Below are 56,416 nucleotides of genomic sequence, written 5' to 3' on the forward strand. Positions count from 1 at the left end.
GGAGCGGCTCCCGGCCGGTCCCGCTTGCCGGCCGAGAGCCCGTGAGGCTCATGCCTCGGGCGGCAACGCCTCGATGGTGCGCAGTGCCTCGGCGACGATGCCCTGGCGCTTGGGCAGGTCGGCCATACGGTTGGGCGTTTCCATGTTGAGGGCGAAGAACACCGGGCCGCTGGGGCGCTCCACCCAACCCACCCACCAGCCGAGCTGGCCGGACCAGCCGGTCTTGCCGCGCAGGATCCAGTCATTGCCGGCGCCGACGACCATCAGGTCCTTGACCAGCCGCTGGTCGGCCTCGTCGAACGGAAGCTCGTTGCGGTAGAGCCGCTCGAGGAAGGCGATCTGTTCCTCGGCGGAGATCTCCAGCAGGTTCTCCTCCAGCCAGAAGTGTTCCAGCCGGTCGCCGATCTCGGCGTTGCCGTAGCCGAGCCGCGCCAGGTAGTCGCGCTCGCGCTCCTCGCCCAGCTCACGGGCGAAATGCTGGTAGAGCCACACCACCGAGTTGCGCATGCCCGAGCGCAGATCCTGATCACCGTTCCACGGCGGAAACTCTCGCTCGACGCCATCCCAGGCGAAGACCTGGAATTCATCCTCCACCACGCCGGCGTCCAGGGCGAACAGGGTGTGGGGGATCTTGAAGGTGGAGGCGGGTACGAAGCGTTGCCGGGCCCGTTCGCCGTCATGCACCAGCGCGGTGGCGGCACCGTCGCGCCTGTCGACCACCAGCAGCGTGCCGCTGGCCTCGTTGGCGCGGAAGATCTCGCCCCAGTCGTCGCGTTCCTGCCAGGTCTCGGCCACGGCGCTCAAGGGCGCCAGCGCCAGCGCCAGCAGCAGGACGCCGGCCATCAATGCTTTTATGGGTGTCGTCTTCAGAATCATGGTTCCATCCACTCGTCAGGATTATGGTATTCAAGGGTTGGCGACGCGTCGGATGGCAGATTAGCGGGATGGCATGCAAGCTCACAAACCATGATATCTTGCAGGTGCCATAAACTGAGCTTGGGCTTATGACGAGACCTTACCTGCCGCTCAATGCCCTGCGTGCCTTCGAGGCCTCGGCACGCCATCTGAGCTTCACCCGCGCCGCCGACGAGCTGAACGTGACCCAGGCGGCGGTGAGCCACCAGGTCAAGCTGCTGGAAGAACGGCTGGGCACGGCGCTGTTCAAGCGCCTGCCCCGCGGGCTGATGATCACCGCGGAGGGCGAGGCGCTGCTGCCGGTGACGCGCGACGCCTTCGATCGCATGGCGAACATGCTGGAGCGGCTCGAGGGCGGCAGGGTGCGTGACATTCTCAACGTCGGGGCCGTGGGTACGTTTGCCGTGGGCTGGCTGCTGCCGCGCCTGGCGCGCTTCCAGTCCGGCCACCCGTTGATCGAGATACGCCTGTCGACCCACAACAACCGGGTCGACATGGCGATCGAGGGGTTGGACTGCGCCATCCGCTTCGGTGACGGCGCCTGGCACGGGCTCGAGGCGCAGCGGCTCTTCGATGCGCCGCTCTCGCCCCTGTGTACGCCTCGCCTGGCCGCCTCACTCGGGGCGCCGGCGGACCTGGCCCGCCACACCCTGCTGCGCTCCTATCGCGAGAACGAGTGGGCGCACTGGTTCGTCGCCGCCGGCGTGTCACGCCCCCCGGCGCGAGCCCATGGCGTCACTTTCGACTCCTCATTGGCGATGCTGGAGGCGGCGGTCCAGGGGGTGGGCGTGGCGCTCGCCCCGCCGCGGATGTTCGCTCGCCAGTTGGGCAGCGGTGAGATCGTGCAGCCCTTTGCCATTCACGCTGCGCTCGGCAGCTACTGGCTCACCCGGCTCAAGTCGCGCCCGCCCAGCGCCGCCATGGAGGCTTTCGAGGCGTGGCTGTTCGACGAGATCCATCTGGCCTACGGCCACGCGGCCTAGCTCAGCGCCTCGACGATGGGGCGTTCGCCATCGAGCAGGACGTACTCGCGGTTGAGCAGGTCGCGCGCCTGGGCCAGGTGCACCAAGGCATGGGCGACGTTGGCGCGCGAGACGCGGTTTTCGCCGCCGCTCTCCTCCAGGGAGGTGGCGACCCGCTGGGTGGCGGGCGCATCCACCAGCCGCCCCGGCTTGAGGAGCACGTGAGGCACGGCCGAGCTGCGCAGGTGCGCATCCGCGGCGTGCTTGGCCACCATGTAGGGGCGCAGCGCCTCGGGCGCCTCGAGCGGCTTTTCGGCACGCATGGCGCTGACCATCAGCAAGCGTGACACGCCGCGCTCGCAGGCCAGGTCGGTGGCGCGGATGGCACCGTGGAGATCGATCAACAGCGTCTTGTCCGGGCCGGTGTGGGGCCCCGAGCCGGCCGTGAAGACGATCTGGTCGCAGCCGTCGCAGGCGTGCTTGAAGTCGTCCTCCAGGTCGGCAACCACGGTGTCGATGCCGCGTTCGCCGAACCATGGCTGCTGTTCCGCTGCGCGAACCATGGCCCGGATGGGTAGGCCCACGGCCTGGGCCAGCTCACAGAATTGCCGACCGATCTGGCCGTTGGCTCCGATTACCAAGGTGGTCATTCGCGTCTCTCCCGCCGTCGGCATCGTGGCTTTCCGGCAGCCTAGCCGATGCCGGCGCGGGCCTCCAGGCGGCCCGAGGGGGGACGGTGTGCTAGCCTGTGACGCTGCCAGGCGACCCATCAAGCGCACGAGGCCGACATGCTGCGACTCAACCACCACGTGGAACTGCCCGACCACGAGATCGAGATCACCCAGATCCGCGCCCAGGGCGCAGGCGGCCAGAACGTCAACAAGGTGGCTTCCGCGGTGCACCTGCGCTTCGACATTTCCGCGTCGAGCCTGCCTCCGTTCTACAAGGAGCGGCTGCTGGCGTTCTCCGACCAGCGCATCACCAAGGAGGGCGTGGTGGTGATCAAGGCCCAGAGCCACCGCACCTTCGAGCAGAACCGCGAGGATGCCCTGGCGCGCCTCAAGGCGCTGATCCTGGAGGCGGTGAAGACGCGCAAGGCACGCAAGCCGACCAAGCCGACCCGCGCCTCACAGCGCAAACGCATGGATCGCAAGACGAAGAAGGGGCAGACCAAGGCGCTGCGCAGCAAGGTGAAACCGTAAGGAGGCGAGGCTGCTAGGCTTAACGCCATAGCATGCCCTTCGCGCCAAGGAGCTCCCATGCCCACGCCGTCGAGAACCGTCTCGCGACCGCTGAATCCCGCGCTGGAGCGCCTGCATCTGGTATGGGACCTGCTGGTCATGGTGCTGGTGGTGGCCAACCTGACGCTGCTGCTATTCGACAGCCTGTTCCTGCTGCCGCCCGTCAACGATGCCTTCGCCGCCGTGGCACCGGGGCTGCACGGCGCCTACGACCGCCACGTGCACGCCAACTTCATCGAGATCGACCTGGTCTTCGTCGCCGTCTTCGTGCTCGACGTGCTGCTGGGCTGGGCCGCGGCCATCGCCGAGCGCCGCTATCACCGCTGGTTCTTCTACCCCTTCGTGCACTGGTACGACGTGCTGGGCTGCATCCCGCTGAGCGGCTTTCGCCTGCTGCGCATCCTGCGCGTCATCTCGCTGCTGACCCGCCTGCAGCGCCTGGGCCTGATCGACATGCGTCGCTGGCAGCTCTACGCGTTCTTCGCCAAGTATTACGACATCCTGATGGAGGAACTGTCCGATCGCGTGGCGCTACGCCTGCTGGGCAACATGCAGGAGCAGATCCGTTCCAGCGATTCCCTGTCGACCCGTGTCATCGACCGGGTGGTGATGCCGCGCAAGCAGCAGTTGATCCGCGAACTCAGCCAGCGCCTGGAGGAGATGACCGGCAACGCCTATGCGCGCAACCGCGAGGAGACGATGCGCTACGTCAGCGCCCTGGTCGGCCGCACCGTGGCGGAGAGCCAGGAGATACGCCGTCTGCGCAGGCTGCCGATGGGCGATGCCGTGGCCCGCAGCATGCAGTCGAGCCTCTCGGAGCTGGCCTGCCGCCTGGTCCACGAGGCCATGGAAGGGTTGCGCTCGCCGGAGTTCACCGCCCTGGTGGAACGTCTGGCCGACAGCGGCTTCGATACCTGGCTGCAGGTCGACGAGCACACCGATCGGGTGACCGAACAGGTGCTCGTCGACATGCTCGAACTGATGAAGGAACAGATCGCCGTCAAGCAGTGGCGGCGTCGCTACGATTGACCGCCACGGGATGACGATCACTGAGAATGTGGTGCACGCCGCCACAATCCACCATCGGGTCGTCGCAGTTGACCACGATCTCCGAGCGCGCCAGCACGTAGCTCTTGCCGGTAATGGTGTTCTCCACCACCTGATGCTTGCCGCCGGCCTCGCGCACCGCGACGACTTCGCCGATGAAGCCCGTCTCGCGCAGGGAGACGGTCTCCAGCTTGTCGCCGGGCTTGATGGTGCCCTCATAGTGCATCAGCGCCAGCCGCGCCGAGGTACCGGTACCGGTGGTGCTGCGGCAGATCACGCCGGGATGCACGTAGGTGGTCGAGCGCGAGCGGTAGAAGTCGTCGGCAATCTGTTCCACCGGCCCCATGAAGTGCAGGAACGGCAGCGGCCCGACGTCGCCCAGGGTGTAGTGCGAGAAGCCGCTGTGGGCCTGGATCGCCTCGACGATGCGATGCGCGCACTCGGCCAGCGCGCGCTCCTCCTCGCGCTTGAGCGAGAAGCCGAGCTCGGTCGCGTCCACCAGGGCATAGAACCCGCCGCTGTAGGCGATGCTGTAGGTCACGTCGCCCACGCCGGGCACGTGGATCTGCGCCCGGTGGGTGTCGATGTAGCTGGGCAGCCCGCCGCAGGTGATCGCCTCGACCACGCCGTTCTCGACCCGCGCTTCGATCTGCACCAGGCCGGCGGGGGATTCCAGCGTGAAGTGCTGGATCCCCTCGCGCTTGGGAATCAGCCCGGTTTCGAGCAGCGCCGTGGCGGTACAGATGGTGTTGGAGCCGGAATAGACCGGGTAGCCCATCACTTCCATGATGATGTAGCCCATCTGTGCCTGGGGATCGCAGGCCGGCACGATCAGGTCCACCGACATCTCGGGGATGCCATAGGGCTCGTTCAGCAGCAGCTTGCGCAGGCCGTCGGCGTCGTTCTCCAGGTACTCCATCTGCTGGCGCACGGTGTCGCCGGGCAGCGGGTCGATGCCGCCGATCACGATGCGGCTGACGTCGCCGCCGGCATGGGTGTCGAGCAACTGCAGGGTGAGTTCGTGGCTCATACGTTTTCCTTGAGGGCGAAGGGCGCGCCGTGCTCGGCCCACTGGGAATCGGGCACGATGACGATCTTGCCCAGGTAGTTGCTGCCGCGATTGACGAAGTAGCGCTCCGCCTCGTGCAGCTCGGAGAGCTTGAAGGCCGCGTGCAGCACCGGCTTGAGCTGACCGCCGCGAATCCACTCGACGAGCTGCTCGGCCTCCTCGCGGGTGCCGTGGGAGACGCCGAAGATCTGCACCTGGTAGAGGTAGATGCGGGTCCACATGATCTCGCTGAGGTTGCCGCCGCTGGCGCCGGCGATGGAGAGCCGCGGGTAGGTGGTGCGCGCCTTCATGTCGCCGATCATGGTGTCGATGAACAGGTCGGTCATCTGACCGCCGACCAGGTCCATCACCGCATCGATGGGCGCACCGCCGGTCGCGTCCAGCACGCGCTCGACGAAGGTGGAGAGATCGCCGCGGTCGATCACCGCCTCGGCGCCCAGCGCCAGCAGCGCCTCGGCCTTGTCGGGCTGGCTCACGGCGTAGGGGATCGCGCCGACGATGCGGCACATCTGGATCAGCGCCGCGCCCACGCCGCCGCTGGCGCCGCTGACCAGCACCCGCTCCCCGGCCGCGACCCTGGCCGAGGTCATCATGTGGTAGCCGGTCTGGTAGGAACACATGCCCATCGCCGCCAGCTCGGCGTCGGCGAGCTCGGGGTTGGGCACGTGGTGGAACTGGTCCGACGGCACGGCGACGTACTCGGCGTAGCCGCCATCGGCACCGTGGCCGTAGTAGTCGGGGGTCAGGTTGATGTCGCGGCGCTCATCGGCGTAGAGGTTGAAGTCGAGCAGGCCGCGCTCGCCGATGCGCGCGGCATCGACGCCCTCGCCCACCGCCACCACGCGCCCGGCCACGTCGGCGCCCTGGATGCGCGGAAAGGTCAGGGTCGGCTCGCCGCCCATGGCGAAGGAGGTCACCTCGCCCTTGTCCTTGGTCGGGTAGAGCCCCTCGCGGGCCTTGCGGTCGGTGTTGTTCTTGGCCGTGGCGGTGACCTGCACCAGCACCTCGCCCGGGCCCGGACGGGGGGTGGCGACGTCGTCGCGATACACCAGCTTGTCGATCCCGCCGTGGCCGGTCAGGACCATGGCGTTCATGGTGGCCGGAATGGTCGGTACGTTCTCTGTGGGCACGATGGTCCTCCTGGCTGAGCCTCGTTGGCGGTTACCTGGCTCTCCACGCCTGGCCGAAGCCTCCCCTGCCCTCGTCGCCGCGCGGCCCCAGGCAACGACATGCCGAAGAGCCAGCGCGCGGTTCGCGCCGACCGGGGTCGAAGTGCAACGGGGGAAACGAATGAGGTGGGGCAGCCTGTCCGGCGTGTCGATATGGGCAGATTGAATCATGCCCTGCCGGGGGCTGCATACCGTTGATGATTGGGTATTTTTTCTGTTTTGGGCGGCTGCGACTGGGGATTCTTTCTTTCCCGCCGACAGCGAGCCGAACCGGCATCACCTAGGCTAAGGCGCGGCAAGCGCTCGCTCGCTATCCTGTCAGGAGGAATTGCCCAGGTGTAAGGAGACACCGATGAACCACTGGCTGATGGCCAATACCGCTGCCGGCGACGGCAGCCATGACGCCGCCTTCTGGCGCGAGCACCTACGGGCAGCCGGCCTCGACACACTACGGGTGCGCGACATCGCCGAGACCGACTGGCATCGCCAGGTCGCGCCCGGCGATCGGGTGCTGGTCGCCGGCGGGGATGGCTCGGTCAACCTGGCGGCGTCCATCTGTATCGAGCACGGCGCCGTGCTGGGCGTGCTGCCCTCGGGCACGGCCAACGACTTCGCCCGCAATCTGGGGCTGCCCGACGACCCCGTGGCCGTGTGCCGGGTGGCGCTCGGGGCGCACACGGCCAAGGTCGACGTGGCCTGGATCAACGGCCAGCTCTATCTCAACGTTGCCCACATCGGGCTTGGCACCGTGCCCGCCCGGGAGGCCTCCCCACGTGAGAAGAAGCTCCTGGGGCGCTTCAGCTACCTCGTCACCCTGGCCAGAAAGCTCGGCGTACAGCGTGGCTTTCAGGGGCGCATCGAGGGCGACGACCAAGCCGTCGAGGGACGCTGGCTGACCATCGCCATCGCCTCGGGGGCCTATTTCGGTGGCGGCCACGGCATCGCGGGTGCACGTATCGACGACGGCCAGCTCGACATCGTGGCGGTGCGGCAGCGCGCCTGGTTTCGCCTGCTGCTCTCCTACCTCGCCACGCGCCTGCTGGGACACCCACCCCAAGGCGACGACACCCTGGTTCACCTGCGCTCGCCCCAGTGTCACGTGCAGCTTCGCCATGCCCGTACACTCACCGCCGATGGCGAGACCCTGGGGCGCATGGCCAACGTGTCGGCCTTTACCCGGCGCGCCGTGCTGGAGGTCGCCTGCCGGGGCGTGGTGGGGGCCAACGACAGCACCCTGGCGGGGGAGATCCGCGAGACCTCCTGAAGGCGGGCCGGCCCTAGAGCGGCAGGTGCAGTATCGCACCGCGCAGGCCGCGCGAATCGGCCCACAGCTTGCCCAGGGTGATCGGCAGCCGGAAGCGGCGCTTGCCCGCCGCCCCGGGGTTGAACCACAACCGCTGCCGTTGCCACTCATGGCGCGGCTTGTGGGAGTGGCCGTGCAGCACGGCATCGCACGCGGTGGCCGGGTCGAAATCGGCCAGGTCGTGAACCAGGTGCAGGCGCCAGCCGTTGACGACGAGATCCCGGCGCGGCGGCAGCGCCTCGGCCCAGCCGGCCGTGTCGATGTTGCCGCGCACGGCGTACAGCGGGGCCAGCTCGCCCAGGCGTTCGAGTATCGCGACGTCCTGCGGCTTCGCGCCCACGTCGCCCAGGTGCAGGATCAGCTCGCAGCCCGTCAGCAGCGTCAACGCCTCGTCGCGCAGCAGGCCGTGGGTATCGGAGATCACGCCGATGGGCGTGGCGATGTCGAGGCGAACCTGGGCCATGGGGATTCTCTTGCAGGAGCCTCCCCCACGCTAGCGCATCGCCGATGCCGCGTCACGAACGCAGAAGGGCATCGCCGTGGCGATGCCCTTCTGCGTTCATTTTGGATGCTGCTTCTCGTGGGAACGCCGCTTCTCCAGCGGTGGTAGGGTGGCTCAGTGATAGTGCTTGCTGCAGTTGGCGATCTCGCGCGCCATCTGGTCGTCCTCGCAGCGGTCGGCGATATCGCTGAGCGTCACCACGCCGACGAGACGCTTGTCGTTCTGGTTGTTGAGCACTACCAGACGTTGCACATGCTGCTCCTGCATGTTGCGCAGCACCTCCTTCACGTCCTGTTCCTCGAAGGCATAGAGCACCTCCGAAGTGGCGATGGAACTCGCCTTGTCGTCGGGGCTCTTGCCTTCGGCGAGGGCGCGAACCGTGAGGTCGCGATCGGTCACGGTACCTACGATACGGTCCCCCTCGACGAGGGGCTCGAAACCGGAATTGTCCTTACGCATGCGCTCGGCCACCTGGCGAATGGTGGCGTCTGCCGGGCAGTAGTCCGGGCGCTGGGTCATCACTTCGCGAACTTGCATCTCGCACCTCCTGTCATCCACGTATCGCACGGCCGAAGCCGCGCTGCTTCCTGCTTTGCAATGTCTTACCGTAAGAAAATAGCTGCCTGCCATGGAGGCTTCAAAACTCTCTCTGTCTTTGTTTATTGCCGTCGGTTAACTCGAGTTGTCCGGTTTGACGCCTTTCGGTCGAATGCTAGCTTGACTAACGAAGCCCAACTCAGCCGCATAACGACAATTCTTGGGGACGACCATGAAAAGAAGAGATGCCAAGACCCGGTGCCTGCCGGGTGCCTTGCCGCTTGTCTTGCTCATGGCCCTGTCGGGACCGACTCGAGCCCAGTCGGACGAAGCCCCGGCGGCGCAGGAAATACCACGCCTCGAGTCGACGGAGTGCGCCACCGAGGCGCTCACCGAGATGGGCGCAGAGTGCTACACCTTCCATAGTGAGGAGAATTGGAGCGCGCCAAACGGCAATACCGTCAAGGTACCGGTAGCAGTGTTCGAGCCCCCGGCGGGTGAGGCGGAAGAGATTCCTGTCTTCTTCTTTCCCGGCGGCCCTGGCTACTCTTCGCTAGGTGAGCGCGAGTACATGGAGCAATTGCGCAAGGACATCGGCAAACGCACCCTGGTGACGATGGACAATCGTGGCTTCATCCATGCCGAACCGGCGCTGGAGTGCCCCGACTACGCCAAGGTTTCGCCATATCACAACATCATCCATACGCCTGCGATTACTGCCTCATTGGATCCCATGGAGCGCATGGAGGCCATTACCGGGGTGGTGAGCGACTGCTACCGCAAGCTGGTCGATGAGGGTATCGACGTCAGCCAATACAACGCCCATGCGGTGTCGCGCGACGTGGACGAGATTCGCCAACTGCTCGGCTATGAGCGAATCGATGCCTTCGGCTCCTCGACCGGCAGCGGCACGGTAGCCTCCTTCATCCAGTACTACCCAGATAGCATCCGCGCCGCGATCCTCGGCTGGGCCTGGTACAACCATCTGCGCAACCGCTCGCCGGTGGACGAACTCTATACGGCCAAGCAGTCGTTCACCGATGTCCTGGCCCTTTGCGTCGCCAGCGACGAAGACTGCCGGGAGCTGGTGCCGAACTGGTTCCAAGCCATCGACCGCGCGCGCCGCACGCTGGATGGCAAGCCCTTCATCGCCAAGGTGGCAACGGCGGACGACGGCGAGACGACCCTCTACTTCGACGGAGCGGCCTTCCTCGATACCCTTTACCTGACGCTCGCCTCCGACTATGCCGAGCTACCGAGCCTCATCGCCGATGTCGAAGCGGGCGACTACTCACGACTGAACGACTTCTTCCGCATCGACGATTACGATCCCGAGCCCGAAGCGCCCAACTATGCGCTGGGCTACTTCCTTGCCCACGTATGCAATGACATGGGCACGAATCGCCCTAGCGTGGCCGACTCCACCGCTGCCGTGGCCCGCGAGCCCGCCGTGCTCGGCTTCGAGCCGCCGTGGTTATGCGCCTGGTGGGGCGAAGATGGCGATGTGCCCCCCGAGCATAATGACCCACCCGTCGCCGAGACGCCGGCCTTGGCGCTGCATGGCCAGATGGACCCATGCTGCACGACTCGCTGGAGCGAACACCTGGGCCGTACCATGCCCAACCTGCAGTACGTGGTGTTCCAAGGGCTCGGCCATAGTCCCGTAAACGAATGCCGCTCGCAGATGGTCAGCGCCTTCCTCGACGACCCGATGGCCGAGGTCGACGACAGCTGCAAGGATGAAGTCGCGCTGGAGCCTTGGGTGATCGAGCCGCCGGATGGCGCCCAGAGCGGAGATACGTGACGTCCCGCTGGTCTTGCCACGGGCGGCACTCAGGCCTGCCGATGGGCCCGCAGCAGCCAGGAGGCCATGGCCACCAGCGGCAGGCCGACGAGTGCACCGGGGTAGGCCCCGAGTAGCAGGCTGACCCCCAGGCCGGCCAGCAGCGCCGCCCCGCCGGCCGCGATAGACGGCGTTCCTTGCGCAGCGGCGACTGCCTGCCGGCGGTGGCGCTCGAAGGCCGCCACCGCGACCAGTACCGGCGCGATCACCAGCGCACACAGCCCGATCCACTTCAGGCGGCCCAGCCAGAAGCCGGGCTCGCTTGGCATGCCGGCATCGAGGGGCCAGCCGAATCGCTGGCCCAGCCAGGCCGCCGGCAGCTCGGCGAGCTTGTGCCACAGATAGAGCTGCAAGCCCAGCGCGCCGAGCAGGGCCATCGAACGGCCCAGTCGTCGACGCTGCAGAAAGGTACGCACCGGCGTTTCGAACAGCACCACCCCACCCGCCTGCAGCCACATCACCCCCAGCAGGGCGAGGGTCGGCGGCAGCAGGTTGGTATGCCCGCCAAGATTTCCGTTGACCATCGATACCGGATAGCCGACGGCTACCGCGACCGTCAGCCATGCCAGCCCGAGCAGGACCAGGCCGACGCCGACACCTCGCCCGACAAGGCGACCGTTCCACCAGGCGATACCAAGCTGCTGCGCAACCAGCCAGACCAGCACGGCATTGCCCCAGGCGAAGCGATCGTGTTGCGCGGTCACCGAGCTGCCGAATCGGGCCAGCTCGACGAACGAGCCGGGGCGAGCACGCAACGCATCGACCGCCAGTATCAACAGCACCAGGCCGAGCACCGCGCCGATCCCCCAACGCTCGTCCGCCCGTACGCTGAGCGGCAGGACCAGCTGCACGCCCAGCAGTATCAGCAGGAACCAGAGATGTACGGTAAGCGAGTGGTTGAGCGTTTCCAGAATGCCTTCGCGGGTAAGCAGCGAGAGCAGCACGAGCCCCGCCAGCACGGCCAGGTAGGTCAGGGTGGGCCGCGCCAGCCCCAACCCCCGCTCTGCCCACCACTGCAGATGGGGCTCGCCGTCCCGCCGGCGCTGCCGAACGCCGTCGACGCTGACCGCCGCCGAGACGAAGACGAACAGCGGGACGACCTGCGCCAGCCAGGTGAAATAGTCCGCCGGAGGCCAGGCATCGAGTATGTGGGCGGTACCCACCAGCCTCTCTGACTCGAACCGGGGCAGCGTCGCCACCCAGTGCCCCAGCACCACGACCAGTAACGCGAGCGTGCGCAGCGCATCGGGATAGGGGTCGCGTGCGTTGTCCACCTTGCCCTCCTTGTCGAGCGGATAGACGAAACGCCCGCCTTCGCCAGCAGCCTAGACGACGCCGGCTCGGCCGGCCAAGGCACGTGAGCACCGTTCGATCCACGATGGGTTTGTTGCTACGTTGGGGAAGCATGGCCGGAAAGCATGGCATCGCTAGAGGATTAGTATGAGGAAGGGACTAACCCATCACGCCCGTGCGCCGCACAGCGCAGCGCGTCGGCCCTCGCTGTGGATACTCGTGGCGGGCCTGCTGGCCTGCGTACCGGCGCTGGCCAAGGCGCAGTCCGGCCAGGTCGGGCTGCCGCGCTTCCCCTCGATCAGCCCCGACGGCTCGACGCTCATCTTCAGCTGGCGCGGCGACCTGTGGCGAGCCTCGAGCGAGGGCGGCGAGGCGGTGCGCCTGACCCGCCACCAGTTGGACGATCTGCACTCCAGTTGGAGCCCCGACGGCGAGTGGATCGTGTTTGCCTCGATGCGCGACGGCTACCTCAACCTGTGGCGCATGCACCGCGACGGCAGCCAGCTCACGCAGCTCACCTACGGCGATCAGCACCTGCGCAACCCCTCCTTCGGCCGCGACGAGAACGGCGAGCCGGTGATCACCTTCTCGGGCATGCTCGAGGCCGATGTCTATCGCGACCAGCGCCCCTACCGGCTCTCTCCGGACGGTGGCGAGTACACCCGGCTGCACGACGCCTTCGGCTCCGAGCCCCAGCTCTCGCCCGACGGCCGTCGCGTCGTCTTTACCCGCGGCGGTGCCTACCATGACTGGAACCGGCGCCACTACCGCGGGCCGGACGCGATGAACGTGTGGCTGCACGAGCTCGGCACCGAGCATTTCGAGCCGCTGACCGAGCGCGACGGCGATGACGGGATGGCGCGCTGGGTCGACGAGGACACCCTGCTGTTCATGTCCGACCGCGAGGACCAGACGGTCAATCTCTACCGCATGGAGCTCGACGCCGAGCGCAGCATCGAGCGACTCACCGAGTTCGACCGGCACGACCTGCAGTACTTCGACGTCTCCCGCGATGGCGGCACCGCCGTGCTGCAGGTCTGGGACACGCTGCTGACGCTCGACCTGGAGGCGCCGGACGCCGAGCCCGAGCCCATCGCCCTGCGCGCGCCCGACGACGGCCGCGATAACCACGCCCTGCGCCGCATCGACCGCGACGTCAGCGAGGCGGCCCTGAGCCCCGACGGCCAGACCATGGCCTATATCGCCTATGGCCGCGTCTACGTGCGTCACGTCGACGAGCAGAGCCCCACCCGGCCGGTCACGCCGGGCACCCACGCCAGGCACCACAGCCTGGCCTGGTCGCCCGACGGCCTGCGCCTCTACTTCGTCAACGACGCCGACGGCAGCGAGTCGATCTACCAGGCGCAGGTATCGCTGACCCGCGACGAGGTGCGCCGCAGCCATGAGCGTCAGCGCGCGCGCAGCCGTGTCTCGGCGCACCACTGGGATGGCGACCCCAACGTTTCCCTGGCCTCGGCGAACCCGGACGTCGCGTCCGAGCCCCCCGAGTCTCCCGAAGCGGACTACGACCCCGACCTGGCGGTGCGCGGCGAGGAGCCCGAGGATCCCTTCGCCCCGCAGGATCCCGGGTTCATCCTGGACCCGGTGGTGATCCCGCAGCCCGGCGACCCCACCGACGTGCCGCCGCCCACTCAGGAACCCCAGGCGGAGGTCGAGAGCATTCCCGAAGAGGAGCTGGAGGAGGAGCCGCCCGACGCGCTTCCCGCCGGCCGCGACCCGACGCGCTGGCACGATGCGATCCAGTTCGACATCAGTCCCGTGGTCGCCGAGGACAGCAACGATCGTGACGTCTCGCCATCCCCCGACGGTCGCTCCCTGGCCTTTCGCCGCGGACGCGGCGACCTGGTGATCCTCGACCTCGAGAGCGGCGAGGAGCGCACCCTGGTCGAAGGCTGGGACAGCTTCATGCACTGGCGCTGGTCCCCCGACAGCCGCTACATTGCCTACTCGCAGAACGACCTCGACTTCAGCGCCAACGTCTTCGTGGTGCCGGCGGATGGTTCGCAAGCGCCGGTCAACATCACCCGCCATCCGCGCAACGACCTCAACCCGCGCTGGTCGGCGGACAGCCGCAAGCTGACCTTCATTTCCAATCGCTCCGGCGAGAACTACGATCTCTACCGGGTCTACCTCGACCGCGAGATCGAGACCTACACCCCGCGTGAGCTGAGCACCTATTACCGCAACGCGCGCGAGGAGGCACGGGGCCGCGCGCCGCTGCCGGTGGAGCGCGACCGCGAGCCAGAAGCGACGCGAGACGCCGTCGAGCTCGACCTGGAGGACGCCTGGCGGCGCATCGAGCGCATCACCGCCACTCCGGCCCACCAGACGGCCAACGAGATGACGCCGGGCGGCGACCGCTACGTCTTCAACGCCGGCAGAGAGGGACTCGTGGCGATGGACTGGGACGGCAGCGACCGCACCCGTATCGGCCCCAGGGCCAACGTTCAACAGCTCAACATCACCGGCGAACAGGTGGTCTACATCGTCAACGGCCGCGTCGGCGTGGCCAACCTCTCCGGCAGCGGCTCGCCCCGCTACCTGGACATCTCCGATCGCTTGCGCATCGACCTGCGCCGGCAGGCGCTGCAGAAGTTCCACGAGGCGGCCCGGGTCATCGGCGAGAACTTCTACCGCACCGACCTGAAGGGTCTGGATTGGCCCGCCGTTGTCGCCGAGTATGCGAGCCTGATTCGCCGTGCTCGCACCTCCAGCGAGTTCAGCGACATCACCAACCGCCTGATGGGCGAGCTGGCGGCGTCACACATGGGCGTATCCAATCCCGGCCCGGTGTCGGCGCTGCGCGAGCCCTCGGGGCGGCTGGGCATCGAGTCCGAAAGCATCGTCTCGCAGCAGGACGGCCGCCTCGGCTATCGGGTCACCGAGGTGATACCCGACGGGCCGGCCAGCCGCGGCCCCATGCCGCTGGCCCCGGGCGACATCATCACCGAGATCGGCCTGCGGCCCTTCGAGGAGAACGAGACCCTGCTGCAACGGTTGCGCGGGCAGGTGGACCAGGAGGTGATCGTCACCTTCGACCGACCGGGCGACGACGGCTATACCGAATATCGCACCATGCTGCGCACGATAGGGCTATCGGAGCTGGCGCGGCTGAAGTACGACGCCTTCCGCGAGGAGAGCCGGCGCCGCGTCGACGAGCTCTCCGACGGACGGCTCGGCTACCTACATATCCAGGCCATGAACCAGACCTCGCTGGAGGGCTTCCAGGGCGACCTCTACGCCGCGGCGGAAGGCAAGGACGGCCTGATCATCGACGTGCGCAACAACGGCGGCGGCAATACCACGGACCGCATCCTGACCTCGATCATGGCCGGCGAACACGCCTACACGATCCCCGCGGGCGCCGACCGCGACGCCACCGGCCACTACCCCCAGGATCGCCTGGACGCGCCGCGCTACACGCTGCCGATCAACATGCTGGCCAACGAGAAGAGCTACTCCAACGCCGAGATCCTGGCGCACGCGTTCATCACGCTCGATCGCGGCACGCTGGTCGGCCAGCAGACCTATGGCGGGGTGATCTCCACGTTCAGCCACACCCTGATCGATGGCGCCACCGTACGCCGCCCTTTCCGCGGCTGGTACCTGCCCGACGGCACCGACATGGAGCACAACGGGGCCATGCCGGACCTGCTGGTCGAGCAGACGCCGCAGGACGAGGTGGCGGGCCGCGACCGTCAGCTCGAGCGGGCAGTGAGTGACCTGCTCGAGCGAATCGATGCCACGCAATGAGCCCCGCCCCGGCGCCCCGCCTGCCGGGGCGGCTCAGGCCTCGGAGTCGCTGCGATCGCCGAGCCCGTAGTCGCGCTCGACCCTGGCGATGCGTACCTGGAAGGCGGCGTACCAGTCGTTGCGCCCGAGACGCTGCGCTTCGCGGTGCTCGACCTGCTGCTTCCACTGCGCGATCGCCTCCAGGCTCTCCCAGTAGGACACCGTCACGCCCAGCGTCTCGCGCGCCGATTCCAGGCCGAGGAAGCCCGGCTGCTGGGCGGCCAGTTCGGCCATGCGCTCGGCCATGAGGGCGTAGCCGTTGTCTCCCGCCGTGCGCAGCGAGGTGAAGATGACGGCGTAATAGGGCGGCTCGGGGGTGTTGGCGATGCGGGACATAAGGCCTCACGGACGTCTTTGAGGGTAGCGGGGATTTCTTCTGGCCCCATTCTCGGAGAGTATAAGCGCGCGTGCGCTTCGCACGCTGCATTCCACTGCCCGCGGGAGACGGCATGACGCTGACGCTCGATCACGGAAGACGGGTCACCCTGACCTATTTCATCGCCTTCATCGCCATCGGCATGTGCGTCGGCCTGCTCGGGCCGACATTGCCTCATCTCGCCGGCATGACGGGGTCCGGCATGGGCCAGATCGCCATCCTGTTCACCGCCCGCGCGCTGGGCACCATGCTGGGTTCGGTGCTCTCCGGCGTACTGATCGATCGCTTCGACGGCCATCGCGTGCTGGCGGCGATGCTGCTGTTGCTCGCGGCCGGGCTCGCCGCCGTACCGTTCAGCCAGGCGCTGGTCCTGCTCACGGCCGTGATGTTCCTGCTCGGCCTGGCCGAGGTGTCGGTCAACGCCGGCGCCAACACGCTGCTGCTGTGGACCCACGGCCCGGCGTCGCCGCCCTGGATCAGCGCGCTGCACTTCTGCTTCGGCCTCGGCAACATGCTGATTCCACTGGTGCTGGTGGTGGTGCTGCGCCTGGGATTTTCCTTCGCCTGGGCGTTCTGGCTCGTCGCCCTGTACGTCATCGTTCTGCTGGTTCCGCTGCTGCGCCAGGCGAGCCCTCGCCCGCCCGACCTCACCGTCGGCCACCGCACGGCCCCACCGCCCCGGGATGGCTGGCGGCTGGCGATCTTCCTGCTGATGTTCGGCCTCTATGTGGGCATGGAGGTCACCTTCGCCGGCTGGATCACCGCCTATGGCGTGCTCGGCGGCATGGCGCCGGCCGATGCCGCCCTGCTGGTGACCCTGTTCTGGCTGACGCTGTCGGCCGGGCGCCTGGTGGCCATTCCGCTGGTCCGCCGGCTGTCGCCGTGGATGGTGCTGCGCGGCTGCCTCGGGCTCGGCCTGTTCAGCACGCTGGCGCTACACGTGCAGTGGCTACCGCTGCCACTCGTCGCCCTGCTGTTCGGCCTCGCCGCCTCGGCGATCTTTCCTACCCTGTTCGGCTTGAGCAACCAGTTGATGTTGGCCAACGGGCGCACCACCGGCTGGATCTTCCTGGCCTGCGGGATCGGCGGCATGGCGGTTCCCTCGCTGACCGGGCCGTTGCTGGAGCGCGCCGGAACGGCCGCCTTTCCCCTGCTGCTTGTCGTCCTGGTCGGCCTGCTGATCCTGGGGCTCGTCCTGCTGCGCGCCCGGGTACGACTGGCGAGCCGCTGAAGCTGCCGTTCAGTGCTGCTTCACCCGCCAGATGCGCCAGGCCAGCAGGCCGATGATCAGGCCGCCCAGCGGTCCCAGGACGGCCGCCGCGGTGTGGGGCGGGATGACGATGCCCAGCGCCTCCAGGCTCTCCAGCCCCAGCTTGAACAGGCTGAAGATGTAGTAGCTGATGACGATGATCGACAGCCCTTCCACCGCCTTCTGGATCTTGAGCTGGCTGCTGGCCCGCTCGTTGAGGCTGCCCAGGATGCTCGAGTTCTGCTCCTCGATCTCCACTTGGGCACGGGTACGCAGCAGGTCGTTGAGGCGCGCGGCGCTCTCGGCCAGGCTCTGCTGGCGCTGGTGGATGGCGGCACAGTAGTGCACCGTGGGCCGGAAGCGTCGCAGCAGGAAGGTGCCGAGGCGTGGACAGTGATCGACCCGCGCCTCCCGAAGCTCCTCGATGCGCGAGAAGACGATGCGCGCGTAGGCTTCGGTGGCGCTGAAGCGCTGGCGTGAGCGGGTGCCGCTGCGCTCCAGCCGGGCCGAGAGCTGCGACAGGGCCGTCAGCAGCGGCCGCGGGTTGGCGTCCTCCTGCTCGGCATTGCGATCGGACAGCTCGCCCAGCTCCAGCTCGTAGGCCTGCAGTTCGAGGGCCAGCTCCTTGGCCAGGGGCAGCGCCAGTGAGGCCATCATGCGGTAGGTCTCGATCTCCAGCAGGCGGCGCACCATCCGCCCGAGCCGGAAGGCATTGAGCCCATGGTTGAGCAGCAGCAGGCGGGTATAGCCCCCCGCATCGAGGCGAAAGTCGCCCCAGGTCGTGGCGTCGCCACCGCCCACCTGGGAGCCGGCCGGGTCGGTGAACCCGTACGCCTCGGTGCTGCCGCGCCAGGTATCGTCGCCTTCCACCAGCACCAGGGTGGCATTGATCAGGGCATCGCGCTGGGACTCGGCCACCTGCCCCAGCCACGCCGGCGGCGGCGCCCAGGATTCGACGCCCGCCCCTTTCGGCACCATCACGGTGAGCGTCGAGAATTCGGTGTGCCGCTCCCATTTCAGCACCTTGCCGTCGAGCGTGACGATCTGCTGGACCGCCTCGGTGTCGAAGGCGAGCCCGGTCGCCTCGCTCAGGTGCACCAGCAGGTCGGCATGGCCCTGGGCATCGGCCAGGAAGGCATAGTGGTAGAGGTGCGCCGGCTCGGTGAAGTAGATCGAGGGTCGAGCGTGCAGTTCGTTGTGCAGACGTTCGCGTTGTGGGTGCATTTCAGGGGCCCGGAAGAAGTCGAGCCTTGAGACTAAGGTCTACAGGGCGCGACGCCAACCCCGCTTTCGACTCCCCCTGTCACGTCGCTTGGTAGTACTCACTCGTCGAGAGCGGCCTGTTCTGCCGCAGCGGCCTCCTCGGTGAGCGTTTCGAGCGGCACCGGCCCCTGCAGGAAACGCCCGATCCAGCTCAGGGCGCTGGGCAGGCTGGCACGCCAGACGCGCCAGGTGTGTCCCCCGCGGAGCACCTCCATGACCACCAGGTCGGGCTGATGCGGCACCAGCGCCTGGCGTACGAGTCGCGCATGGTGCTCTGCATGGTAGACGTCGCGATCGCCGGCACTCAGGTAGAGCGGCACGATCACCTCTCGCTCCAGGTAGGCGTCCAGATGGGCGGTGTAGTTGCGGCGATGCCACAGCGCCTCGTCGAAGTTGCCCGCCTCGTCGAGGAAGGCGGGGTGGCGCCAGGCGGAGGAGTTCCGCGGCGGCAGCGGACGATAGCTGGCCGGGCTGAGGGCCGCCGCGGCGGCAAACAGATCCGGACGCTCGAGCACGAAGTTGAGGGTGCCGTAGCCCCCCGCGGAGAGCCCGGCGATGGCGCGCCATTCGCGCTGGGGCACGACCCGCCAGGTCTCCTCGACGTTGGGCATGAACTCCTCGAGGAAGGCCGAGCGCGCCGCCTCGTTGTGGCCGTCGATCCACCAGCTCTCGCTGCCGGGCATGACGATGACCGCCGGCGGCATGTGGCCCTCGCGGATCATGCGGTCGGCGGCCTGTTCGATCCCGCCGCTCTCGACCCAGTCCCTTTCGCTGCCGAACGAACCGTGCAGCAGGTAGAGAATCGGGTAGGCCTGGTTCGTCTCGTGATAGCCGTCCGGCAGGTACAGGGCGTAGTGATAGTCACGCCCCAGAATCTCCGAGGCGAAGCGATGATAGGTGATCTCGCCGGCCCGCGGCTTCTCTCCCCACAGCAGCGCAAGGCCCAGCACGGCGGCAATCGCATGCTTGAATGTCATTGGCACGGGTCTCCTTGTGCCGAGTTCTTCGTAAGACGCTAAGCCCGTTAAGGAATTTTTCCGTCTCGTCATGGTCCGACAGCTTATCGAGGGTCGATGTTCCGGGCACCAAGGATGGCTAGACGTTCATGAAGCGGATCGAAGAAATCTACTGGCTGCGCTTCTACGGCTGCCTGGCCGTGTTCGGCTACCATTTCCTCGACCGCCTGAACCAGTACCTCGACAACGTCTACGTCGACCTGGCGCGCATCCCCACCGTACTCGGCACGCCCATCTTCATCTTCATCTCGATCTTCCTGTTCTCGGCCCGCTACGGCGATCGCCCTCCTCCCGGCTTCCTGGTCAAGCGCCTGCAATACGTCATGGTGCCGTATGTGGTCTACGGGCTGATCTACGCCCTGACCAAGTACGCCAACCTGCGTCGGGAAGGCGTGCCGGCCGGCCTCGTCGATACCCTCATCGAATACCTCCTCTATGCCGGCTGGCACGGTTATTTCCTGATCATCGCCATGCAGTTCTACGCCTTCTACTGGCTCTATTCCCGCTATGGCCTGGAGCGCTGGCTACCGCCCGGCCCTTGGCTGGTCCTCGGCAGTCTCATCGGCATCGCCTACTGGGGCCTGACCCGCCACTACGACATCGAACCGCCAGGCTACCTGCTCTGGATCGCTCCACTCGGCTGGATCTACCTGTTCTTCCTGGCCATGCTGGTGGTGCGCAACTACCCTCGGCTCACCCCCGAGCGCCTGGCGGAGGTCCCCTGGCTCAAGTGGCTGTCGCAGCCGGCGCTCCTGCTGGGCTTCGTCGCCGCGATCGTGCTGCTGACCCTGCGCGGCGACCTGGAGTACTCCTCCAAGGAGACCTGGGTCGTGCCGTTCTTCGTGCTGTTCACGCTCTACGCCGTCACGCGGCTGCGCCACGTGCGCGCCACCCCGCTGGTCAAGTTCATCAACCGCTACTCCTTCGGTATCTATCTGGCGCACCCCATGTTCTTCGCCTTGGTCGATTTCGCCCATGAGTTCGTCCCCTTCTCGCTGCTCCTCTATTCGCTGCTGCTGATCGTGGTGGGCATGGCCGGTTCCATTGCGTTCAACCGGGTCGTCAACAGCCTGCCCTGGGGCGGCATGCTCTTCGGCAAGACCCTGTACGTACCGGGAGCGCGGCACGGCGCGGCCACTCAGGCGCGCTAGCCGCCTGCCGGATTCGACCGTGCGCGAGGAGGGGGATGCGCGCCGCCCAGGCAGGCCCAAGCGCGGAAGGAAGAGAGGGCAGCGCCCTGCCAGGTCGGGGCCCGGCTTAGCCGGCGCTCTCGTAGGCCGACTTCAAGCGATAGAATTCGGCCACGATGTCGTCCATGGCGGCGGGGTCGTAGTCACTCAGGCCGCTGACGACCAGTTTCTTCGAACCGCTCCCGACCGGCTGGCCACGGTCGGTGATGCGAAATTCCAGCCTGACGTCACCGCGCTTGCCGATCACCTCGAGGCTCGAGTCGACCAGTTCGAGAGAGGGCGCGACCAGGTCGAGCCGGTCGAGCGAAAACCCCATGCTGTCGTAGATCACCAGCGGGCGCTTAGGATTGAACATCACGCCTCGGGCCTCGAGCAGCGGCTTGAGAACATGAGGGAAGTTCTTCCCCGAGAAGGCCACGTAGCAGCGTGTGAAGGCTTCGATGGCGGTGACATCGAGGTTGGTATCGCCCTTTCGATCCACTTCGAGGTACTGCTTGCCCTCCTCGTCCCTGACCACGAGCAGTCCCGCTTCGTTCTCCGCCAGGCTCAACGCGACCCCGTCGCCGACCATGCTGCGGAAACGAAAATCCATGTGCAGGGAAAGACCGAACCGACTCAGCACCAGGGCGAACAGCAGGTCACCGGGAACGCAGAAGCGTCGGGCTCCCGCATCATGGATGGGGTTGAAGTCTCCGGCGACACGCTTGGCGAAGTCGCTGGCCTGCTGCGCGGAGATGCGGAAGCCCGCGCCCACTGGCGTATGGTAAGGGTCGAGAAACATTCGTGTTCAGGCCTGTCCTTGGTTGGAATAGCTCGAGTTGGCGATAATGCCATTTTTTCCCGCGGCGCGGCCACACCGGGCCGGGAGGCGTCGTCTCGACGACCACGGAATCCCCTGGGCCGCCCGCCGCACCGAAGCATAACCCCTTGAATTCATGCTACCGTCTGAGCGGAACATGGTTGACGCCAGCGTCGCTGGCCGCCTTGCCCGTACTCGTCATTCTTGTGATATACGTATATCGTACAACAACGCTTGGCGGCTTCAGTGCGATACGGGATCATCCGCTGACATGGCGCAACGAACACGGCCGCTCCAGCACAGTAAGGGATCGGGGGATAACATTATCGATACGCGCAGGAAGTCCTGGCCAGCCATCGTCTCCGCTGCGCCAGGCATGGGAGCCGTTTCTTCGGGTCGAGCGGGTTCGCTGCCGCCATACCTCCGGGAAGTTGGCGCGTGGCTGGATTGACACGCTGGCTGCTATTGTCGCTGGTGCTGGCATTGCTACCCTTGCCCGTGCAGGCCAATGAGCGTCAGATCGTCCTGATCGCCCATCCGAATGTGGCCGACACCGTGCTGACCCGAGATACCACCCGGGCAATCTTTGCCATGCGCCAGCGCAGTTGGCCCGATGGCCAGGCCGTACGGGTCTTCGTGCTGCCCAGTTCCCATCCCGTCCACGCACGCTTCGCCAAGGAGCGTCTTACCGTTTACCCCCATCAGCTGCAGTTGGCCTGGGATCGCATGGTGTTCTCGGGGACCGGCCAGGCGCCCAGCCAGGTCGACAGCCAAACAGAGATGCTGGAACGCGTCGCCACCACGCCTGGCGCCCTTGGGTATCTGGAAAGGGAGTATCTGGATGAGAGAGTCCAAATCATTACCATGGAGTAGATGCCGCCGTTCACGCCCCGCGTTCGTGGCGCTGGCTCTCGCCTGGGCTCCCATGGCCGCGGCGGATGGCGTCATGGACACCCTGCAGGTACACGGTTTTCTCAGCCAGGCGCTCGTCATCACCGATGACAACGATTTCTTCGGCCCCAGCAGCAGCGGCGAGGGCAGTCTCAAGTACACCGAGATCGGCGCCAATGCCTCGTTCCGGCCCCGCCATGACGTGCTCGTGGCCGCCCAGGTGCTGAGCAGGCGCGCCGGCGGCGACGGCAGCGATGCCCGCCCGGCCCTCGACTACGGCGTGATCGATTATCAGCCTTACTCCGATCAGCAGCGCACGCTGGGCATCCAGTTGGGGCGCTTCAAGAACCCCTTCGGCTTCTACAACCAGACCCGGGACGTCGCCTTCACCCGCCCCAGCATACTGCTACCCCAGTCGATCTACTTCGACCGCACCCGTTCGCTCGGCCTGTCCGCCGATGGCGTCAGCCTGTATGCCGAGGAGCGCATGCAGCACGGCACGCTGCGCTTCACGGGCGGCGTCGGCACCCCCACCACGCGCGACCTGGACAGCCAGCTCTATCCTGCCCATCTGGGCATGGACGTGAGCGGCAGCACATCCTCCATTGCCCAGTTGCGCTACGAGCACGCGGGGGGGCGTTTCACCGCCGCCCTCAGCGCCGCGGACGTCAACCTGGACCTGGGGCTCGGCCCGCACGAGGGGGAGCTCAACTTCCAGCCCTGGATTCTCTCGCTGCAGTACGACAAGGAGCGCTGGGCGGTGACGGGCGAGTTCGCCCTGCGCCAGGTATCTACGACCGATACCGGCCCCCTGCCCGGCTCCGAGGTCACCGGCGAAAGCTGGTATGTCCAGTATACCCGGCGCTTCTTCGACGACTGGCAGTGGCTGGTGCGCTACGACAGCCTGGTGAGCGATCGTGACGACCGCTCGGGCCGAGCCTACGAAGCCCAGGGGCGCGGTCCCGCCCATGCCCGCTATGCCGACGATCTCACTTTCGGGCTGCAGTGGCGGGTCAATCCCCGCGTGCTGGTGGCCGCCGAATACCACCACATCGACGGCACCGGCTGGCTGCCGCTACGCGATGAGCCTGACCCTGCCGACACCCAGCGGAGCTGGAACATGGTCCTTTTTCAACTTTCCTTGCGTTTCTGATAGACAGGCACACTTCTCTTCAAGCATCGGCCAGGGACTGCCAGCATGAGCGCTTCCTCCTCCCAAGCACCGCATTCTCGACTGAGCCTGACCTGGCGAGTGCTTGCTCTGAGCAGCCTGCTGCTGCTGGTGCTGGCGGGGCTGTTCACCTGGCTCGGCCACGCCAACCTGACCCGCCAGTTCGAAGAGAGCCGCAGGGAGAGCAACCAGCGCGAGGCGCGCGAGATCCAGCTCGCCCTGCAGCGTTCCGAGGCAAGCCTGCAGCAGATCGCGGCGCTGACCGCCGCGTCCCCCGACCTCGGGCCGGCGCTGGCGAACGGCGCGCAGGCGGAACTGATCGGTTCTCTCTCGTCCCAGTGGCCCACGCTACAGCTCGAGGCCGGTATCGACGAGATCCTGGTGTTCGACGCCCGAGGCCGCCAGCTGGCCGAATGGGGCGAAGCCCAGGCCGACAGGGAGCGCCCCGTACAGGATTGGGTACGTCAGGTCATGGAGACCGAGTACCCGCTCTCGGCGCTGCGCTGCGCCAACGATTGCCGGCAATACGCCGCCGTGCCCATCCTGGTCGCGGGCGAGAGCGTCGGCATGGTGGTATTGTCGCGCTCGCTTGCCGACGTGACCCGTCAGGCCCAGCAGGTCTCCGGCAGCGACGTCGCCCTGCTGATCACCGGCGCGCAGGAGGCGGAGGTAGCCTCGGAGCGCTACCTGACGAGCTGGAACGGCCATTTGGCCGCGCTGACCCACACGAGCGAATACCTGCCATTGCTGCGCAAGGCGGCGCAGATGGCCATGCTCAGCGACATTCTGGCCACGCCGCTGCGCCTGCAGCACGACGGTCGCGCCTACGAGCTGTCCGTGGTACGCATGGAGGCCGACGACAGCCGGCGCAGCACCGGCTTCTTTCTCCTGGCGGCGGACATTACCGCCCAGATCCGGGCCATCCAGCAGAACACGCGCAACCTGCTGCTGGTCGGCATCGGCGGCTGGCTGGCGGCCGAGCTGCTGCTGCTGGCCATCCTGCTTCGCCCGATGGCAAGATTGCGCCGGCTGGCCGGTGTCCTGCCGGCCCTCGCCCACGGCGGCTTCGCCGAGGCCCGCAGCGCCATTCCCGTACCCCGCAGCCGTTTCGAAGACGAGATCGACGTGCTGGAAGGCACCACGCTGGCGCTCTCCGATCAGCTGGAAACGCTGGAACGCGAGGTCACGGCCCGTGGGCTCCAGCTTGCCGAGCGGGTGGAGGAGCTGGCCCGTGAGCGCGATTTCGTTGGCAGCCTGCTGGATACCGCGCGCGTCTTCATCGTCACCCAGGACGATCAAGGACGCATTACGCTGGTCAACGATTACGCGCTCACGACCCTGGCCATGCAGGAGGAGCGCCTGCTGGGCCGGGGGTTCGACGACGTCTTCACCCCGCGCAGCGACAACGACCCCGTCGACATCCCACAGGAGGAGCGCAGCCTGGTGACGGCGGATGGGCGGCAACGGACCATCGCCTGGTACCATGCGCCGCTGGCATCACACAGCGACTCCCGTGCGGCCCGGATCTCGGTCGGGCTCGACATCACCGAGCGCAAGCTGGCCGAAGCGCGCCTCACCTGGCTGGCCGAGCGCGACCCCCTGACGGAGCTCTACAACCGGCGCTACTTCCAGGAGGCACTGGGCCAGGTCATGCGCCGAGGCCGCTGCGGTGCCGTGCTGCTGCTCGATCTCGACCACTTCAAGGACGTCAACGAGCTCAGCGGACACCACACCGGCGACCGGCTCCTGCGCATGGTGGCGGATACGCTGTTCCAGGAGTTCGGCCACCACGGCGTCATCGCACGCCTGGGGGGCGACGAGTTCGCGATGCTGCTGGAGGGGGCCGATACTCGGCGAGCCATCAGCATTGCCAAGCAGATCACCCCGCTGCTCGACAATACCGGCCTGGATGCCGGTGGCCAGCGTCACCGGGCCACCTCGAGCCTCGGCATCGCCCTGTTCCCGGCGCATGGCGACAACCCCGCCGACCTGATGGCCAACGCCGACCTGGCCATGTACAAGGCCAAGGAGAGCAGCTCCCAGCGCTGGCATCTGCTTTCGACCCTCGAGCGCGCCAAGGACGAGCTGCAGGAGCGGGTCTACTGGGTGGAACGGATTCGCCAGGCCATCGACGAGGAGGGTTTCGAGTTGATGGTGCAGCCGATCGTACGGCTGAGCGACGGCGACGTGCGTCACTACGAAGTGCTGCTGCGCATGCGCGGCCCCAAGGGGGCACTCATCTCCCCGGCACACTTCATCCCGGTGGCGGAGCGCAGCGGCCAGATCGTGCAGATCGACCGCTGGGTACTGCGCCAGAGCCTGCGCGCCCTGAGCCGCGTCCAGGCCCAGGGCATCAGCCTGGCCGTCAACCTGTCGGGCCAGACCCTGCACGACGAGGGGCTCAAGCAATTCCTCATGGCAGAGCTGGCGGCTACCGGCGCGGACCCGCACCACCTGATCCTCGAGATCACCGAGACAGCGGCCATCACCGATTTCTCCAGCGCTCGCGGGGTGCTCCAGGCCCTGCGCGACCTGGGCTGCCGCACCGCCCTCGACGACTTCGGGGTCGGCTTCAGCAGCTTCCATTACCTCGGCGAACTGCCCGTCGACTTCATCAAGATCGATGGCGCCTTCATTCGCACCCTGAACACGAACGCGGACAGCCAGGTCATCGTCAAGGCCATTGCCGACATTGCGGCAGGCTTCGGCAAGCTGGCCATCGCCGAGTTCGTCGATCAGGAGGTACTGATACCACTCTTGACTTCCTACGGCATCTCTTACGGCCAGGGCTACCATCTTGGTCGTCCCACCCCTCTGGCTGAGGCCATTCCGGGAGTTTCACATGGAGACACCACGTCATAAGGCAGCTACCAGCGAACGTGACGTGCCCCAGGGTGACCGGGTGCGCGAGTTCGTCGAGCAATACCGCTTCATCATCGCTCACAGCCGGGAGAGCCGTTACCGGGCTTACGCCTTGCGCCACAAGGTCTTTCGCGAGGAACTCGAGTACACCCTGGGGGACGACGTCGACACTCCCTTCGAGAAGGACGCCCACGACAAGCACTCGATCCTCTGCCTGCTTCACCATGTCGGGAGCGATCGCGATGCAGGCTGTCTCAGGGTGGTCCTGCCCATCGACAACGACGGCCAGCCAAGGACGCTGCCGCTGGAGGAGAGCTGCGCCCACGGCCTGACCCACCCACGGCTGCATCCGGACCGGTTCGAGCGTAGCTCGCTCTGCGAGGTCTCGCGTCTGGCCGTGCACCCCGACTTCCGCCGCACGCGGGAGTGTGCCCTGGGGCTACGCGAACAGGACCTGCAGCCGCTCGAAGAGAATCGCCTGCCTCCTCCCTCCCCGTTGGTGACACTGAGCCTGTTCCTGGCCGCCACCGCCATCGTCGGCCTGTCGGGCAGGCGCCATGTCTTCTCCATGATGGAGCCACGCTTCGCCCGGCTGCTGAAGATCTCGGGGCTGGCGTTTCGACAAGTCGGCGACGTGATCGATTACTGCGGCCCCCGGGCGGCCTACTACATCGACCAGCACCAGGCCGAACGGGATCTGCAGTCCAGCCTGCGGCCGCTCTATCGCCACATCAGGACGTCACTGGCACCGCAAGTGGAGCGGACCAGCCCGTTCGTCTAGCGAGGGGCACGCCCGGCGCAGCGCGGCGGCGCCCGATCGCACGCCTGCCGACAGGTCAGGCCCGGGATGCAGCCGGCCCGGCCAGGTGAGCACCATCAGCGCCAGGACGTTGCGGTGCTCGCCACGCGCCAGGTCGGTCTCGCCCCGCGGTGACGGGATGATGCCGGCCCGCGGGTCGACCGCCTCTGCCAGGCGTTGGCGAATTCGGGCCACGACGGGGTGCCCCTCGTTGCCCGTCAGCAGGAAGACCAGCGCCACCTCGGCCTGAATGTCCTCGGTGGCCTGGTCGAGAATACGCTCGATCTCGGCGGCCAGGGCCTCGAGGATCCAGGCATGTCGCGCTGCCGGCACCCAGCGCTGGTAGTAACGGCTGTCGGCGATCACGATGTGCGTCATCCCGTAGAGCCGGTTGCGGTAGTCCGCCTGCTCCAGATCCGCCACCGATTGCGCGGGGAAAACGGAGAGAAACGCCTCGCGCACTGCCGGACGCAGGTCGACGACCTCCAGCTGGTGGAGGAACCAGGCCTGGTTCGCCACCTGGGCGGTGTACAGGCGCACGACCTCGGGATCGGTCAGGAACCGCTGCCACGCCAGGCTGCCCAGGTAGTCGAGCGCGCGCTGATGGTCGGGTATCGCTTCCAGCAGCCCATAGTAGTCCGCCTGGACCAGACGAAAGAGCAGCTGGCGGGCGAACGCGATCTCGCCCCACTCCGCCAGCATCACCTGCCTGGCGCGCTGCTTGGCGGTACGCTGGGGATAATCCGCCACGATCTGCCGGGCGCGGGCCGCCGCGAACCCCGGCCGCTCGAGCCCGGCGATGTCGCGTTCGAGCTGAACCAGCAGCCGCCGCCCGTGGGCCTCGAGAGGGGGCAGGTAGCGTGGCTCGCCGCTGATGCGGTAGAGCCGCTGGGCATAGTGGCGCTGCTTGTCGAGGGGGAGCTGCGGCAGGGCCGCCTCGTAGACGGCCTGGATCGCCTGGCCGCTGGCCCGGTACGCGTCGGTCGGCGACGATGCCTCGAGGGCGCAGCCCGCCAGCCACGCCACCAGCAGCAGCACCGGCCAACGCCCCGGTGACAGGCGATGCAGGACGCCTTCAACCATGTTTCTTGCGCCGCCGGCGGGGCGAGATCATGCGTACCCTCACCTTGGGGCGTGTCGACGCCGGCTTGTCCTGCGTGGCGCTCACCGTATCCGCCACGGACTCGCCGTTGCTCGGCGGCGCCGCGACCGGCGGAGGAATGACTACCCAGGCGAACACCGGCAGTGCCAGCCCCCAGTGAATGGCCGCCAGGCGCAAGCCCAGCGTCACCGCCAGCGCCAGGCCGATGGCAACCCCGGCCGGCACGGCCAGCGCTCCCAGCCCCACATAGACGATGCCGCCGGCGATGGAGGCGGTGGCATACACCTCCTCGCGCAGCACCATCGGCACGCGCCGCGCCAGCACGTCGCGCACCATGCCGCCGGCCACACCGGTCAGCAGGCCCATCAGTACCGCCACCACCCCGGGCGCCTCCAACTGCAGCGCCTTGTGTGCCCCGATCACCGTGAACAGCGCCAGGCCGAAGGCATCGGCCACCGGCAGGAATACGCGGGAGAGGCGATGAATGTAGTGAAAGCCGACGATGGAGAGCCCCACGGTGGCCAGGATCACCCACAGGTAGGTGGGGTCGGCGACCCAGAATACCGGCCGCACGCCGAGCACCAGGTCGCGCAGGGTGCCGCCGCCGATACCGGTGACCGCCGCCAGCACCAGCATGCCGAACGGATCCATCCGCGAGCGGCAGGCCAGTATCACGCCCGAGAGGGCGAAGACGATGACGCCCGCCATGTCCAGCCAGTACACCAGCCCCGTCAAGTCGGTCTCCCCTGTGCTTATTGGTAGGTCACGACGAGAAAGCTCACCAGCTCCTCCTCGCCGCCATTCTCGATGATGTGCTCGAGGTCGGCATGATAGTGGGCCGAATCGCCGGGATCGAGCTCGCAGCGATTCTCCCCGGCCACCACCCGTGCCCGCCCCTGGGTCACGGTCAGCAGTTCGCGGGTACCCTCGAAATGGGCGGCACTCTGCAGCCTTGCCCCGGGTGCCAGGCGGATCTCGTAGAACTCGACGTTCTTCTCCATGTGCAGCGGCGAGAGCGTGCGGATGCGGCAGTCGCGGTCGTCGCGAAACAGCTGGCTGGCATCGTTGCCACGCACCACTTCGATACGCGAGGCCGTCCAGGGCTGATCCACCAGGTCGCCAATGTTCATGCCGAACGCCTGGGCGATACGCAGCGTGACCGCCAGGGTCGGATTGGCCTTGCCGCGCTCGATCTGGCTCAGCATCGAGCGGCTGACCCCCGAGGCCGCCGCCAGCTGCTCCAGGGTCAGCCCGCGCCGCTTGCGCAGTTCGATCACGCGGCTGGCAAGGCTGCCGGCTTCCGTTTGTGCTTCGTCTGACATCGTGGTGTCACTCACTTCGCATTTGCCCTATACCCAAGACAATAGGTCTCGGCGATCGCCATCCATTATCCAGGAAAAAATTCTTGCAAGAAGGACTAGTTCTGCAATACTGGAATTCGTTCTCTCATACTAAACCCAACGTGGCGAATTGCCAGCAACGCTCGCTCCTCCGCCTGAATCCTCCAACCACAAGTCAGGAAGGCAGAACATGAAAGCGCTGATCAAGAAGGAGGCGACACCCGGCCTCTGGATGGACGAAGTGCCCGACCCACAGGTCGGCATCAACGACGTGCTGATCAAGGTGAAGCGCACCGCCATCTGCGGTACCGACGTGCACATCTACAATTGGGACAGTTGGGCGCAGAAGACCATTCCGGTACCCATGGTAGTGGGCCACGAGTTCGTCGGCGAGATCGTCGAGGTCGGCTCCAACGTCAACGACTTCCACCCCGGGCAGATCGTCTCCGGCGAGGGCCACGTGGTGTGCGGGCGCTGCCGCAACTGCCTGGCCGGGCGCCGCCACCTATGCGCCCACACCAGCGGCGTAGGGGTCAACCGTCCCGGCGCCTTCGCCGAGTACGTGGCGTTGCCGATGTCCAACGTGTGGGAGCACAAGCCCGGCATCGACCTCGACGTGGCCGCCATCTTCGACCCTCTGGGCAACGCCGTGCACACCGCGCTGCAGTACGACCTGCTCGGCGAGGACGTGCTGATCACCGGCGCCGGGCCGATCGGCGCCATGGCCGCGGCGGTATGCCGCCATGCCGGGGCACGCCACGTGGTGGTCACCGATCTCAATCCGGGCCGCCTGGAGCTGGCCAGGCGGCTGGGTGCCACCCGCACCGTGGACGTACGCCACGAGACCCTGGCCGACGTGCAGCGCGAGCTCGGCCTCACCGAAGGCTTCGACGTGGGCCTGGAGATGTCCGGCAGCCCTGCCGCCTTCCGCGACATGCTGGCCAACATGTGCCACGGCGGCAAGGTGGCGATGCTCGGCATTCCTACCGAGGAGATGGCGATCGACTGGAACACGGTGATCTTCAACATGCTGACGCTGAAGGGCATCTACGGCCGCGAGATGTACGAGACCTGGTACAAGATGTCGGTGATGGTCGACTCCGGCCTCGACGTCTCGCCGGTGATCACCCACCGCCTGCCCTATAGCGAATTCCAGCGCGGTTTCGACGCCATGCTCAGCGGCGAAGCGAGCAAGGTCGTCCTCAACTGGGAGACATGACATGTACGGAGCCTTCAAGCAGCACCTGCGCGGCGAGCTCGACGCCATTCGCCAGGCCGGGCTGTACAAGCACGAGCGCCAGCTGACCACGCCCCAGGGGGCCCATGTCGGCCTCAATGCCGGCACCGAGGTGCTCAATTTGTGCGCCAACAACTACCTGGGCCTGGCCCAGCACCCCGAGGTCAACGCCGCCGCCAAGGCGGGCCTGGAAGCGTGGGGCTACGGACTCGCCTCGGTGCGTTTCATCTGCGGCACCCAGACCCTGCACAAGCAGCTCGAACAGCGCCTCACCGACTTCCTCGGTACCGAGGACACCATCCTCTACCCCTCCTGCTTCGACGCCAACGGCGGGCTGTTCGAGACCCTGCTCGGGGCCGAGGACGCGGTGATCTCCGACGAGCTCAACCACGCCAGCATCATCGACGGCGTGCGCCTGTGCAAGGCCCGGCGCTACCGCTACCGCAACAACGACATGGCCGACCTCGAAGCGCAGTTGAAAGCCGCCGACCGCGACGGCGCGCGCTTCAAGCTGATCACCAGCGACGGCGTGTTCTCCATGGACGGCTATATCGCCCGGCTCGACGAGATCTGCGACCTGGCCGAGCGCTACGGGGCCCTCGTGCACTTCGACGACTGCCACGCCACTGGCTTTCTCGGCGAAGGCGGCCGCGGCACCCACGAGTACCGCGGCTGCATGGACCGCATCGACATCACCACCGGTACCCTGGGCAAGGCGCTGGGCGGCGCCAGCGGGGGCTATACCAGCGGCAAGCGCGAGATCGTCGAGCTGCTGCGCCAGCGCTCGCGCCCGTACCTGTTCTCCAACACCGTGGCGCCGCCGGTGGTCGCCGGCGCGCTGAAGGCCATCGAGCTGGCCGCCGAGTCCCGCGAGCTGCGCGACCGTCTAACCGAGAACACCGCCTTCTTCCGCGAAGGCCTCGAGCGGCTCGGCTTCGAGCTGCTGCCGGGCGAGCACCCCATCGTGCCGGTGATGCTGCACGATGCGGGGCTTGCCGCCCGCTTCGCCGAAGAGATGCTCAAGGAAGGCGTCTACGTGATCGCCTTCTCCTACCCGGTGGTGCCCCAGGGCAAGGCGCGCATCCGTACCCAGATGTCCGCCGCGCTGAGCCGCGACGACCTGGAGTTCGCCCTGGCCGCCTTCGGCCGGGTCAAGGCGCGCCTGGGGCTGTGATGGGCGCTGTCTGAACGCCGCGCCGCTTCGGCTCTAACGGCGCGGCGTCTACGCCCTTGGTCGTAGGCGCACCAAACGCAGTGGGCTCGCAGGCATACTGGCTGAATCGTTACAGATGGGTGCGGTCGCCATGCCTCTGCTCCAGGAAAAGCTCAGCCCGCCAGCCGTGCCGACCACCGTCATTGCTCGGGAGCGGCTCAATGATCGCTTCGCACTGACCGAGCGGGTGCGCCTGCTGGTGGTTCAGGCGCCACCCGGCTACGGCAAGAGCACCCTGCTGGCCGAACGCCTGCCTCCCCTGGAGCAACCGGCGACCTGGCTGCGACTGGATGCGCGCGACGACGACCCCGAGCGCTTCGCCGCCTACTTCCACGCGGCCTTGGCCCAGCTCTGCCAACGGCTCGCCCTCTCGCTGACGCTGCCCCCGTCGAACGGACTGCACGCCGCCATGGAGGCGTGGCTCGCCGCCCTGCCGCGCGAGGCCCCGCCCGGTCGGCTGGTGCTCGACGACTTCCACCATCTGCGCCATCCGCAGATCCTCGAGGCCCTGCGCCACTGGCTCGACCATCAGCCTCCCTGGCTCACTCTCACCCTGGCGTCACGCACCCGCCCGGCGCTCGGCCTGGCCGGGCTGCGGCTGCGCGGCGAGCTGGAGGAGATCGGCCCGGCCGAACTGGCCTTCGAGCATGAGGAGGCGCAGACGCTGTGCGCCGAGCAGCTCAGTTACCCACCCACACGCGTGAGCCTGGAGCGCGCCCTGCGCCGCACCGAGGGATGGCCGCTGGCGCTGGCCTGGCTGATCGAGCGCACCACCACGCGGGCCGCCTTCGACAGCCTGCTCGAGCGTCTCGATGGCGCCCATCCCGACTTCGCCGCCTGGTTCGACGAGCTGCTCGAGGGAAGCCTCGCTGAGGCAGACCGCCGGTTGCTGCTCCAGCTCGGCGTGCTGGAACGTTTCTCGCCGACCCTGGTGGCGAGGCTGCTGGAAGGGGAGCGGCTCTCCCAGCGGCTGGAGACGCTCGAACAGGGCGGCCTGTTCCTCACGCGAGTCGACCCCCACTCGCAATGGTTTCGCTTTCATCCGCTGTTCGCCGGCTATCTGCGTCACCGCCGTCACGAGCTCAGCTTGACCACCCAGCGCGAACTGCACCAGCGCGCCAGCACCGCCTGGCTGCGCCTGGGCAACCCCGCCCTGGCACTGGCGCAGATCATCGAGGCCGAAGCGCCCGAGGCGCTGGCCGAACTGCTCGAGCAGGAGGGCCCAACGCTGCTCGCCAACGGCCACTTCGCGCTGCTGGCCCGCGGACTCGCCGCCCTCGGCGACACTCGCCTCGTCGACTCGCCGCGGCTGACCCTGCTGCATGGCTGGGCCTCCCACGCCCAGTACCACTTCGACCGCACCCGCCAGGCGATCGATTGGATCGAGGCACAGCTCGAGGCCCCCGAATGGAATGAACTCGGCGCCGAGTTCGCCACCCTGCGCGCCCAGCTGGCGATCAACGAGGGCGATGCCGAACGCGCCGCCCCGCTGGCCGAGCTGGCCCTGACCCTGCCGCCTCGCTACCTGGCCAGCACGCCGCTCACCGCCGCGGCCATTCTCGCCGAGGCGCGCTTCGTCCAGGGAGAGCTGGCCGAATCGCTCGAGCGGACCCGCAAGGTGGAGCACGAAGCGGCGCGCCTCGGCGACGAGCAGCGCCGGCTGTGGGCGCTGTGCCACCAGTCCGAGACGCTGGTGGCACAGGGGCGCCTGCAGGCCGCCTACGACGTGCAGGAGCGCGCCATGGCCTACGTCGAGCGCAGCGGCCTGGAGCGTCTGCCGGTGGCGGAATTCCTCTATCGCATTCGCAGCCAGCTGCTGTGGGAGTGGCAGCGGCTCGACGAATCGGAGCAGGCGGCGCTGAAGGGCATCGAGGTGCTCGATACCCAGGGCGAGCGCTGGACCCTGCAGTGCCATGTCAGCCTGGCCAAGGTGGCCCTGTCGCGGGGCGACAAGGCCCAGTGCGCCGACTACGTTCGCCGCCTGCGGACGATTCTGGTCCAGGGCGACTACCACATCGACTGGCAGGCCAACGCCCATGCCACCCTGCTCGTCTGGTGGCAGGCCAACGGCGACCTCGACGCCGTGGCCCGGTGGCTGCAGGAGGCACCGCCCGGCGACCCGGCACGGGCCAGCAACCATTTCGCCCAATGCAACCTGCGCAACCACGCGCGGGCGCTGACCCTGCTCGGCCGCTTCGACGAGGCCGAGGCGCTGCTCATGGCGCTGGAGCGCCAGACCGAGCGGCTGGGGCTGGCCACCGACGCCAACCGCAACCGCCTGTGCCTGGCGGCCCTGGCCTGGCAGCGCGAGCGCCACGACGAAGCCTTGGGCCACCTGCGCCAGGCACTGGCGCTTGCCACCCGCACCGCACTCGCCGGCAGTTTCCTGCGCCTGGGGCGAGCACTGCCCGAGATGCTCGTGCCGCTGCTCAAAGACAACGGCCTCGACCCGCTGGCCAGGAGCCACGCCGAGCGGCTGCTCGAGCTCGCCCGCCGCCAGCGCGAGTTCGGCCGCGCCGTGCGCCTGCTGCTCGACGACTCGGTGATCGAGGACATCGTCGCCCGTCCCGACGTGCCGGAGCTGATCCGCACCTCACCGCTGACCCGCCGCGAATGGCAGATCCTCGGCCTGATCCATGCCGGGCTCTCCAACGAGCAGATCGCCGATCAGCTCTCGGTGGCACCCACCACGGTCAAGACCCATATCCGCAGCCTCTACCAGAAGCAGCACATCCGCCGCCGTGAGGAAGCCATTGCGCTGGCCGGCGAGCTGCTCTCGCGCATCCAGGGGGAGTGACCTTCGACCTCCTCCCCCCTCCTACGCCTCACTCCCCCCGGGGGTAGAGGATTCCCTCCAGCGAGCCCGGCATCACCATCGCCCCTACGATTTCCCGTATGGCAAGCGACAAGGACAACGCATGAACGCACAGCAGATCTACGGCCGGCAGGGCCAGGAGTGGTGGCGCGGCGCGGTGATCTACCAGATCTACCCGCGCAGCTTCATGGACAGCAACGGCGACGGCATCGGCGACCTGCCGGGCATCATCGACAAGCTCGACTACATCGCCTCGCTGAACGTCGACGCCATCTGGCTCTCGCCCTTCTTCACCTCGCCGATGAAGGATTTCGGCTACGACGTCGCCGACTATCGCGGCGTCGACCCCATGTTCGGCACCCTGGCGGACTTCGACCGTCTGGTGGAGGCCGCCCATGCCCGCGGGCTCAAGGTCACCATCGACCAGGTACTCTCACACACCTCCGACCAGCACCCCTGGTTCACCGAGAGTCGCGCCAGCCGCGACACCCCCAAGGCCGATTGGTACGTATGGGCCGAGGCCAGGGCCGACGGCTCGCCGCCCACCAACTGGCAGTCGGTCTTCGGCGGCAGCGCCTGGCAGTGGGATACCCGCCGCTGCCAGTATTACCTGCACAACTTCCTGGTCAGCCAGCCGGACCTCAACTTCCGCAACCCCGAGGTGGTCGAGGCGATCCTCGACGAGGTGCGCTTCTGGCTCGACCGTGGCGTCGACGGCTTCCGCCTCGACGCGATCAACTTCTGCACCCATGGCGAGCTTCGGGACAATCCGCCCCGCCACGAGGCGGTGGAGAGCTTCCTCGGCACGCGGCCGGACAACCCCTACGGCTTCCAGCAGCACCTGTACGACAAGACCCAGCCCGAGAACCTGGCCTTCCTCGAGCGGCTGCGCGCCCTGCTCGACGAGTACCCCGGCACCACCAGCGTCGGCGAGGTGGGCGACGACGACTCGCTCAACGTGATGGCGGCCTATACCCAGGGCGGCAACCGCCTGCACATGGCCTACTCCTTCGACCTGCTCGGCGAACGTCACGACCCCGAGTTCCTGCACCGGACGATGACCGCCATGGAGGCACGCATCGGCGACGGCTGGCCGTGCTGGGCGCTGGGCAACCACGACGTGCCCCGGGTCGCCACGCGCTGGCGCGCCGAAGACGATACGGCCCGGCTGCGCCTCTACCTGGCCTTCCTGCTGACCCAGCGCGGCAGCGTCTGCCTCTACCAGGGCGAAGAGCTGGGCCTGCCCGAGGCCGAGCTGACCCTCGAGCAGCTGGCCGATCCGGCCGGCATCACCTTCTGGCCGGCCTACAAGGGTCGCGACGGTTGCCGCACGCCGCAGCCTTGGTGCGCCGACACCCGCCACGGTGACTTCTCCCGGGGCGAGCCCTGGCTGCCGGTACCCGACGAGCACCTGGGCCTGGCCATGGGCCGGCAGGACGACGACCCCGACTCGCTGCTCAACGCCTACCGCGCCTTCCTCGCCTTCCGCCGCGAGCACGTGGCGCTGGTGAAGGGCGATGTGCACTACCATCCGCTGCGCGAGGAGGTACTCTGCCTGGAACGCCGCCATCCCGGGCGGGCGCCGAGCGAACGGCTGCTGGTGGCGCTCAATTTCAGCGCCAAGCCACGCAGTCTGCCCGCACCGCGCGAGGCGAGCCCGCTCGAGGATGCCCCGGCGCTGGTCAACGGCCGCTGGCAAGCGGGCCGACTGCACCTGCCCCCCTATGGTGTCGCCATCGCCCGCTGTCCGGCCGGCGAGGAGGTCGCATGGGACGTCTGACGCTCGCCGGCATCGGCAAGGACTACGCGGGGGTCGAGGTCTCCCGCGACATCGACCTGACCATCGAGGACGGCGAGTTCGTCGTCTTCGTCGGGCCCTCCGGCTGCGGCAAGTCGACCCTGCTGCGCATGATCGCCGGGCTCGAGGAGATCAGCCACGGCGAGATGCGCCTCGATGGCGAGCGCATCAACGAGGTGCCGCCCCAGGAGCGCGACATCGGCATGGTGTTCCAGTCCTACGCGCTCTACCCGCACATGAGCGTGGCCGAGAACATGGCTTTCGGCCTCAAGCTGGCGCGCACCGACAAGGCCGAGATCCGGCGCCGGGTGGAGCACGCCGCCGGAATGCTGCACCTGGGCGAGCTGCTCGAACGCAAGCCCAAGGAACTCTCCGGTGGCCAGCGCCAGCGGGTGGCCATCGGCCGCACCCTGGTCAAGGAGCCGGCGGTATTCCTGTTCGACGAACCGCTCTCCAACCTCGATGCCGCCCTGCGCGTCGACATGCGCGTGCAGATCGCCGAGCTGCACCGGCGCCTGGGCGCCACCATGATCTACGTGACCCACGACCAGACCGAGGCGATGACACTGGCCGACCGCATCGTCCTACTGGCCGGCGGCCGCATCGCCCAGGTCGGCGCGCCGCTCGCGCTCTACCACTACCCGGCCACGCTGGAAGTGGCGCGCTTCATCGGCTCGCCGCGCATCAACACCCTGCCGGTGACGATCCTCGACCCCGGCCGGCAGCGCACCGCGGTGCGCCTGCCCAACGGCGAGACGCTGGCCGTGGCGGTGGATGGCGCTCGCCTGAAGGCCGGCGACAGTGCCACCCTGGCGGTGCGCGCCGAAGACTTCGTCGCCCCGACCGACGCCGAGGCGCGTCTCGCCGCGCGACTGCTGGTAGCCGAGAAGCTCGGCTACGAGACCCTCGCTCACCTGCGCGTGGAAGGTGTCGGCGAGACCCTGACCCAGCGCCTCGACGGTCTGGCCCACCTGGAGGATGGCCAGCGCATCGAGTTGGGCCTCTCGGGCGAGCGCTGCCACCTGTTCGGAGCCGACGGCACGGCCTGCCCGCGGCAGGTGCGGATACCCGGCGTGACCCACTAGCTTCCGCGGTTACCAACGACGCCCCGATCTCGCCAGAGATCGGGGCGTCTTGCTAGGAACGCAGCCAGTATTGGCTTGTCGTCAGCCCTTCACCCCGCCCGCCGTCAGTCCGCCGATGATCCAGCGCTGGCAGACCAGGAAGGCCACGGTGATGGGCAGGCCGGAGAGCACCGCCGCGGCGGCGAAGTTGCCCCAGCGCTGGTTATGATCGGCGAGGTACTGCTGGGCGCCCACCGCCAGCGTCAGCTTGTGCTCGTCGACCAGCAGCACCGAGGCCATGGGGTACTCCATGATGCTCATGACGAAGGCGAGGATGAACACCACCATCAGGATCGGTCGCGACAGCGGCAGAAGGATGTAGCGGAACGCCTGCCAGGTGCTGGCGCCGTCGACCATGGCGGCCTCCTCCAGCGAGCCGTCGATCGATTCGAAGTAGCCCTTGATGGTCCAGATATGCAGCGCCACCGCCCCCAGCGAGGCGACGATCAGCGCGCCATGGGTGTTGATGCCGAGCCAGCCGACGAACTGCCCCAGGCGGTCGAACAGGGCGTAGAGCGCCACCAGCGACAGCACCGCCGGGAACATCTGAAAGATCAGCATGCCCTTGAGGATCGGCCCCTTGCCGGCGAAGCGCATGCGGGCAAAGGCGTAGGCGCTGGTGGTGGAGAGCAGCACGATCAGCAGCGACGACACCAGCGCCACCTTGATCGAGTTCCACAGCCACAGCAACACCGGAAACGGCGGCTGCACCACGCTGCCGTCGGCACGCTCCCAGGGGATGCCCAGCGCCAGCGACCAGTGCTCCAGCGAGAAGTTCTCGGGAATCAGGCTGCCGCTGGCGAAGTTGCCCTCGCGAAACGAGATCGAGATCACCAGCAGCAGCGGGAACAGGATCAGCACCAGAAAGCCGCACAGGCTGAGATGGGCCGCCAGCTTGCGCCAGCGAAGGGTACGCGGTTGAACCATGGCCATGACGATTCTCCTGTGACCTTGCGAATCAGACCCTGACCTTGGCCAGGCGCAGGTTGAGCAGCGCCAGCCCTGCCACCAGCACGAAGATCAGCGTGGCGATGGCGGCGGCCAGGCCGAAGTTCTGCCCGGCGTCCTGGAAGGCGATGCGATAGGTGTAGCTCACCAGCAGGTCGGTGGTGCCCGCCGGGGTGCTGGCGCCGAGAATATCCGGGTTGCCCCCGGTAAGCAGCGCAATCAGCACGAAGTTGTTGAAGTTGAAGGCGAAGCAGGCGATCAACAGCGGCGTCAGCGGCTTGATGATCAGCGGCAGGGTGATCCGGAACAGGTTGGTGAGCGGCCCGCCGCCGTCCACCGCCGAAGCTTCGTAGAGATCCCTGGGAATCGACTGGATCAGGCCCATGCACAGCAGCAGCATGTAGGGGTAGCCGAGCCAGGTGTTGACGATGAGCAGCATGGTGCGCGCCAGCCACGGGTCGGTGAACCAGTCGGGGCGGATACCGAACAGGGCGTCGAGGATCAGATTGATCTCGCCGAAGTGCTGGTTGAACATGCCCTTGAAGATCAGGATCGAGATAAACGCCGGTACCGCATAGGGCAGGATCAGCAGGGTGCGGTAGAGCGCCTTGCCGCGCAGCTGGTCCCACTGCAGCAGCGAGGCGAGCACGAAGCCCACCATCAACGTGAACAGCACGGTGAGCCCGGCGAAGGCGAAGGTCCAGACGAAGATCTGAACGAAGGGCCCGCGAATATCGGGGTCGAGGAAGATCCTGGCGTAGTTGTCCAGCCCCACCGCCACCGGCCAGCCCGGGGTGATGCGTTCGCCCTCGTCGGTAACGAAGAAACCCGTCTCTCTATCAGCGATCAATAGCCGGTCGTCGCGGCGATCGTACAGGCTGCCGTCGTCGCGCGCCTCGAAACGATCCAGCATGGGGGCGAAGTGGCGCAACCCGGCCATGCGCAACTCCAGCCCCTCCGGTGTCACCAGCACCAGATTCTGCAGCGCGGCGCGACTGGCGATCACCTCGCGCAGGGACATCGGCTCGCCGGCCGGCTCGCCTGGCGCCGGCTGGATGGAGACGTGCCGCCCCTCCCCCTGCGCCAGCGACATCGGCCCGGTGGTGAAGCGCGAAACGCCCTCAAGCGCCTCCTCGACCTCAGCCTCCCTCTCACCGGCTCCGGTCGGAGCGCCCTCGCGCTCCAGATAGAGCCGCACGCCTTCGTCGGACGAATAGAGCTGGAAGCCGAAGGTGGCGCTCTCCTCCTGGTAGGTACGCGAGAGCAACTGGGCGCGCACTCGTTCCTCGCTGAGCAGGTTGCTGGAGCTGTAGTTGCTGAAGCTGATGCCGATGGTGTAGAGCAGCGGAAAGATGACGAACAGCGCCATGCCGGCCACGGCGGGGAAGATGTAGCGGTGACTCATCAACCGGCGGCGGGTGAAGACGATCCCCAGCGCCGCGCCGAGCACCAGGAACAGCAGCGCGAAGATCGGCTGACCGTGGAGGTGGAAGGCGAGCACCAGCCACAGCAGGGCCAAGACCAGCACGGCGACCAGGCCGCGCAGCGCCCAGCGGGTATAGCGCTCGGCAGGATAGCGGGAGCGATGCCGGGGCAGCCCCCGGGAAGCATTGGTGGTGTACATGGGTAGCGTCCTGCGCCCAGCCGCCGGCATCGGCCGTGGCTGGGCTTCGAGCGAGGTGGGCTTACTGGCGCATGCGGCGGGCCGCGGCATCCAGCGCTTCGCGGGGCGACTGGCGGCCGCTTCCGATGTTCTGCAAGGCCGGCTCCATGGCGGCCCAGAAGGCGCCCATCTCGGGTATGTTGGGCATCGGCATGCCGAGCTCGGCGTTCTCCAGGGTGGCGGCGATATTGGGGTCGCGCTCCAGCTCCTGCTGGTAGGCGGTGTGGGCCACCGCCCCCAGGGTGCCGTCGCCGTTGAAGGTGCGCATGCCCTCCTCACTGAGCAGGTAGTTCTCGAGGAACTCGACGGCCAGGAAGTCGTTGGGCGAGGCGGTGTTGATCATCGCCGCCATCACGCCGAACATCGGCTTGGCGCGCTCCTCGCCCACCCGGGGCAGCAGTGCCACGCCGTAGTCGATGCCGCTCTGCTCCAGGTTGCTCCAGGCCCAGGGGCCGCTGATCATGGCGGCCACTTCGCCTCGGTTGAAGCGCGTGTCCATGATGCTGTAGTCGGTGCCGCGCGGCAGCACGTCGCTCTCGATCAGCTCGGCCAGCAGCTCGGCCCCTTGGATGGCACCGGCGTTGTTGACGCCGATGTCCGCGATATCGAAGCCCGCCTCGGTCTGGCGGAAGGGGTAGCCACCGTTGGCGGCGAGCAGCGTCCAACCGTAGTAGGGCTCGCCGTAGTCGAACAGGATCGCTTTCTTGCCCTGCTCGGCGAGCTCGGCGTCGAGTGCCGCCAGCTCGTCGAAGCTCTCCGGCGGCGTCTCCACCAGCGCCTTGTTGTAGATCAGCCCCAGCGCCTCCACCGAGATGGGGTAGCCGTAGTGCTCGCCGTTCCACAGGGTGGCGTCCCAGGTGAAATCGAAGTAGCGCTTGCGGAAATCCGTGGAGGGCGAGACGGGGGCCAGCAGCCCGCTCTGGGCCCACTCGCCGATGCGGTCGTGGGCCCAGATCACGATGTCAGGCCCCTGGCCGCTGCCGGCGGCCTGCTGGAAGCGGTCGGTGAGGTTGTCGGGATTGACGATGTCGACGGCAATGCCGGTGTCGTCGGTGAACCGGCTCGCCACCTCACGGATGCCATCGTAGCCCTTGTTGTCGCCCATCCAGATCGTCAACCGATCAGCGTCGAAGGCGTAGGCGGAAAAGGCCAGGCCGCTGCCGAGCGCGGCCAGCAAGGTAACGCTCACAGCGTGGCGTGTCCAAGGCATGGGAGAATCTCCGGGTTGTTGTTATCGATGCCGCGGCCGTCGCGGCGCGGCGAAGCGAACCCGTCCAGCCTCGCCAATCGCGGCGCAGGCGTCCTCCTCCCCGGGGGGCGTAGCGATGGCGTATGGGTGGGGCGTAGGAAAATCGGCAGGCGTAGGAGTCGGCGGCATGCGAGGCACGCCGCCGATGGTTTCAGGCAGAACCGAAGGCTCTCATGCGAAGGCCCTCATTCGGCCTCATCGTCACCGTGCCGGGCCAACCAGTCACGCAGGAAGGCGATCTCGGCCTCCTGGGTTTCGATCACCTCTCGTGCCAGGTCGCGGATGGCCTCGTCCTCGCCGTGCTCCAGCGCCACACGGGCCATGTCGATGGCGCTCTGGTGATGGGCGACCATGCCGCGGGCGAAGTCGAGATCGGCATCGCCGCTGAACTCGGCCAGCACGTCGCGATGCATGCGCTCGGCGATCTCGCGATAGGCCTGTACGGCCGGGTTGTCGGCATGCACGTCGACATCGGGCTCGGTGACCGCCTCACCCGGGTCCTCGCCGTCGTCGACCGCCGCCTCGCCGTCATCCGCCTCGCCCTGGCCCTGCTCCTGCTGCGCCCCGTTCTGCTCGGCCTCGACCTGCTCGATGCGCTCTTGCGCCTGGGCTTCCTCTTCGGCGGCCGCAGCACCGCCCGCCAGCCAGGCGCCGCCGACCAGGAGGAGGGACAGCGCCGAGAGATGACGGGCTATCGGGGTGTATGACATGGCTCTCTCCTTTACCATGGAATTACGATGTAAACTGGTGTCGCGCAGGCCATCGCGCCTGTCAGCCAGGGAAACCCTTCACCAGCGAGACTACCATGGACTGGAACCCCGCCCTCATCTGGTTGGCCATCGCCCTGTTGCTGGGGCTGGCGGAACTCTCCTCCGGGGGGTTGGTGCTGCTGTCGCTGGGTGTTGCCGCCGCCCTGACCTCGGCCCTTGCCGCCCTGGGGTTCACGCTGCCCTGGCAGCTGCTGGCCATGGGCGTGTTCTCGGGCATCCTGATTCCACTCGCCATCAAGGTGATCCGCCCCTGGTTCTCACCCAGCGGAGTGTCCTATGGCACCACCGGTACCGGCGTGGAGCAGGGGCGCACCTATACCACGCTGAAGCGTGACTTCGATGGCGCTTGCGGGATCAAGATCAACGGCGACTTCTACCGCCTGCGTGTGGCCGAGACCGGCGAGACCGAACTTGCCGAAGGCACGCTCGTGGTCTTCCAGCAGTTCGACGGCACCACCGCCATCGTCAGCCACGTCCAGCCGCACTGAACAACGAGCAAGACACCCGCGCCGAAGGATGGCGCCTCTCCTACCCACGCATCGAATGAGGGAACATGACCATGGATCTACCCATCAACCCGGGGCTACTGCTGGCGCTCATCGTCGTCGTGATCGGCATCCTGATCGTCGCCAAGGGGCTGGTGATCGTACGCCAGTCGGAGGTCATGGTGATCGAGCGCCTGGGCTCGTTCCACCGCCTGCTGGAGAGCGGCATCAACATCATCATTCCGTTCATCGAGCAGCCCCGCGCCATCACCATGATCCGCTACCAGAAGCGCGGCGAGGAGTTCTTCCCGGTGACTACCAGCGAGGTGCGCATCGACCGCCGCGAGACGGTCATGGACTTCCCCGGCCAGCCGGTGGTGACCACCGACAACGTCACCGTGCGCATCAACGGCGCGCTCTACTTCCAGATCATCGACCCGCGCCGCTCCGTCTACGAGGTGGAGAACATGAGCCAGGCGGTGGAGGTACTGGCCAAGACCACGCTGCGTTCAGTGGTGGGCAAGATGGAGCTCGACAAGCTGTTCGAGTCGCGCGCCGAGGTCAACAACGAGATCCAGGCCGCCATGGAGGAGCCCGCCTCCAAGTGGGGGGTGAAGATCTCGCGGGTCGAGGTGCAGGACATCGCCATGCCCGAGGAGGTCGAGGAAGCCATGCGCCTGCAGATGGCCGCCGAGCGCAAGCGTCGCGCCACCGTGACCGAGGCCGAGGGCGAAAAGGCCGCCGCCATCGCCAAGGCCCAGGGCCAGCGCGAATCGGCGATCCTCAACGCCCAGGGTGACAAGGAATCGGCCATCCTGCGCGCCCAGGGCGAGCAGGAGTCGATCAAGCTGGTCCTCAACGCCATCGGCGACAGCGACGAGCACAAGCGCACCGTGGTGGGCTACCTGCTCGGCCAGAGCTACATCAAGGCGCTGCCGACCATGGCTCAGGACGGCGAGCGGGTGTTCGTGCCCTACGAATCCTCCGCCCTGCTCGGCTCCATGGGCATGTTCCGCGAGATGGCCGGCTCGCCGGAAGACAGCGTGGCGCAGCACCTGCGCGGCGGCGACCGCCAGAGCGGCTTTCGCAGCGGCATCGTCGGCGGAGCGGCCAGCAGCTAAGCGCCGCACCCAAACCTTGCCAGCTGCATTTCCTGCAGCCGGCTGAGGGTGCGCCGGAAGGCAAACGACAGGTAGCCATGGGGGTAAAGCTCCTCCATGGCGACCTCGGCTTCGATATGGAGCGGCACGCGGCGGTCGTAGCACTCGTCGACCAGGGCGATGAAGCGGCGCACCCCATCGTCGCGCCGCGACAGCGGCGGCAGCTCGCGCTCCCCGGCCTCGATGCGCTCGGCGCCATCCTCGGTGCCGCGGGCGATGCGTCCCGCCGAAGCGGCATCGCTCAGGCGCGGCACTTCGCTGAGCAGAACATGATCGAATTCGTCGGCCAGCGCGATGAAGTCGAGCGCCGCCAGCGGTTGCTCGCACAGCTCGGCGTAGCGACACCACACCACCCGCCCGCTGCGCCGCTCCACCGCGATGCGTCGATGTCCCAGCTCGATGGGCTCGTGGCGCGTCGTCTGCCCCTCGCTCAGGCGCTCGAAAACGGCCCCCAGTTTGCTCGGCTCCCCGGGCTCGGCCACCCAATAGCGCCGCCACGCCTGGCCGGGGTGCAGGCGATGGTCGTAGCCGCCGTCCAGCTCCACCACTTCCATATGATGCTCGATGGCCGCGATGGCAGGCAGGAAACGCTCGCGGTTGAAGCCGTCGGCATAGAGTTGGCTCGGCGCCTGATTGGAGGTACATACCAGCACCACACCGTGCTCGAACAGCGCCTGCAGCAGGCGGCCGAGCAGCATGGCATCGGCGATGTCGCTGACGAACAGCTCGTCGAGGCAGAGCACGCGCACCTCGGACGCCAGCTCACGGGCCAGCGCCGCCAGCGGATCGACGGTGCCGCCCAGCTGGAACTGGCGCTGGTGCACCCAGCGCATGAAGTGGTGGAAGTGCAGGCGTCGGGCAGGCACGCCGAGATGACGATGGAAGCCATCCATCAGCCAGGTCTTGCCGCGGCCCACCGGCCCCCACAGATAGACGCCTGGCACGGCCCCGCGCCCTTTCGTGGCCCCCGCGTCGTGCAGCGCCTGGAAGCACACCTCGAGCCGCGCGGCAGCGGCCCGCTGAGCCTCGTCCGGGGCGAAGCCGTGACGCTCCACCGCCTCGCGGTAGAGCCCAAGGGGCGAAGCTGCCGTCATGCCTCGAGCTGGCGCCGCATGATGGTGACGTCTTCGCCGCGGTAGCTCAGCTCCTCGTGGTCGCGCCAGCCGAGCCGGCGGTAGAGCGCCTGCTGGTCGGGGGTGAACAGGTAGAAATAATCGACGCCACAGGCGACGGCCTCCTCCTCGACCCGCCGGATCAGCGTCGAGGCGATGCCCTGCCCGCGCCACTCCGGCAGCACGAACACCGAGGCCAGCCAGGGGGTGAGGTCGGGGCGGGTGTCCATGTCCTCGGCCATCAGCGCCGCCGTGCCCACCGGCTGGTCGCCCGCCATGGCCACGAACACCGAAGGCACGCCGCCGTCACCGCACTCGCGGCGAAAGGCGTCGCGCCAGGTATCGGCCGTGAAGTCGGGGTTGAGGTGGCCCCATTCGGCATGGGTCCAGCTCGCCACCGTGGCGACATGGGGGGAATCGGGGCTCAGGCGTACGAGGGTGATCGGGTGCTGCATGTCGCATTCCTTTTGCTTGGAGTGGGCGGCCGGCGCTTCGCTTTGGTTGTTCTCGCAGAGTTTCTATGCTGAGACAACACCGACCGAAGAACGCCATGGCGCACTCGAGGTGCGCGGCAAGGAGAGCATGATGGCATTAGCGCTGAAACGACTCGAAGATCAGATCCTCGTCATCACCGGCGCCACCAGTGGCATCGGCTTGGCCACGGCACGCCGGGCCGCCGACCGCGGTGCCCGCCTGGTCGTCGCTGCCCGTGACGGGAGCGCCCTGACCGCGCTGGTGGACGAACTGCGCCAGCGTGGCGCCGATGCGACCTATGCGGAGGTCGACGTCGGCGACCCCGATCAGGTCCGCGCGCTCGCGTCGACCGCCATCCAGCGGTTCGGCGGTTTCGATACCTGGATCAACAACGCCGGCGTCTCGCTGTTCGGCTACCTGACCGACCAGCCGCTCGACGATCAGCGGCGGCTGTTCGAGACCGACTTCTGGGGCGTCGTCCACGGCTCGCTGGAGGCGGCCCGCCACTTCGGGCTGCGCACCGATACTCATGGCGGGGCGATCATCAACCTCGGCTCGGTGGTCTCGGATCGGGCCATTCCGCTGCAGGGCATGTACTCGGCCTCCAAGCATGCGGTCAAGGGCTTCACCGATGCGCTGCGCATGGAGCTGGAGGAGTTGGGGGCGCCGGTTTCGGTCACGCTGGTGAAACCGGGCAGCATCGCCACGCCCTTTCCCCACCACGCGGGCAACCGCATGGACGTCGAGCCGACCCTGCCACCGCCCCTCTACGAGCCGAATGTGGTAGCCGAAGCCATCCTGCACTGCGCCGAACATCCGCGGCGCGACATTCGCGTCGGCGGCGCCAGCAAGGGCATTGCCATGCTTGGACAGCTGGCACCGCGCTTGGCCGATCGCATCATGCGGCGCAGCATGATCCCGCGGCAGCAATCGGACCAGCCGCCACAGGGGATTGGCGGGCTGCACCGGCCCGCCCCGGGCGTCTGGCAGCGGGCCGAGTTCGAGCACCCGGTCGCCCGCCGGAGCCGCTACACCCAGGCGGCGATGCACCCGGCGCTGACCGCCACGGCCATCGTCGGCGCCGTGCTCGGTGTCGCCGCCCTCACCGGCACGGCACGGCGACAACGCCACTGACTCGCCACTGACTCGCCGCTACTCCCGGAGCTTGACGCTCGGTCTATCCCAGTTGGAAGGGATAGACCGAGCCGATGTCGAGGATTCGGGTGAGTTCATCCAGCGCGGTAAGGGTCTCGTCGGCCAGCTGCGGGTCGGCCAGGTCGTCGGGCGCCAGGCGGTCGCGGTAATGGCGCTCGACCCAGGCGGCGAGTTCGCCGTGCAGCGCGTCGGTGAGCAGCACGCGGCCGGTCAGCGCGGCACGCTCCTCGGCGGAGAGTGCCACCCGCAGGCGCAGGCAGGCGGGGCCGCCGCCGTTGCGCATGCTCTGCTTGACGTCCTTGACGATCACCTCACCGATGGGGTTGTGACCGGCCAGCAGCAGATCCTGAATGGTGCGCCACACCGCCTCGCGCTCCTGGCATTCGCCAGGCACCACCAGGGTCATGCGGCCGTCGGGGTTGCTCAGCAACTGCGAGTTGAACAGGTAGGAGGCCACGGCATCCTCCAGGCTCACCGCCTCGCCGGGCACGCGCACCGGAATCAGCGGTGTCGACATCTTGCTGCGCAGCTCATCGAGGGTGGCCTGCTCGTCGAGGAAGGCCATCTCGTGGTAGAGCAGCACCGGCCCGTTGCCCACCGCGATCACGTCGTTGTGGAACACGCCGGCATCGATGGCCTCGGGGTGCTGCTGGGCGAACACCGTCTGCGCCGCGGCGAGGCCGTGCTGGCGGGCCACCGCCTGGCTCGCTTCCAGCGTCTGACGTGCGGGAAAGCGCTTGGGCTCATGCGCTGGATCCCCGCCGAAGGCTTGGCGGCCATAGACGTAGAGATGCACGCCGGCCTCGCCGTGCTCGCCACACAGCCGCGTGTGGTTGGCCGCCCCTTCGTCGGAAAAGGCCGGCGTGGCCGGCAGCGCCGGGTGGTGGGCGAAGTGGGCCTCGTCGCGGAAGATCGCCGCCAACACGCGGCCGGTGGTCTCCGGCTCGAGAAAGCGGTGGAAGCTCGACTGAAGGTTGGCCGGGGTGAAGTGCGCCCGGCCGTCCGGCGCATCGCGGCTGGGAGTCACGGTGCCGGCGTTGGCCGTCCACATGCTCGAGGCCGAGCACACCGCGCGCAGCACCTGGGGCGCCTCGGCGGCCGCCCGGGCCAGCACCTCGCGGTTGCTGCCGGTGAAGCCGAGCGAGCGCAACGCGCCGAGGTCGGGGCGCTGCTGGGGTGGCAGCACGCCCTGGGCGTAGCCGGCATCCATCAGCGCCTTCATCTTGGCCAGCCCCTGCAGCGCCGCCTCGCGAGGGTTGGAGACCAGCCCGCCGTGGCGCATCGAGGCCACGTTGCCGTGGGCCAGGCCCGAGTAGTTGTGGGTCGGCCCCACCAGGCCGTCGAAGTTGACTTCCCGGTAGTCGGTTTTCGTCGCTTGGCTCATAGCACCACTCCGGGCGGCAGGCTGTCGGGCAGGGTGAGGCTCTCGGCCTCCATCGAGGCCACCGGATAGGCGCAGTAGTCCGCTGCGTAATAGGCACTGGGGCGATGATTGCCGCTGATGCCCACGCCGCCGAAGGGCGCGTCGCCGGAGGCGCCGGTGGTCTGGCGGTTCCAGTTGACGATGCCGGCGCGGATGCGCAGCAGGAAGTCGTCCCAGTCGGCGCGCTCGCCGCCGATCAGGCCGGCGGCAAGGCCGTAGCGGGTGTCGTTGGCGAGCCGCAGGGCCTCGTTCCAGTCGTGGTAACGGTAGACCTTGAGCAGCGGGCCGAAGTGCTCCTCGTCGGGCACGTCGAGGCCGGTGACGTCGATCAGCGCCGGCGACAGCAGGCTGGTGCCCTCCTGCAGGCACTCCATGCGCGACAGCACCACGCCGCCCAGCGCCTCCAGCGCGTCCTGGGCCTCGAGCAGGCCCTGGGCCGCCTCCGGGCTGACCAGGCCGCCATAGAACGGCGCCGGTTCCTCGAACTGCCCGGCCACCCGCAGGCGGGCGATGGCGTCGACCAGGGCGTCGAGCAGATGGTCGCCGACCTGGCCCTCGGGCACGATCAGCCGACGCGCACAGGTGCAGCGCTGGCCGCCGGAGAGGAAGGCCGACTGCAGGATGGTGAGCACCGCGGCGTCCTGGTCATGCACCTCCTTGACCACCAGCGGGTTGTTGCCGCCGAGCTCCAGGGCGAGGATCTTCTCCATCTGGTCGGCGAACTGGCGATTGAGCAGACCGCCCACGCGGGCGCTGCCGGTGAACAGCAGGCCGTCGATACCCGGGTGCGAGGAGAGCGCCTGCCCCACCGGCGCGGCGCCCTGCACCAGGTTGATCACCCCGGCGGGCAGGCCCGCCTCGTGCCAGCACTGCAGGGTCAGATCGGCGGTCAGCGGGGTCTGCTCGCTGGGCTTGAACACCACCGTGTTACCCGCCAGCAGCGCCGGCACCATGTGCCCGTTGGGCAGATGGCCGGGGAAGTTGTAGGGGCCGAACACCGCCATCACGCCGTGCGGGCGATGGCGCAGCACGGCGGTGGTGTCGCCGACGTCGCGGCTGCGCTCGCCGGTGCGCTCCTGGTAGGCACGTGCCGAGATCGCCACCTTGCCGATCATGGCGCCCACCTCGGTGCGCGCCTCCCACAGCGGCTTGCCGGTCTCGCCGGCGATGGCGCGGGCCAGGTCCTCGCGGTGGGTCTCCAGTTGCTCGCGGAAGCGCTCGACCACGCTCAGGCGTTCGGCGAAGCCGAGCCGGGCCCAGCCCGGGAAGGCGCCACGGGCGGCCTCTACCGCCGCTGCCACCTGGTCGTCGCTGGCGGCGGCGCCCTGCCACAGGGTCTCGCCGGACACCGGATCGCGCTTGGTGAAGCGCGTTGCCTCGCCCGGCTGCCAGGTGCCGCCAATCATCAGCTGTTGCATCGCTTTCATGAAGTCTCCTCGGTATCCAGTACGCGCAGGGAGTCACCGGCCACCACGCCCAGGCGCTTTGCCTCCGCCTCGCCCAGGGTGAGGGTGCCCTCCTCGTCGGGGCCGTGAGACACCCAGGCGGCGCGGAAGTCGGCCATCGTCGTGCTCGCCGCCAGCCAGCGCGGGCGAGCGGGGGGCGGCTCGTCGCTGGCACGGATCTCGACCCGGCAGCGGCGCGACTTGCGCACCGCGCGTACGTCGTCGATGTAGGCCTCCACCGTCGGCCCGCCGTCGAAGATGTCGATGTAGCCCTCCCAGCGCAGCCCCTCCTGCTTGAGCATGGCCAACGCCGGGCGGGTGTCGCGGTGGACCTGGCCGATGCAGGCCCGCGCCTCGTCGGAGAGAAACGGCGTGTAGATCGGGAACTTGGGCATCAGCTCGCCGATGAAGCTCTTCTGGCCGAGCCCGGTGAGGCGGTCGGCCTCGTCGAAGTCCAGCGGGAAGAAGTGGCTGCCCAGGCACTCCCAGAAGGGACTCTTGCCGCGCTCGTCGAATACGCCGCGCATCTCGGCCAGCACCTTGTCAGGGAACTGGTCGCGAAACTCGGCCATGAACAGCCAGCGCATCATCGACAGCAGTGCACCGTTGCGCTGGTGCGCGCGCTCCTTGCCGCGAAAGCCGGGGCGCAGGAACAACGAGGCCACCTCGGCGTCGCCGGTATGGTCGGAGCTGAGGAACAGGGTGTCGATGGTGCGATGCAGGTCGAGCTGCACCGACGAGTGCGCCAGCGTACCCAGGCGATAGTGGTAGAACGGCACCTCGCGCCCCACCTGGCCCTCGATGGCGCAGCAGCCGGCCAGCTCGCCGCTCGCCTCGTCCTCCAGCACGAAGAAGTAGTTGCGCCGGTCGGGCGGCGTGCGCTGTTCGAAGGCGGCGATCGCGGCGGCGATCTTGTCGCTGAGGAACTCGCGGTTATCCGGCAGCGAGGTAAAGCCGACCCCGGTCTCGCGGGCGATCTTCTGCAGCTCGTCCAGGTCGCCCTCGGCAATCGGTCGAATACGCATCACAGCTCCCCCTCGTCGAAGCCCGCTTCGTCGTCGCCGGCGGACGGCAGCGCCAGCGGCGCGGCCAGTACCGCCCGCCCCTCCTCCACGCCGAGCAGCTCGGCGTGCTCCGGCGAGAGCATCAACTGGCCGGTGGGCGACAGCGCGTAGCGCGCCACCACGCAGCGGAACTCGGCCAGGCGCTGGTTGGCGATCATCGCCGGCTCGGCGTCCGGCAGGGCGTGAGCCGGGCGTACCCGTACCGGATGCCAGGCGGCGCGGCGGAAGGTGTGCAGGCGATCGCGCTCGCCCTTGATCACCGGCCCCGCGTCGAACAGATCGACATGACGCGAGCGCATGAAGCCCTCGGCCAGCATCTCGGCCATGGCCGCCTCGTGGGCGGGGTGCTCGCGGCCGATGGCGGCCCGCGCCTGGGGCGTGAGCAGCGCCAGGTAGAGCGGGAACTGCGGCATCACCTCGGCGATGAAGCTCTTCGAGCGCACCCCGGCGAGATAGTTGATGTCGTGGTAGTCGCGCACGAAGAAGTGGCGCCCCACGCTGTTCCAGAACGGCGACTCGCCCTGCTCGTCGAGATAGCCCGGAAACGCCATCGCCAGCACCTCGGCGAAACGCTCGGGGTACTGGGCGATGAACATCAGCCGCGCGCGGCGCAGCAGGCTCTCGGCGCTGGTGCCGCGGTAGCGCGGGTCCAGCGACAGGGCGCACAGCTGGGTGGTCTCGGAGACCTCGTGGGAGAGCGACAGGGTCTGCACCTCGCGGCGCACGTTGAGCTGCTGCGAGGCGTGGATCAGGGTCTCCTGGCGGTAGGTGTAGTAGGCCTCCCGCGCACCGGCTTCGGCGCGCAGGGTGGCGGTGCCTACGACCTCGTCGCGCTCGAGATCCTCGAGCACGAAGGTGTAGTGCTCGTCGCCGGGAAAGTCCACCTCGCGCCCGAACGACTGCCGCGAGCGCGCAATGCGCTCCTCGAGACGATCGCGATGGGCCGGCAGGTTGGTCAGGCTCGGCGTGGCCAAGCCCGCCAGCCGCTCCAGGGCCGGCAGGTCGGCCGGCCGAACGGGGCGTACGACCATCATGGCGGGATCTCCTGGTCGATGGGCGGTGTCGCGCATGGCTCGGCCAGCTTTCACTGGGCCGCCACCAGCCGCGCGATGGCACGCTCCAGCCGCGCCATGCCCTCGGCGATGTCGGCTTCGGGAATCACCAGCGACGGTGCCATGCGCAGCACGTTGGGGCCGGCGATCAGGGCCATCACGCCCTCCTCGATGGCCAGCGGCAGGATGTCCTTGGCGCGGCCCTCGTACTCGGGGGCCATCTCGGCGCCGATCAACAGGCCCATGCCGCGGATCTCCTTGAACACGCCATGCTTGCGGTTGATCGCCTCGAGATGCTCGCGGAACAGGTCGTGGCGCTGCTTGACGCCGCCCAGCACCTCGGGAGTGTCGATGTGCTCCACTGCGGCCAGGGCCACCGCCGAGGCCAGAGCGTTGCCGCCGTAGGTGGAACCGTGGGTGCCGATGGCCAGCGCCGGGGCGACGCGGTCGGTGGTCAGCATGGCGCCGATGGGGAAGCCGCCGCCCAGCGCCTTGGCGCTGGTGAGGATATCCGGCTCGATGCCGTACTCCATGTAGGCATAGAGCGAGCCGGTGCGGCCCACGCCGGTCTGCACCTCGTCGAAGATCAACAGCGCGTCGTGGGCGTCGCACAGGTCGCGCAGCCCCTGCAGGAATTCACGTTTGGCCGGCACGATGCCGCCCTCGCCCTGCATCGGCTCGACCATCACCGCGCAGGTGTCGTCGTCGATCAGGTCGCGCACGCTGTCGAGGTCGTTGAACTCGCCGTGAACGATGCCGCCCGGTACCGGACCGAAGCCCTGGGAGTACTTGGGCTGGCCGCCGACGCTGACGGTGAAGAAGGTGCGCCCGTGGAAGGACTGATAGAACGACACGATGCGATGCTTGTGCTCGCCGAAGTTGTCGTGAGCCCAGCGCCGCGCCAGCTTCAGCGCCGCCTCGTTGGCCTCGCCGCCGGAGGAGCAGAAGTAGGCCTTGTCGGCGAAGGTGCGCTCGACCAGGGTCTTGGCCAGTTTGAGCGAGGGCTCGTTGGTGTAGACGTTGGAGAGGTGCCAGAGCTTCTTGCCCTGCTCGGTGAGCGCCTCGACCAGCAGCGGGTGGCAGTGCCCCAGGGAGTTCACGGCGATGCCGCCGGCGAAGTCGATGTATTCGCGCCCCTCCTGATCCCACAGCCGGCTACCCTCGCCGCGCACCGGAATGACTTTCTGGGGGGAGTAGTTCGGCACCATGTACCGGTCGAAGTCGGCGCGGCTCGGGGTGTGGCTCATCTCGGTCTCCATTCCTGCAAAGGGTTGATAGCAACGCAGTGATGTCAGTCGAGTATAAGGAGCCTGGCCGCTGGCGGCTTTCAGCTATGGGACCCCGATTTGTATAAAAGGGCTGTGGCAGGAGAGGAAGCAAAGGGGGCGCGACCCGTTCGGGCCGGCTAGAGGCGCTCTTCGCGCGGCGTCACGCCGAAATGGTTGCGATAGGCGGTGGAGAAGTGAGCCGGCGAGGAGAAGCCCGTCTTCATGGCGATCTCGCCGGCAGGCAGGTCGCTCTCGCGCAGCAGGCGGCGCGCCTCCTTCAGCCGCAGGTCGAGGTAGTAGCGGCCGGGCACCGCCTGCAGGTACTTCTTGAACAGCCGCTCGAGCTGGCGGCGCGAGATACCGAGGTGCTCGGCCAGCTCGTGGGTGGTCAGCGGCTCCTCGATGTTGGCCTCCATCAGCATCACCGCATCCACCAGCGGCGCCGGGGCATGCCCCAGACGGGCGCGCAGCGGCACCTGCTGCGGCTCGTCGGCCATGCGCACCCGCTCCAGCACGAAATGCTCGGAGACCCGCTCGGCCAGCTCGCTGTCGTGGTGGGAAGCGATCAGCGTCATCATCATGTCCATCGCCGCCGTACCGCCGCCGCAGGTGAGGCGGTCGCGGTCGATCTCGAACAGCTGCTGGGTGAGGCGCACGCGGGGGAAGTCGCGGGTGAAGGCGGCGAAGCGCTGCCAGGGCAGCGTGGCCCGGTAGCCGTCCAGCACGCCGGCGCGGGCCAGCAGCTCGGTGCCGCCACCGACCCCGACCAGCACCACGCCGCTGCGTCCGAGCTGGCGCAGCCGGCCCGGCAGGGCACTCTCGTGCATGGCCGGCAGCGGGCTGGGTGCGCAGACCACCAGCATGTCCAGTTCGGTCGACGCCAGCTCGAAGGGAGTACAAGCCGCCTGGCTGAGATCGGCCATGCTGGCGACCTCACCGCCTTCAGGCGAGAAAGCCTGCAAGCGGTAGAGCCGACGCCCGGCCAGTTGGTTGGCCACCATCAGCGGCTCCAGCGCACAGGCCTGGGCCAACAGCGAGAAACCCGGCAGCGTCAGCACGCCGACCCAGCGAGTCGGAGGCTGACGAGAAGCGGTCGAGGGGGAATCGGGCATGCCACAACGCCATTGCCGGAACGAAGCTGAAATGGTACTCGATCGGCAGCGTTGGCAATACCGGGCCGGAGCAACGCGTCAGCCGATGTGGCACGTCGAGACGGGACTCAGTCGACGAGACGCGAGAGCAACAGCGTGATCACGACGATCCCGACGAGAATGGCGACGCCCAATACCAGCCAGTGCACGCCCTTGGCCGGTCGCCTGGCTTCCGGCTGGTCGGCGTCGGGCTGCGGGTGGGCGAAATCCTCGGGCAGCCGCTCCTCCATGAGATGCTGCTTCTTTTCCTCCGGTGTCCTGCTCTCCCTGGTATCCATGGCGGACCTCCTCTGCCGCTGGGTTCGCCCGCCAAGGAAAACGCGTGGCGGGCCTATAACGTCACGACATCGAAGCTGACATCCGGGTTCACGTCGGCGTCGTAGTCGACGTCATCGCGCTCGAACCCGAACAGCTTCAGGAACTCGTGCTTGTAACCAGCATAGTCGGTGATCTGGAACAGGTTCTCGCTGGTCACCTGGGGCCACAGGTCCTTGCACGCCTGCTGCACGTCGTCGCGCAATTCCCAGTCGTCCAGGCGCAGGCGGCCGGCCTCGTCGGTGGTGTACTGCCCTCCATAAAGACGCTCGCCGAACAAGCGGTTGAGCTGCTCGATCGTGCCCTCGTGCAGGCCCTTCTCCTTCATCACCTTGTAGACCATGGCGATGTAGAGCGGCATGACCGGAATCGCCGCGCTGGCCTGGGTCACCACCGACTTGAGCACCGCCACGTTGGCGCCGCCGCCGCTGGCCTTGAGCCTGGCGTCGATTTCACCGGCAGCACGGTCGAGGTCTTCCTTGGCCTTGCCCAGGGCACCGTGCCAGTAGATCGGCCAGGTGATCTCGGTGCCGATATAGCTGAACGCCACGCTGCGGGCGCCAGGAGCCAGGACGCCGGCCTTGTCCAGCGCATCGATCCACAGCTCCCAGTCCTCACCGCCCATCACCGCCTTGGTGTCTTCGATCTCCTGCTCGGTGGCGGGCTCGACCTCGGCCTCGATGATGGTGTCCTTGTTGGTGTCGATGGCGGTGGCGCGGTAGGTCTCACCGATCGGCTTGAGGCTGGAGCGCTTGAGCTCGCCCGAGTCGGGCAGCTTGCGCACCGGCGAGGCCAGCGAATAGACCACCAGGTCGACCTGGCCCATGTCCTGCTTGATCAGCTCGATGGCCTTGTCACGCGCCTCGTGGGAGAAGGCGTCGCCATTGATCGACTTGCTGTAGAGCCCCTCGGCCTTGGCGAACTTGTCGAAGGCGGCGGCGTTGTACCAGCCGGCGGTGCCGGGCTTCTTGTCGCTGCCGGGCTTCTCGAAGAACACGCCCAGGGTATCGGCGCCGTAGCCGAACGCCGCGGTGATGCGAGCCGCCAGGCCGTAGCCGCTGGAGGCACCGACCACCAGCACCTTCTTCGGCCCGTTGGCCTTGTCGAACTGACGGGCACGGGTCGCCTCGATCTGCTCGAGCACGTTCTTCTCGCAGCCGACCGGGTGAGTAGTGGTACAGATGAAACCGCGGACCTTGGGTTTGATGATCACGACAGACCTCGTTATTGGTGTTGCAGCGCCGCCTGGGGCGCCGGATCGGTACGAATGGGCAGTGGCGACATTCTAGCGGCCATGCTTGCGTCTGTCCGCACTTGAGCGACGATGACACCTGGGGCACGATGCAACCCCGGCAATGCCATGGCAGGAGATGGGTATGAACGCACAGGCGCTTGTGGACGAACGCGGCGAGCTGTGGCTGGCGCTGGCTCCGCTGTGGCTGGATCGCGAGCCCAGCGAGAGCGACTTCGCGCACATGGTGGAGGTGATCCAGCGCCAGAACCTGACGCTGCGCGAACTGGAATGGGTCTTTCGCCTGGAACTCGCCCCGGTGCTGGTGCGCAACCAGGTGTCGATCGCCGGCCAGTGGCGCGACTTCGACGACTATCGGCTGATGCAGCAGCTGGTCGCCCACAACCTGCGGCTAAAGGGCTGGCGGCGCAAGAGCTGGGCGCTGTTCTCGGGGCTGACCACGATGATGACCCGGCACCGCTGGAACGAGCTGATGGCGCGCGTGATGATGG

49 protein-coding genes (1 of these 49 cut by a window edge) are annotated in these 56,416 nt (G+C 67.7%); 21 read left to right on the top strand and 28 right to left on the bottom strand.

What is annotated here, in order from left to right; genetic code table 11:
- Positions 1-48 precede the first annotated feature (48 nt).
- Positions 49-843, bottom strand: coding sequence for a class D beta-lactamase (gene blaOXA, locus HNO51_RS17215; protein WP_209539258.1), 795 nt, complete (start codon positions 841-843; stop codon positions 49-51).
- 161 nt (positions 844-1,004) lie between these two features.
- Here blaOXA and HNO51_RS17220 point away from each other — a divergent pair, with 161 nt between their 5' ends.
- Entirely contained in the window at positions 1,005-1,898 is an 894-nt protein-coding gene (locus tag HNO51_RS17220) for a LysR family transcriptional regulator (protein ID WP_209537977.1), read from the top strand.
- Here the strand turns inward: HNO51_RS17220 and HNO51_RS17225 are convergent.
- Entirely contained in the window at positions 1,895-2,527 is a 633-nt protein-coding gene (locus HNO51_RS17225; protein ID WP_209537978.1) for an SDR family oxidoreductase, read from the bottom strand. The two genes, HNO51_RS17220 and HNO51_RS17225, sit on opposite strands and share 4 nt — an antisense overlap.
- Positions 2,528-2,665: 138 nt before the next feature.
- Between HNO51_RS17225 and arfB the strand changes: the two genes are divergently transcribed.
- Positions 2,666-3,079, top strand: a complete 414-nt coding sequence (gene arfB / locus HNO51_RS17230) for an alternative ribosome rescue aminoacyl-tRNA hydrolase ArfB (protein WP_209537979.1) — start codon at positions 2,666-2,668, stop codon at positions 3,077-3,079.
- A 57-nt stretch (positions 3,080-3,136) separates the two neighbouring features.
- Positions 3,137-4,147 carry an ion transporter gene (locus HNO51_RS17235; RefSeq protein WP_209537980.1) on the top strand — a complete coding sequence of 337 codons (1,011 nt, stop codon included), beginning with the start codon at positions 3,137-3,139 and terminating at the stop codon, positions 4,145-4,147.
- Here the strand turns inward: HNO51_RS17235 and HNO51_RS17240 are convergent.
- Positions 4,119-5,195 carry a proline racemase family protein gene (locus tag HNO51_RS17240; RefSeq protein WP_197448476.1) on the bottom strand — a complete coding sequence of 359 codons (1,077 nt, stop codon included), beginning with the start codon at positions 5,193-5,195 and terminating at the stop codon, positions 4,119-4,121. The two genes, HNO51_RS17235 and HNO51_RS17240, sit on opposite strands and share 29 nt — an antisense overlap.
- A complete protein-coding gene (locus HNO51_RS17245; protein ID WP_209539259.1) occupies positions 5,192-6,328 on the bottom strand; it encodes an alcohol dehydrogenase catalytic domain-containing protein in 1,137 nt (378 codons plus the stop codon). Before HNO51_RS17245 ends, HNO51_RS17240 begins: the two co-directional genes overlap by 4 nt.
- 427 nt (positions 6,329-6,755) lie before the next feature.
- Here HNO51_RS17245 and HNO51_RS17250 point away from each other — a divergent pair, with 427 nt between their 5' ends.
- A complete protein-coding gene (locus tag HNO51_RS17250) occupies positions 6,756-7,667 on the top strand; it encodes a diacylglycerol/lipid kinase family protein (RefSeq protein ID WP_209537981.1) in 912 nt (303 codons plus the stop codon).
- 13 nt (positions 7,668-7,680) lie between these two features.
- Here the strand turns inward: HNO51_RS17250 and HNO51_RS17255 are convergent, their stop codons facing one another.
- Positions 7,681-8,169 carry a metallophosphoesterase family protein gene (locus HNO51_RS17255; RefSeq protein ID WP_197448478.1) on the bottom strand — a complete coding sequence of 163 codons (489 nt, stop codon included), beginning with the start codon at positions 8,167-8,169 and terminating at the stop codon, positions 7,681-7,683.
- 153 nt (positions 8,170-8,322) lie between these two features.
- Entirely contained in the window at positions 8,323-8,745 is a 423-nt protein-coding gene (locus tag HNO51_RS17260) for a CBS domain-containing protein (RefSeq protein WP_197448479.1), read from the bottom strand.
- Positions 8,746-8,977: 232 nt separating this feature from the next.
- On the opposite strand from HNO51_RS17260, the gene HNO51_RS17265 reads away from it, so the two are divergent.
- The gene (locus tag HNO51_RS17265) at positions 8,978-10,549 is read left to right on the top strand and encodes an alpha/beta fold hydrolase (protein WP_242597146.1); all 1,572 of its coding nucleotides are present in this window, start codon (positions 8,978-8,980) and stop codon (positions 10,547-10,549) included.
- Positions 10,550-10,578: 29 nt separating this feature from the next.
- Here HNO51_RS17265 and HNO51_RS17270 read toward each other — a convergent pair whose 3' ends face one another.
- A complete protein-coding gene (locus HNO51_RS17270; RefSeq protein ID WP_197448480.1) occupies positions 10,579-11,862 on the bottom strand; it encodes an acyltransferase family protein in 1,284 nt (427 codons plus the stop codon).
- Between the two features lie 166 nt (positions 11,863-12,028).
- On the opposite strand from HNO51_RS17270, the gene HNO51_RS17275 reads away from it, so the two are divergent.
- The gene (locus HNO51_RS17275) at positions 12,029-15,655 is read left to right on the top strand and encodes a S41 family peptidase (RefSeq protein WP_209537982.1); all 3,627 of its coding nucleotides are present in this window, start codon (positions 12,029-12,031) and stop codon (positions 15,653-15,655) included.
- Positions 15,656-15,688: 33 nt separating this feature from the next.
- Here HNO51_RS17275 and HNO51_RS17280 read toward each other — a convergent pair whose 3' ends face one another.
- The gene (locus HNO51_RS17280; RefSeq protein ID WP_197448482.1) at positions 15,689-16,030 is read right to left on the bottom strand and encodes an antibiotic biosynthesis monooxygenase family protein; all 342 of its coding nucleotides are present in this window, start codon (positions 16,028-16,030) and stop codon (positions 15,689-15,691) included.
- Between the two features lie 113 nt (positions 16,031-16,143).
- Here HNO51_RS17280 and HNO51_RS17285 point away from each other — a divergent pair, with 113 nt between their 5' ends.
- Positions 16,144-17,301, top strand: a complete 1,158-nt coding sequence (locus tag HNO51_RS17285; RefSeq protein ID WP_209537983.1) for an MFS transporter — start codon at positions 16,144-16,146, stop codon at positions 17,299-17,301.
- 9 nt (positions 17,302-17,310) lie between these two features.
- On the opposite strand, the gene HNO51_RS17290 is transcribed toward HNO51_RS17285, so the two are convergent.
- Entirely contained in the window at positions 17,311-18,543 is a 1,233-nt protein-coding gene (locus HNO51_RS17290; protein WP_197448484.1) for a DUF3422 domain-containing protein, read from the bottom strand.
- Between the two features lie 98 nt (positions 18,544-18,641).
- Complete coding sequence (locus HNO51_RS17295; protein ID WP_197448485.1) at positions 18,642-19,559, bottom strand: alpha/beta hydrolase; 918 nt, start codon at positions 19,557-19,559, stop codon at positions 18,642-18,644.
- 128 nt (positions 19,560-19,687) lie between these two features.
- Between HNO51_RS17295 and HNO51_RS17300 the strand changes: the two genes are divergently transcribed.
- Entirely contained in the window at positions 19,688-20,749 is a 1,062-nt protein-coding gene (locus HNO51_RS17300; RefSeq protein WP_209537984.1) for an acyltransferase family protein, read from the top strand.
- Positions 20,750-20,855: 106 nt separating this feature from the next.
- On the opposite strand, the gene HNO51_RS17305 is transcribed toward HNO51_RS17300, so the two are convergent.
- Positions 20,856-21,569, bottom strand: coding sequence for a DUF3581 family protein (locus HNO51_RS17305; protein WP_209537985.1), 714 nt, complete (start codon positions 21,567-21,569; stop codon positions 20,856-20,858).
- Between the two features lie 456 nt (positions 21,570-22,025).
- Here HNO51_RS17305 and HNO51_RS17310 point away from each other — a divergent pair, with 456 nt between their 5' ends.
- The 4 genes from HNO51_RS17310 to HNO51_RS17325 all read left to right on the top strand — a co-directional run bounded on the left by HNO51_RS17310 (position 22,026) and on the right by HNO51_RS17325 (position 27,292).
- Positions 22,026-22,460, top strand: coding sequence for a type 2 periplasmic-binding domain-containing protein (locus HNO51_RS17310; RefSeq protein ID WP_209537986.1), 435 nt, complete (start codon positions 22,026-22,028; stop codon positions 22,458-22,460).
- A gap of 73 nt (positions 22,461-22,533) precedes the next feature.
- Positions 22,534-23,631 carry a hypothetical protein gene (locus tag HNO51_RS17315; RefSeq protein WP_234283715.1) on the top strand — a complete coding sequence of 366 codons (1,098 nt, stop codon included), beginning with the start codon at positions 22,534-22,536 and terminating at the stop codon, positions 23,629-23,631.
- Positions 23,632-23,676: 45 nt separating this feature from the next.
- A complete protein-coding gene (locus HNO51_RS17320) occupies positions 23,677-26,511 on the top strand; it encodes a bifunctional diguanylate cyclase/phosphodiesterase (RefSeq protein WP_197448490.1) in 2,835 nt (944 codons plus the stop codon).
- Positions 26,492-27,292 carry a PEP-CTERM/exosortase system-associated acyltransferase gene (locus HNO51_RS17325; protein WP_197448491.1) on the top strand — a complete coding sequence of 267 codons (801 nt, stop codon included), beginning with the start codon at positions 26,492-26,494 and terminating at the stop codon, positions 27,290-27,292. The genes HNO51_RS17320 and HNO51_RS17325 overlap by 20 nt, the downstream gene beginning before the upstream one ends.
- Here the strand turns inward: HNO51_RS17325 and HNO51_RS17330 are convergent.
- The 3 genes from HNO51_RS17330 to HNO51_RS17340 are packed head-to-tail and all read right to left on the bottom strand — an operon-like array spanning position 27,251 to position 29,734.
- Positions 27,251-28,393, bottom strand: coding sequence for a DUF3541 domain-containing protein (locus tag HNO51_RS17330; RefSeq protein ID WP_209537987.1), 1,143 nt, complete (start codon positions 28,391-28,393; stop codon positions 27,251-27,253). The genes HNO51_RS17325 and HNO51_RS17330 overlap by 42 nt on opposite strands.
- Positions 28,386-29,147, bottom strand: a complete 762-nt coding sequence (locus tag HNO51_RS17335; RefSeq protein ID WP_197448493.1) for a trimeric intracellular cation channel family protein — start codon at positions 29,145-29,147, stop codon at positions 28,386-28,388. Before HNO51_RS17335 ends, HNO51_RS17330 begins: the two co-directional genes overlap by 8 nt.
- 17 nt (positions 29,148-29,164) lie before the next feature.
- Positions 29,165-29,734 (bottom strand): helix-turn-helix domain-containing protein, encoded by a 570-nt coding sequence (locus tag HNO51_RS17340; protein ID WP_197451100.1) that lies wholly within the window; start codon positions 29,732-29,734, stop codon positions 29,165-29,167.
- 208 nt (positions 29,735-29,942) lie between these two features.
- Between HNO51_RS17340 and tdh the strand changes: the two genes are divergently transcribed.
- The 5 genes from tdh to ugpC all read left to right on the top strand — a co-directional run bounded on the left by tdh (position 29,943) and on the right by ugpC (position 37,900).
- The gene (tdh, locus tag HNO51_RS17345) at positions 29,943-30,971 is read left to right on the top strand and encodes an L-threonine 3-dehydrogenase (protein ID WP_209537988.1); all 1,029 of its coding nucleotides are present in this window, start codon (positions 29,943-29,945) and stop codon (positions 30,969-30,971) included.
- 1 nt (position 30,972) lies between these two features.
- Positions 30,973-32,163, top strand: coding sequence for a glycine C-acetyltransferase (gene kbl / locus HNO51_RS17350; RefSeq protein WP_197448495.1), 1,191 nt, complete (start codon positions 30,973-30,975; stop codon positions 32,161-32,163).
- A gap of 130 nt (positions 32,164-32,293) precedes the next feature.
- Positions 32,294-34,999: an HTH-type transcriptional regulator MalT gene (malT, locus tag HNO51_RS17355; protein WP_197448496.1), complete on the top strand. Its 2,706-nt coding sequence runs from the start codon at positions 32,294-32,296 to the stop codon at positions 34,997-34,999.
- A 121-nt stretch (positions 35,000-35,120) separates the two neighbouring features.
- A complete protein-coding gene (locus tag HNO51_RS17360; protein WP_209537989.1) occupies positions 35,121-36,797 on the top strand; it encodes an alpha-amylase family glycosyl hydrolase in 1,677 nt (558 codons plus the stop codon).
- A complete protein-coding gene (gene ugpC / locus HNO51_RS17365; RefSeq protein ID WP_209537990.1) occupies positions 36,785-37,900 on the top strand; it encodes a sn-glycerol-3-phosphate ABC transporter ATP-binding protein UgpC in 1,116 nt (371 codons plus the stop codon). Before HNO51_RS17360 ends, ugpC begins: the two co-directional genes overlap by 13 nt.
- An 81-nt stretch (positions 37,901-37,981) precedes the next feature.
- Here ugpC and malG read toward each other — a convergent pair whose 3' ends face one another.
- The 4 genes from malG to copM form a co-directional block, all read right to left on the bottom strand.
- Positions 37,982-38,872 carry a maltose ABC transporter permease MalG gene (gene malG / locus HNO51_RS17370; protein ID WP_209537991.1) on the bottom strand — a complete coding sequence of 297 codons (891 nt, stop codon included), beginning with the start codon at positions 38,870-38,872 and terminating at the stop codon, positions 37,982-37,984.
- A 25-nt stretch (positions 38,873-38,897) separates the two neighbouring features.
- Positions 38,898-40,511: a maltose ABC transporter permease MalF gene (malF, locus tag HNO51_RS17375; RefSeq protein ID WP_209537992.1), complete on the bottom strand. Its 1,614-nt coding sequence runs from the start codon at positions 40,509-40,511 to the stop codon at positions 38,898-38,900.
- 61 nt (positions 40,512-40,572) lie between these two features.
- Positions 40,573-41,760, bottom strand: coding sequence for a maltose/maltodextrin ABC transporter substrate-binding protein MalE (gene malE / locus HNO51_RS17380; protein WP_209537993.1), 1,188 nt, complete (start codon positions 41,758-41,760; stop codon positions 40,573-40,575).
- Between the two features lie 224 nt (positions 41,761-41,984).
- Positions 41,985-42,509, bottom strand: a complete 525-nt coding sequence (copM, locus tag HNO51_RS17385; protein ID WP_209537994.1) for a CopM family metallochaperone — start codon at positions 42,507-42,509, stop codon at positions 41,985-41,987.
- 95 nt (positions 42,510-42,604) lie between these two features.
- Between copM and HNO51_RS17390 the strand changes: the two genes are divergently transcribed.
- On the top strand, positions 42,605-43,057 hold the full coding sequence (locus tag HNO51_RS17390; protein ID WP_197448503.1) for an NfeD family protein: 453 nt from the start codon (positions 42,605-42,607) through the stop codon (positions 43,055-43,057).
- Between the two features lie 71 nt (positions 43,058-43,128).
- Entirely contained in the window at positions 43,129-44,175 is a 1,047-nt protein-coding gene (locus tag HNO51_RS17395; RefSeq protein WP_209537995.1) for an SPFH domain-containing protein, read from the top strand.
- Here HNO51_RS17395 and zapE read toward each other — a convergent pair.
- On the bottom strand, positions 44,172-45,308 hold the full coding sequence (zapE, locus tag HNO51_RS17400; RefSeq protein WP_197448504.1) for a cell division protein ZapE: 1,137 nt from the start codon (positions 45,306-45,308) through the stop codon (positions 44,172-44,174). The genes HNO51_RS17395 and zapE overlap by 4 nt on opposite strands.
- Complete coding sequence (locus HNO51_RS17405) at positions 45,305-45,781, bottom strand: GNAT family N-acetyltransferase (RefSeq protein WP_209537996.1); 477 nt, start codon at positions 45,779-45,781, stop codon at positions 45,305-45,307. The genes zapE and HNO51_RS17405 overlap by 4 nt, the downstream gene beginning before the upstream one ends.
- 130 nt (positions 45,782-45,911) lie before the next feature.
- Here HNO51_RS17405 and HNO51_RS17410 point away from each other — a divergent pair, with 130 nt between their 5' ends.
- On the top strand, positions 45,912-46,934 hold the full coding sequence (locus HNO51_RS17410) for an SDR family oxidoreductase (protein WP_209537997.1): 1,023 nt from the start codon (positions 45,912-45,914) through the stop codon (positions 46,932-46,934).
- A gap of 43 nt (positions 46,935-46,977) precedes the next feature.
- On the opposite strand, the gene astB is transcribed toward HNO51_RS17410, so the two are convergent.
- The 8 genes from astB to fabV form a co-directional block, all read right to left on the bottom strand.
- Entirely contained in the window at positions 46,978-48,339 is a 1,362-nt protein-coding gene (gene astB, locus HNO51_RS17415; protein WP_197448506.1) for an N-succinylarginine dihydrolase, read from the bottom strand.
- Positions 48,336-49,805, bottom strand: a complete 1,470-nt coding sequence (gene astD / locus HNO51_RS17420; RefSeq protein ID WP_209537998.1) for a succinylglutamate-semialdehyde dehydrogenase — start codon at positions 49,803-49,805, stop codon at positions 48,336-48,338. The genes astB and astD overlap by 4 nt, the downstream gene beginning before the upstream one ends.
- Positions 49,802-50,848, bottom strand: a complete 1,047-nt coding sequence (astA, locus tag HNO51_RS17425) for an arginine N-succinyltransferase (protein WP_209537999.1) — start codon at positions 50,846-50,848, stop codon at positions 49,802-49,804. The genes astD and astA overlap by 4 nt, the downstream gene beginning before the upstream one ends.
- The gene (locus HNO51_RS17430) at positions 50,848-51,921 is read right to left on the bottom strand and encodes an arginine N-succinyltransferase (protein WP_197448509.1); all 1,074 of its coding nucleotides are present in this window, start codon (positions 51,919-51,921) and stop codon (positions 50,848-50,850) included. Before HNO51_RS17430 ends, astA begins: the two co-directional genes overlap by 1 nt.
- Positions 51,922-51,971: 50 nt before the next feature.
- Entirely contained in the window at positions 51,972-53,186 is a 1,215-nt protein-coding gene (locus HNO51_RS17435; protein WP_209538000.1) for an aspartate aminotransferase family protein, read from the bottom strand.
- Between the two features lie 158 nt (positions 53,187-53,344).
- Complete coding sequence (locus tag HNO51_RS17440; protein ID WP_197448511.1) at positions 53,345-54,319, bottom strand: GlxA family transcriptional regulator; 975 nt, start codon at positions 54,317-54,319, stop codon at positions 53,345-53,347.
- Between the two features lie 107 nt (positions 54,320-54,426).
- Positions 54,427-54,636 (bottom strand): hypothetical protein, encoded by a 210-nt coding sequence (locus HNO51_RS17445; protein WP_197448512.1) that lies wholly within the window; start codon positions 54,634-54,636, stop codon positions 54,427-54,429.
- Positions 54,637-54,689: 53 nt separating this feature from the next.
- On the bottom strand, positions 54,690-55,886 hold the full coding sequence (gene fabV / locus HNO51_RS17450) for an enoyl-ACP reductase FabV (RefSeq protein ID WP_209538001.1): 1,197 nt from the start codon (positions 55,884-55,886) through the stop codon (positions 54,690-54,692).
- Positions 55,887-56,049: 163 nt separating this feature from the next.
- Between fabV and HNO51_RS17455 the strand changes: the two genes are divergently transcribed.
- A protein-coding gene (locus HNO51_RS17455) for a DUF7079 family protein (RefSeq protein WP_197448514.1) crosses the window boundary here: on the top strand, positions 56,050-56,416 show its 5' portion. It continues 26 nt past the right edge of the window; the window shows 367 of its 393 coding nt (coding positions 1-367); the start codon lies at positions 56,050-56,052; its stop codon lies off the right edge, out of view.

It is taken from the genome of Billgrantia sulfidoxydans (assembly GCF_017868775.1).
GTDB classification, from domain to species: Bacteria; Pseudomonadota; Gammaproteobacteria; order Pseudomonadales; family Halomonadaceae; genus Halomonas; species Halomonas sulfidoxydans.

Excerpts from the sequence above, each read along its gene's own strand:
- HNO51_RS17250 (WP_209537981.1), top strand. The coding sequence starts at position 6,756 with ATGAACCACTGGCTGATGGCCAATACCGCTGCCGGCGACGGCAGCCAT.
- HNO51_RS17280 (WP_197448482.1), bottom strand. The coding sequence starts at position 16,030 with ATGTCCCGCATCGCCAACACCCCCGAGCCGCCCTATTACGCCGTCATC.
- astA (WP_209537999.1), bottom strand. The coding sequence starts at position 50,848 with ATGCGTATTCGACCGATTGCCGAGGGCGACCTGGACGAGCTGCAGAAG.
- malT (WP_197448496.1), top strand. The coding sequence starts at position 32,294 with ATGCCTCTGCTCCAGGAAAAGCTCAGCCCGCCAGCCGTGCCGACCACC.
- kbl (WP_197448495.1), top strand. The coding sequence starts at position 30,973 with ATGTACGGAGCCTTCAAGCAGCACCTGCGCGGCGAGCTCGACGCCATT.
- HNO51_RS17260 (WP_197448479.1), bottom strand. The coding sequence starts at position 8,745 with ATGCAAGTTCGCGAAGTGATGACCCAGCGCCCGGACTACTGCCCGGCA.
- arfB (WP_209537979.1), top strand. The coding sequence starts at position 2,666 with ATGCTGCGACTCAACCACCACGTGGAACTGCCCGACCACGAGATCGAG.
- HNO51_RS17275 (WP_209537982.1), top strand. The coding sequence starts at position 12,029 with ATGAGGAAGGGACTAACCCATCACGCCCGTGCGCCGCACAGCGCAGCG.
- HNO51_RS17255 (WP_197448478.1), bottom strand. The coding sequence starts at position 8,169 with ATGGCCCAGGTTCGCCTCGACATCGCCACGCCCATCGGCGTGATCTCC.
- blaOXA (WP_209539258.1), bottom strand. The coding sequence starts at position 843 with ATGGCCGGCGTCCTGCTGCTGGCGCTGGCGCTGGCGCCCTTGAGCGCC.
- HNO51_RS17445 (WP_197448512.1), bottom strand. The coding sequence starts at position 54,636 with ATGGATACCAGGGAGAGCAGGACACCGGAGGAAAAGAAGCAGCATCTC.
- HNO51_RS17290 (WP_197448484.1), bottom strand. The coding sequence starts at position 18,543 with ATGCACCCACAACGCGAACGTCTGCACAACGAACTGCACGCTCGACCC.
- HNO51_RS17360 (WP_209537989.1), top strand. The coding sequence starts at position 35,121 with ATGAACGCACAGCAGATCTACGGCCGGCAGGGCCAGGAGTGGTGGCGC.
- ugpC (WP_209537990.1), top strand. The coding sequence starts at position 36,785 with ATGGGACGTCTGACGCTCGCCGGCATCGGCAAGGACTACGCGGGGGTC.
- HNO51_RS17325 (WP_197448491.1), top strand. The coding sequence starts at position 26,492 with ATGGAGACACCACGTCATAAGGCAGCTACCAGCGAACGTGACGTGCCC.
- HNO51_RS17265 (WP_242597146.1), top strand. The coding sequence starts at position 8,978 with ATGAAAAGAAGAGATGCCAAGACCCGGTGCCTGCCGGGTGCCTTGCCG.
- malE (WP_209537993.1), bottom strand. The coding sequence starts at position 41,760 with ATGCCTTGGACACGCCACGCTGTGAGCGTTACCTTGCTGGCCGCGCTC.
- HNO51_RS17340 (WP_197451100.1), bottom strand. The coding sequence starts at position 29,734 with ATGTCAGACGAAGCACAAACGGAAGCCGGCAGCCTTGCCAGCCGCGTG.
- HNO51_RS17405 (WP_209537996.1), bottom strand. The coding sequence starts at position 45,781 with ATGCAGCACCCGATCACCCTCGTACGCCTGAGCCCCGATTCCCCCCAT.
- HNO51_RS17305 (WP_209537985.1), bottom strand. The coding sequence starts at position 21,569 with ATGTTTCTCGACCCTTACCATACGCCAGTGGGCGCGGGCTTCCGCATC.
- HNO51_RS17330 (WP_209537987.1), bottom strand. The coding sequence starts at position 28,393 with ATGGTTGAAGGCGTCCTGCATCGCCTGTCACCGGGGCGTTGGCCGGTG.
- HNO51_RS17390 (WP_197448503.1), top strand. The coding sequence starts at position 42,605 with ATGGACTGGAACCCCGCCCTCATCTGGTTGGCCATCGCCCTGTTGCTG.
- HNO51_RS17410 (WP_209537997.1), top strand. The coding sequence starts at position 45,912 with ATGGCATTAGCGCTGAAACGACTCGAAGATCAGATCCTCGTCATCACC.
- tdh (WP_209537988.1), top strand. The coding sequence starts at position 29,943 with ATGAAAGCGCTGATCAAGAAGGAGGCGACACCCGGCCTCTGGATGGAC.
- HNO51_RS17285 (WP_209537983.1), top strand. The coding sequence starts at position 16,144 with ATGACGCTGACGCTCGATCACGGAAGACGGGTCACCCTGACCTATTTC.
- HNO51_RS17440 (WP_197448511.1), bottom strand. The coding sequence starts at position 54,319 with ATGCCCGATTCCCCCTCGACCGCTTCTCGTCAGCCTCCGACTCGCTGG.
- astD (WP_209537998.1), bottom strand. The coding sequence starts at position 49,805 with ATGAAAGCGATGCAACAGCTGATGATTGGCGGCACCTGGCAGCCGGGC.
- HNO51_RS17295 (WP_197448485.1), bottom strand. The coding sequence starts at position 19,559 with ATGACATTCAAGCATGCGATTGCCGCCGTGCTGGGCCTTGCGCTGCTG.
- HNO51_RS17300 (WP_209537984.1), top strand. The coding sequence starts at position 19,688 with ATGAAGCGGATCGAAGAAATCTACTGGCTGCGCTTCTACGGCTGCCTG.
- zapE (WP_197448504.1), bottom strand. The coding sequence starts at position 45,308 with ATGACGGCAGCTTCGCCCCTTGGGCTCTACCGCGAGGCGGTGGAGCGT.
- HNO51_RS17245 (WP_209539259.1), bottom strand. The coding sequence starts at position 6,328 with ATGAACGCCATGGTCCTGACCGGCCACGGCGGGATCGACAAGCTGGTG.
- HNO51_RS17235 (WP_209537980.1), top strand. The coding sequence starts at position 3,137 with ATGCCCACGCCGTCGAGAACCGTCTCGCGACCGCTGAATCCCGCGCTG.
- astB (WP_197448506.1), bottom strand. The coding sequence starts at position 48,339 with ATGAGCCAAGCGACGAAAACCGACTACCGGGAAGTCAACTTCGACGGC.
- HNO51_RS17225 (WP_209537978.1), bottom strand. The coding sequence starts at position 2,527 with ATGACCACCTTGGTAATCGGAGCCAACGGCCAGATCGGTCGGCAATTC.
- HNO51_RS17320 (WP_197448490.1), top strand. The coding sequence starts at position 23,677 with ATGAGCGCTTCCTCCTCCCAAGCACCGCATTCTCGACTGAGCCTGACC.
- malF (WP_209537992.1), bottom strand. The coding sequence starts at position 40,511 with ATGTACACCACCAATGCTTCCCGGGGGCTGCCCCGGCATCGCTCCCGC.
- copM (WP_209537994.1), bottom strand. The coding sequence starts at position 42,509 with ATGTCATACACCCCGATAGCCCGTCATCTCTCGGCGCTGTCCCTCCTC.
- HNO51_RS17315 (WP_234283715.1), top strand. The coding sequence starts at position 22,534 with ATGGACACCCTGCAGGTACACGGTTTTCTCAGCCAGGCGCTCGTCATC.
- HNO51_RS17430 (WP_197448509.1), bottom strand. The coding sequence starts at position 51,921 with ATGATGGTCGTACGCCCCGTTCGGCCGGCCGACCTGCCGGCCCTGGAG.
- HNO51_RS17435 (WP_209538000.1), bottom strand. The coding sequence starts at position 53,186 with ATGAGCCACACCCCGAGCCGCGCCGACTTCGACCGGTACATGGTGCCG.
- HNO51_RS17395 (WP_209537995.1), top strand. The coding sequence starts at position 43,129 with ATGGATCTACCCATCAACCCGGGGCTACTGCTGGCGCTCATCGTCGTC.
- HNO51_RS17240 (WP_197448476.1), bottom strand. The coding sequence starts at position 5,195 with ATGAGCCACGAACTCACCCTGCAGTTGCTCGACACCCATGCCGGCGGC.
- malG (WP_209537991.1), bottom strand. The coding sequence starts at position 38,872 with ATGGCCATGGTTCAACCGCGTACCCTTCGCTGGCGCAAGCTGGCGGCC.
- HNO51_RS17220 (WP_209537977.1), top strand. The coding sequence starts at position 1,005 with ATGACGAGACCTTACCTGCCGCTCAATGCCCTGCGTGCCTTCGAGGCC.